Here is a 57,671-nt window from a genome sequence, read left to right as displayed (position 1 = left end):
TGGGCGCCTCGGCATGGACTACGTCGATCTTTTTGTTGTCCATCGCTGGGATTACGAGACACCGATTGAAGAAACCTTGGAAGCGCTTCACGATGTGCGCAAGGCAGGCAAAACGCGGTATGTCGGCTGTTCCAACTATTATGCCCGGCAACTCACCCGGGCGCTGTATTTAGCGGATGCCCATGGCTGGCCCAGGTTCGTGACGGTGCAGAACCATTTTAATCTGCTCGATCGATCAGATGAGATGGAAATGCTGCCATTGTATCTCGAAGAAGGTATCGGCTACACACCCTGGAGCCCGCTCGCCAGAGGCAAGCTGGCAGGGGCCGACTACCAAGGCAGCGACCGGGAAAAAGGCGACGGAAACGCCGCCTCAATTTATGGTTCAAGCGACGAGGCTGCGATCGTCACAGAGGTTTCAAAGATCGCCGAGGAGCGCGGCGTCAAAGCCGTGCAGATTGCCACCGCTTGGCTGTTACAAGTCCAGGGCATGACAGCTCCCCTCATAGGACCCACCGAAGTCGCCCAGTTAAAGGATCTTATCGACGCCACCGAAATCACCCTCCGTGACGAGGAAATCGCGCGATTGGAAACCCCCTACGACTTAAAACCAATTATGTACGCAATAAATAGAACCTCCGGCGGCATGCGATAATTTTTTGAAAAGAAGGATAAAATAATGGCTGATCAAGAAACTGCACTCATCGTTGGCGCTGGCCCGGGGCTTAGTGCCTCTTTGGCCCGGCTGTTCGCGGCCCAAGGCATGAAAGTGGCCCTTACCGCCCGCGACACTGGCAAGCTCGCCGACCTGGCCGGTGAAATTGATGCCGTGACAGTCGCCTGCGATGTCGGCGATGCGGAGTCTATCGAGTCCATGTGGGCTGCGGTTAAAGCGGAAATTGGCGTGCCGGACGTGGTGGTTTACAACCCCAGCTACCGGGTGCGGGGGCCTTTTATTGAACTTGACCAGGACGAGGTCAAAAAGGCGATTCTGATCACCTGCTATAGCGGCTTTCTTGTTGCCCAGACTGCGGCCAAGGACATGGTGGAACGCGGCAGCGGCTCCATCCAATTCACCGGCGCATCGGCCAGCATCAAGGGCTACCCTCAGTCCGCATCCTTTGCCATGGGGAAATTTGGTCTGCGCGGACTGGCGCAAAGCATGGCCCGAGAACTGGCACCCCAGAACATCCACATCGCCCACTTTGTCATTGATGGCGGTATCAGTAGCCCCAGAAACGCCTCTCGCGCGGAAGGAAAACCGGCGGATTCGCTGCTGGAACCAGATGCCATTGCGCAGTCCTATTTAGATACCCATCGCCAGCACCGCAGCGCCTGGACCTGGGAAGTTGAACTGCGTCCCTGGGTGGAGAAGTTTTGACAGTTTCAGAGCCATAAAACACAATCTTTTGAATGCTATGACAGGTTTATGACAGACATCAGATGTAGCCTTTAGCTTGAAATTTAGACTCGAAAATTAATCATTCAATTACGATCTATTCTTATTAAATCTGGCAAGTCCCAATATGGTCTTGCATCGACCCTGGAAGGGGTTTTAGCTTTGGTTATTGTTAAAGAATCGTAAATTATTTAATTTGCTATATGATCAGTAGACTCAATTAAAAAAAATACTCATATTTCTATATAGGGTATAGAAAGCGCACTTCATGGGCACCGTAGACGACCAAATTTTAAGTTCACGTATCTTAATCGTCGATGACGAACCGGCGAATGTTATGCTTTTAGAAGAAGTTCTCGCCAGCCAAGATTACACCAATGTTTGGAGTACTCAGGATCCACGAGAAGTTAAAGCGCTTCAACTCGAACATGATTTCGACTTGATCATGCTCGACATCCGAATGCCACACATGAACGGCATTGAGGTGATGCAGGAACTCGGCAATATCATTAAGGACGATTACCTGCCGATTTTGGTTCTGACGGCGCAGACCGATACGGAAACCCGGTTGAATGCGCTGGTGAACGGTGCCAAGGATTTCCTGACCAAACCATTCCAGCAAGCAGAGGTTCTTCAGCGCATTCGCAACATGTTGGAAGTGCGCCAGTACTACAATATGAAGAACCGCTACGCCGAAACCCTGGAACGGGATGTCCAGGCCCGAACCCAGGAACTTCAGAATACGCGCCTACAGATCATCCATTACCTGGGCCGCGCCGGTGAATACCGCGATAACGAAACCGGCAACCATGTTATTCGTATGTCCAAGTCCTGTCAGCTGTTGGGACAGTCGGTCGGGTTATCGGATGATGTTTCAGAAATGCTGCTTTATGCCAGCCCAATGCATGACGTAGGGAAAATTGGTATTCCCGACGCGATTTTACTCAAGCCCGGTAATTTTGAACCCAACGAGTGGGAAATTATGAAGTCCCATGTTGAAATCGGTGCTGATATTTTATCGACGCGAGATTCCCCCCTGATGGAAATGGCGTATTCAATCGCGCTTTCTCACCACGAAAAATGGGACGGGTCGGGCTATCCGCAAAATATTTCGGGGGCCGATATCCCCATTGAAGGTAGGATCGCGGCAATTGCCGACGTGTTCGACGCGTTAACCAGTGAACGGCCTTACAAAAAGGCATGGCCGGTTGATAGAGCCGTGGATCTGTTGAAGAAAGAATCGGGTGCCCATTTTGATCCAGAACTGGTCGAAAAATTCCTCGAAAAGCTACCTCAAGTTTTGGAAGTTCGGGATCAATACACCGACGTCGCCGAAGGTCAATCCAGGCTGGAAGCACTCAACGCCAAGCTTGTTCAGGCCGCCAGCTAAACCTTTTCAGTACAGCCACATTGGCGCTTTAATCGTTATTCAAAAAGGAAATCCCCCATGGGCAAGATGGATGACAGAGTCTGCATAATTACCGGTGGGGCCGGTAGCATCGGCCTTGCAAGTGCCAATTTGCTTCACGATGAAGGCGGCAGTGTCATGCTGGTCGATAACAATACCGACAACATTACCAAAGCGTTAGAATCTTTAGGTGGAGAAAGCGACCGGGTCGCAGCGGCCCAGGCAGATGTTTCCAGCGAACAAGACACCCAAAACTACATCGATCAGACTTTGGATAAATGGGGCCGCATTGATGTGTTGTTTTGCAATGCGGGTTTTAGCGGCAACAACAAACCCATCGCCGACTTTCCGATTGATACGTTTGATGCGGTGATTGCGGCCAACGTCCGCGGCCCCTTCCTCGCCTGTAAACTCGCCATGCCGCATATGGGCGATGGCGGCAGTGTTATCATTACGTCGAGTATTATGGGCGTGCAGGCCAACCCGAACACGGTCGCCTATGCCACATCCAAGCACGCCGTCATTGGCATGATGCGTTCCATCGCCAAGGAAGTCGCCCCCCGCAACATTCGTGTAAATGCCATCGCCCCCGGCCCCATCGACAACGACTTCCAACTGGAAATCGAAAACCGCATGAGCAAGGTCTTAGGAATAGACGCCACCGAAATGCTCAACCAACGCATTCCCCTTCGCCGTCACGGCACACCAGACGAAGTCGCGCAATCAGTGCTGTTCCTGGCATCAGACATGAGCAGCTTTAGCACCGGCAGTGTGTTCATGGCGGATGGTGGGATGGCGGGTTAGCGCTTCCTCAAACCACCAACGTCACCGGCTCCAAGTTATTGCTCTCAGGCTTTACCCGACCAACGATTGCGGCCTTATCGTAGCCCATATCGCGCAATTCATTGAGACACGTCCCGGCCCGATTATCGGGCACGCTGGCCAATAAACCACCAGATGTCTGAGGATCGAACACCAGCGGATACAGCTCGCTCGTCACCGCTTCGTCCATGTTCCGAATGGCGCGCCTGAGTCGCACGTTGGCCGGTTGTAGGGTGCTGAGAATTCCTGCCCGCACAGATTCCATCGCGCCGTCCAATATTGGCAGGGATTTCAATTCCACTTCCACGTCCACGCCTGACGGCTTGATCATTTCAACCATGTGACCCAGCAACCCGAACCCGGTCACATCGGTGCAGGCGGTCGCGTCGTTACCGTACAAGCATTCTGCCGCCCGACGGTTAGACAGAACCATAGATCGTAGCGCCTCCTCAACCCAACGCCCCTTAGCCTTTTGCTGCATGTCAGCGGCGAACAGGGTGCCGGTCCCCAAGGGCTTGGTCAGGATTAAAAGATCACCTGGCTTCATCCCGCCCTTGCGCATGATCTGGGATTTATCGGCTAAACCATTAACTGAGAACCCGAGCGCCAGTTCCGCCCCCTCGCTGGTATGGCCGCCGACAAGCGCGCAGTTGGCATCTGCCAAGATTTCCATCGCACCCGCCATCAACTGATTAATCGTGTCTTCGACTTTGGACTCGATACCATAAGGAACCGTGGCGATGGCCAGCGCCGATTGTGCTTCGGCCCCCATGGCGAAGACATCGCTGAGACTGTGGTTGGCAGCGACCTTGCCGAAAATATAAGGATCATCGATGAAGGCGCGAAAATAATCGACCGTGTTGACCAAGACTTTCCCAGGCGGCACTTCCAACACCGCCGCGTCGTCTGGTTCGTGCAAGCCGATCAGCACGTCGGGACGCTCAACCGGTTTGAGTTCCGACAAAGCACGGGTCAACACATTTGCCCCGACTTTCGCCCCACACCCCCCACAGCGCATGGCGATGGCGGAAATTTCCTTCAAGGTATCTTGATCGGCAAGGCGGCTATCAAGATTGGATTTTTCATCTTCGTCCATTTCCGGCAGATCGCTGAACTTGGTCATAAAGCGAACGTCAATCCAGTCCTTCCACTTCCAGACCCAATCACCGGCAAATGTAATCGCCCCTTTGGTTGCAACCGCGTATTTGTCACCGGTGCTGATTAAGGCCAGGATCGTCTTTTGGGGCGCGAAAGGAACAGGAGATTTGCCAAGTAGGACCCGCCGTAGATTCTTAGCCAAGGGTTTTCCTTGTCGGACAGCAAAGACCCCCGCCTTGGGCCGCGGATGATTGACGACATCCGCGATATCGCCAACAGCGAAGATGCCCGGGTGCGATGTTGATTCTAATGTGTCCTTGACCGAAACGAAGCCATGCTCATCAACGGCCAATCCTGACTCCTTCAACCAAGGGGCAGCACCTGCAGCCGTCACCCACAAGATCTCATCCAACTTCAACGTCTCTCCGCCAACCAGTTCTAATGTTCCGGCTGATGTTTGTTCCGCCTCACGGCCACGATGCACGATAACGCCGCGTTCTTTCAATACGCGTTCAAACCGCTGACCGACCGATGCCGGGAACTGCGGCATTATGGTCTCGGTCTTGGAGACCAGATGAAATTCCAATTCCTCTGAATCCCGCCCCCTATCCTTCAGCATGTTCTTTAACCGAAATTGAATGGCCAGCAGGATTTCAACCCCGGCCGCCCCAGCACCAACAATGGCAATCTTGTGCGGGCCAGGGTTTTCCATAATGCGATCGGATAGTCGCTCCCAACGCCGAACGAAACGGTTGATCGGTTTGACCGGCGTGCCCAATTCCGCTGCCCCCGTAACGCGGGGCGTCGAGCCGATGTTCACGGACAACAGATCATAGGAAACCGGAGGACGGTTTTTGCAAATCACCTTCTTGTTCACGTGATCAATTCGGATCGCCTCGTCATGGTACAACCTGGCCCCGGCAAATTGAGATAAGGGCCTGAGGTCAATATGCACATCGTCAAAGTCATAATGCCCGGCCACGTACCCCGGCAGCATTCCTGAATACGGCGTGTGCACATCCCTGGCGATAACAGTGATCCGCACCCCGGGCATCGGCTTCATGCCGAACATTTTCAGCACCGCCACATGGCTATGGCCACCGCCGATCAGGACCAGGTCTTTAACGATGGTGTCTTGAGACTTCATGTTTGCTCCACAGTGTTAGACAACCGCAATCGGGCGCGAATATTCCGGGAAAGGATATCCACGCCGATGTTTAAGAATGCTGTGATAATAATCAGAAATAAAGCTCGGTCGAGGCGAATGTCCTGCAAACCGCTATCAATAAAAAATCCCAACGTTGCGATGCCGAGTATCCCTAAGATCGCGGTTTCACGCATGATTACTTCCCAACGGTAAAACAGGAACGCCAGGAACTGGCCATAAACCCGAGGTACGATCTCATAGCCATAAAGATTCAGCCCCTTGGGGCTATCAGGCCGCAGCCGCACGTTATCACTGTAGCGCCCCACCAAGTGGCCGATGATCGCACCGTTGTGCAAGGCCAAGGCAACGATTGCCGGCAACATGCTCGGGCCCCAAAGCTGTAAGAACACATAGGCCAAAATGAATTCTGGCGTCGAGCGCACGACCACAAGAAAACCATGGCCGATGGTGCGCCCGAAATTGCCGAAAAACTTTTTGGATACCAGCGGGAAGAATACCAAGGTTAGCATGCCACTCGCAACCAGCGCGATCTGGGTCAACAGCACAGTCGCGATAATTCCAGGGACAGCTTGATCTACCCATAACATGCTCACCCAATCGCCGAAGTTCGACAGCACCCCGGCGTCCATCCAATCTTGCCCGCGCAAAGGATGGGGCACGATGTCATGGGTGAAGAACCGAACGATATTATCAAAGTTCACCGGCGTGGTATCGGCGGTGGCCAGTGCAAACGGTGCCGCCAATAGATATAAACCAATCAACTTTGGTTTCATCCAGACTTTCAACGTCGCGATCAGAATGTAAAAAATAAACAGCAGTGCAGCCGCTTCGGAATAATTGCCTTCACTAAACGCGGTTTCCAAATAAAACCCCAGCGTCGGCAATCCAACGAACCCAAGCACCGCACTTGACCGCAAGCCACATTCAAACCGATAGCTTGTATAGTTCTTAATATGAACCCAGGCATCCGGCAGCCTGACGAAGAAAAAGGTCGAAACGATCCCGACCCCTGCCGGTAGAATCTTTAACGCTTCGGGCTGTGCTTCCTCCAAAGTTTCGGCATAGACCTTGGCACAAATCGCCGCATACGGCAGGGCAATCGCCAACACCCCCGTCCACGGCGTCAGCCCCAGCATTTGCAAAAAGATCAGCGCCCAAAAAAGTTCGTGAATGGCGCGCACGAACGCACATACCCATCGCACCGGGCCGATGTGAAACACTTGCGCCAGCATGAACCCACAGACAGCGCCCAAGGCCACACCAACCAACGCGAAGGCAATTGTCTGCACGACCGCCAGGGCGACGTTCTCAAGGGCAAAGAAATCAGGTGTAAGAATGCCCCATGCCAAGCGGCTCATTTCGCCCCAAGGGTCCAGGGTGGTGACGGATATATCGGCGAAGGCCAAACAGACAACCGCAACCGCAACAAAGGCAAAGCTGGCTTTGATGGTCGCAGAATAGCCGTGCGCTGGGGCCACACCCAACGCCGCCACCGGGTTCATGTCCCGTCCTTATAGACGAAATCAAGGTCGCTACGCTTCAGCCCGTCGGTTGGTTCATCCAGTGCGATCCGACCCCTTTTAATGCCGATGATCCGAGTTGAAAATTCCAAAGCCAAATCAACATCATGCATTGCCAGAATTACCGTCTCGAATTTTTCCGTAATCGCGTTCAAGACCATTCGTGACTGATATGCATCAACCGCCGAGACAGGTTCATCCCCTAACACCGCATCGCCGCCTTGGAACAACGCACGGCACACGGCAGCCCGTTGTCGTTGGCCACCTGAAAGTTCACCGGTTCGGTCAAATAATTTTTTACCGAGGCCAAGCCGTTCGACGATGGGTTTGATCTCCGCGATCTCTCGCTTCTGCGGCCAGACCAAATTTAGAAGATTGTACGCCGTCCCATACCGCGCCAGCCCGCCCATGTAGACGTTGTGAAATACGCTCAGCGTGCGGACGAGCCCCAGGTCTTGGGGAATGAGGGCTGCCTTGTCGTGGTAGCGTTCCTGCAGCACCGCCAACAGGGTCGACTTGCCGGCACCACTTTCGCCGACCAATGCGACCCGTTCGCCCTCAGATATGCTAACGGAGATGTCGCGTAAGACGACATCTCCGTCATAACCTAGATTTTCGTTTTCAAGTTTGAATAACACAATCAATCGATGAGGTTGATTTTCTTACCTACGTCCAGGATCGGTTGATAATCAGCGTTCTTCGCCGGGATAAAGCCTGAACGTGGAAACGACGCCAGCAGATCCTTATCTTTCATGTTCAGCAAAACATTCGTGATCTTGCCGATAAAACCCGTGCCGAATTTCTTCTCGATGTCGCCCCGAACCGACCACTGATAATCAGGATACGGCGGCGTCCGCCAAATGATCGAGACTTTCTTGGGGTCGACCTTGCCGGACTTCAGGTTCTTCTCCCAAACCTTGAAATTTACCGCACCAACTTGATAGGCCCCGGACTGCACCAACTGAATGGTCTTGGTGTGGTTGCCGCTAAAGCCAACCTTGGTGAAGACTTCCTTCGGCGCTTTACCGTAGATTTTACGAATGTGGAAATCAGGCATCAAGCGGCCAGACGTTGATCCTTTGGACCCAAACGTAAATGTCTTTCCCGCCATGGCTTTGGGGAAGGTCTTGGACTCTTTCATCCCTGTGCTCGCATGAGCGATAAAATAGGTCACGAAGGCCTTATCTTCCGCCCCCTGGGCGATGGCTTGAGAGCCCTTCACCAAGGTCCGCGCCCGCACCCCGGACAATCCACCGAACCACGCCAGTTGAACCTGATTGTTACGAAACGCCGTCACCGCAGCGCCATAGGATTTAACTGGAATGTACTTGGTCTTCACACCCAGTTTGTTGCTCAGGTAATCGGCAACTTTATTGAAGCGCTTGCGCAGTTGCGCCTGATCTTCATCTGGGATTGCTGTGAAAACAAATGTATCGGCTGCCTTAGCGCTGCCAACACCCAAAACCGGCGCCACCAGCGCCATGATAAGAACCAGTACTGCTTGTCTGAGAGTAAGATGGAAAATTTTCATTGGTCGCCCCTTATGTCTTGTCAAATGCCATTAAACCAAATTCGGGCACGAGATTAAATGACAAACATTTTGGGGGCACCCCGGCGTTACTTTCCGTCAACATCATCGAACGCTTCCTGTGCCACCACAGCCGCATTCAGGGCCGCTGGAAACCCTGCATAGACAACCATCTGGATAATCACCTCGATCACTTCATCACGGCTCATCCCGGCGTTAAGGCCTGATTTTATATGATTCCCCAACTGAGACGGCGCATTACCCATTGCCGTCAGCGCCGCAATGATCGCGATTTGCCGGGTTTTGGGGTCAAGCCCGGGACGGCTATAGACATCGCCATAGGCGAATTCCATCGCATATCGGACCAAGTCTGGCGCTGCCTTGCCGGCGCTATCACGTAAAAATTCCGGGCCATTGGGCAAAATCTCACGCATTTTTTTTATGCCCTGTTCGTACCTTTCGTCGTTCATTTTGATTTCCTTGTGCTATAGATAGAAAAAAAACAATACAGGGTACTTGGGGGATGGTCTCAAACTTATTTGATCTCAGGGGCAAAGTGGCACTGATCACTGGCTCATCCAGGGGTATTGGGCGTGGCATAGCGGGTGCGATGGCCGATCACGGGGCAGCGGTGGTCATTTCCAGTCGCAAGGCGGATGCATGCGAAACCGCAGCAACTGAAATTAGGAACAAGGGCGGCCGCGCGGAAGCAATCCCGTGTAACGTATCGCGACCGGAAGAACGCGAAAAATTGCTCGAGACCACGATGAAAGAGTGGGGCCGGATCGATATCCTGGTCTTAAACGCGGCGGCCAATCCCTATTTTGGGCCCAACTTGGAAATTCCCGATGACGCGCTCGACAAAATAATCGACGTCAATGTGAAATCGGTTTTGGCCATGTGCAAACTCGTCGCACCGACCATGCGCGCCAGAAGAGACGGCGCCATTATTATCGTTTCATCGATCACAGGACTTGTCGGCAACGTCAACATCGGTGCCTACGGCCTGACCAAGGCCGCCGACATGCAGATCGCCCGTAACCTCGCCTGCGAACTGGGTCCTGACAACATTCGTGTAAATTGCTTGGCCCCCGGCGTGGTCAAAACAGATTTCTCCCGCGCCCTCTGGGAAGACGAAGCCGCCGCCAAACAAGTCACCGACCGCACCCCCTTGGGCCGCCTCGGCGAAGTCGAAGACATCGCAGGGGCAGCGGTATACCTAGCCTCCAAAGCAGGTGCCTGGACGACAGGGCAAACGATTGTGATAGATGGCGGGGATACGGTTAAGGGGTTTTAGGGAGCGCGTTTTACTTCTTAGCGCGCTCAATCGCGTTCCATAATTTTTCTTCTTGCGCCTTGAGTTGGTAATATTTTTTCTCAAGCTTCTCTTCGTATTTCCAGTCTTTCGCACCGATTGCCTTTGCCAGGGCGACTTTAGTGTCGGCGAGTTGATTAAAAACACCTGCCAGTTGACGAACATATTTCTGTGCGCCACTGGGCACGGACTTCACTTTGTCTTGTAAGTCCCGGGCTTGGTTTCGATATTTTTCAGCAGTCTTGAGATAGCTTTGTTGTGCCGCCTTGTAGTCATTCGGTTTTTGGTCCGCCAAAATTGGAGGAACTGACACTGCGGACAGTCCAAAAACCAAGAGGACGAAGCCTATAATCAGACGTTTGTACAATTTTTCGTCTCCTATAGTTTGATGGTTACGTCGACCGTTGCTCTCTTCTCTCTACCGTATAAAGATCAATATCTTCTGAAATCCCTTTTAACTTAAATCGGCCGACTTTAAGAGTCTTTTGGGAGTCACGCGCGACCGCTGCAACCTCTGAACTGAACAGAATAGCGGGATTGGGCGCGCGCGCTTCATTTTCAATTCGGGCCGCTAAATTAACGGAGGGGCCAATGACCGTGTATTCCAGCCGATCAACACTGCCGATATACCCGGCAACGACTTCCCCAAGATGAATGCCAATACCGTTCTCCAATACCGGCCCTCCTTCTGCGCGTTGTCGATCATTAAAGAGGCGTAACCGGCGGCGCATTTCGACGGCAGTCTCGATAGCATCTGCCGCACTGCTTTCAACCTCGTCCGCCAATCCGAAGACGGCCATCACCGCATCTCCCATGAATTTATCAACCATGCCGCCATGTGTGCGGATAGCGTCGACCATTTCACTAAAGTAATCGTTCAGTAATTTGGTGAGCACCTCTGGTTCAAGATTTTCTGAAAGCTGAGTAAAATCGCGAAGGTCCGACAACAAAATCGTCACCTGTTTTCTCTGGCCACCCAATTTGACGGGGTGTCCATTCTGCGCATGCTCATCTAGAAACTGTTCTGCAACCTCTGGGTTAACGAACCGGCCAAAGGCGTCCCGAATATGCTCACGCAGCATAAGTCCTTTGGCCATATCGTTGATACCGCTGGCGACCCGGCCCAATTCATCGGAGCGCGATGCATCAATTCGAATGTCGTAGTAGCCCTCCGTCACCATTTCCAAAGCCTTAAGAATATGATCACAGTCGCGTCTCAACGCCAGGCCATAATGCCATGCGATAAACAAAGCGGCGGCAACGAAACACACGCCGAGGAACATCACCTCCAGCGCCACGCCCAAGACAGTGTAGCCTTCATAAACGAAACGGAATGCCATCAGCACCATCACCATCGTCGGAACGATCGTAAATATGGCGTACCCCTCCATTAGGCGCTGGGTGATACGTTCCAAAATCGTAATCGGCGCTTCCCCCTCTGGAGCCCTAAAATAGTGTTCCAGTTTGATGAATTCGAACTGTGAAAGGATGCCACCACCTAGCGCCCAATAACCGACAAGAAGCTTGCCATGACTTTCCAGAGGAAATTCCGGATACAAATTGGCGTGGATCACAACGGCGACTAAACCGGAAAAGAACCAAGATACGACCGACAAATAAAAACCATGACGAGAGATCGAGGTCCCCTCCCGTGGCTTGGGAAAGGTTTGGAACAGCCCCTCACGTACAATAATTTGTATCACGCATACGATTCCAAGCCCGCCCATGACCTGAGTCAAAGCTATGGAATTAATAAAAGGGCAAACGATCTGACCATAAAAGCCAAGGAAACCAACGGCAATCAACGGCAGAGCATGAAGTTTGAGGCGCGTGAGCGCATCAACCTCTCGTAACGTCATATTTTCCATTATTAACTCTTAGGCGGATTTAGATGTCTAAGGATTTCCTCTTCAGTGATGGTATTGCCTTCGTTCATGTCGGCATCAGATTCATATTTGTCACCGAAGCAAGATTCGCCGACGTAGCCGGGGGCCAAATTTTGGATAAGATTTGGCGTGGCGTTTGGCTGTTTGGACTGTTCAGCAAACACAACGCCTGAGAATGCAATCAGGACAAAAGAAATCAAACAGGCTGTGACCGACTTCATATTTAGTCCCCAATCAATACAGCGGCACGCCCTGTTACCAGGCCTTGTTCGACCCGCTGGTGCAGGGCTTCCAGGTCTTCCAGTTTACAGGTTTCCGTCACAATCGGCCAGAGTTCCCCGCGGGCGACAATTTCCAAGGATTCTCTCACCTCTGCCTTGGTCGCGTACTTGCTGCCGATAATTTCTCGCTCGCCTGATTTGATCCAGTTGCCGGAAATCTGCCAGGAATTATCAAGACCCGCTCCGCCTAAAATCGCCAGGCGTCCGCCCTTGCCAAGGGCGCGGGTTGCCGTGTCCAGGGTCTTTCCCGTGGCGACAAAATCCATGACGACATCAACGCCCCTCCCGCCGGTCAATTCAAGGACAGCCTCTGTCATGTCTGACGCCGCCGCATCGACAATGTCATCTGCCCCCGCTTTCCGGCACGCATCGAACTTTTCAGGACGCACATCAACCGCAATTACCCGCGCGTTGGCCCATTTGGCAACTGCCACCATGTGCAGCCCAAGCCCGCCGCCAGCCCCGATCACCGCGACTGTATCGCCGGGTTGCACCCTGGCCTTGTTGATAAGCTTAACAGGCGTCGAGATGGCGTCTGTGATGACGCCCACTTCCGCCGGATGGGCTTTATAGTCTAGGGCTTCGGGTAATTTCAAAAATGTATTGGCGGGCAGCTTGATATATTCGGCGTAACCACCATCGATCTCTCGCCCGACATTTCCAGCAAAGTTATCGCAGAGGGTTTCGCGGTCTTTCTGGCACCATTCGCAGGTGCCGCAGGTCAGGTAATAATATGCCGTCACCGGATCACCGACCTTAAGCTCAGACACGCCCTTACCGACCTCAACGATCTCAGCTGTAATTTCGTGGCCGATGATGCGCGGGTAATCGACTTTCATTCGACCGGCCCGCATATGCTGGATGGTTAGCCCCGAGCCACACGACAGCACCCGCGCCACCGCCTCGCCTTCGCCCGCCACCGGGTCCGGCATATCGGTTAACTGAAATGGCGTATTCGGTGCCGTTAAAACCATTGCTTTCATAGGAAACTCCTCCTCACCTATTTATTTGCCGCCTCTTCGGCGACCTCTCTTGCGGCATCTATCGCGGTTTGGGGCGGCCAGTCTTCGGAAATGTTTTTGAAGGAAAGATAAACAAACTCTTCATCTCCAATGTTTTTCAGCTCATGCTCCGCACCAACAGGGATATGAATAACTTCTCCGGCCGTGACAGTTTTTTCTTCATCGCCTACTCGAAACCACGCGGTTCCTTGTACGACGTTCAAAATTTGCTCACATCCATGAAAATGCGGGTTAACAATTCTCCCAGGGCCACTGACGGAGCGATTTAAGGTAATATGGTCACCAATGATGATGCTTCCTGTTGATTCAGAAGGCTTTGCAAGGTTCTTTCGCTTCATTTCATCCCAGCGGTAAAACGGCATGGTAATTTCCTCTCTGTTATTCATGCAGGTTATCTTGACACACATCGAATCGCCAAACAGAATAATTTTTTTGGTCGTACAAAATAAAGACCTAAATTTTAGAAGGAACGCACTATGACTGCCTCTGACACTGGTCGCATCTCCATGGTAGACTTGGACTCAGACGACACCCTGACCAAGCTATGCTTCAGCGCCGCCACCAAAATGCTGGGGCGAGTTCCCAATTCACACCGGGTCGCCGCCCATGCACCCTTCATGCAAATGATGCTAACCCCCTTCACCGGGGTGATGCAGCGCGAAGGCGGCGGTAGTTGCCTGACATCTAAACTCAAAGAAATGGCGATCATCAAGACCAGCCAAACCAATGGGTGCAGTTATTGACTGGCTCATAACACGTCGCTTGGTCAAGCGGCAGGCATTACCGACGAACAGGTCGAAGTCATCGGCAGCGATACGTACATGGACTCCCCGCTTTTGAATGATCGGGAAAAAGCAGCCGTGATGTGGGCGGAGCACGTGACGAAGAACACCGCGCGGTCGCGAGATGATATTTTTGAACATGTACGCGGTGTCTTCAACGAACAAGAAATTGTTGAACTTACGATGATCACCGGCCTGTTCAATTTCCGCAACCGCTTCATGGACTCTCTGCAAATCCCCCTTGAGCCGATCGAGGAAGTGGACAAGATCAAAAAGTCCGGTCGCTTGGATACGAACAAGCTCAAAGGTTATTTAGAGCATGTGTTGGAAAACTGGCCCGAAGAATTTCCAGAACCTAATCCTGATGAATGAGCCTTAGTCGGGATCCTTCGAGACGCCGCTAATGCGGCTCCTCAGGATGAGGTTCTTTAATTAAATTTTAAAAACAAACCTCATCCTGAGGAGCGCTGAAAGCGCGTCTCGAAGGACGTCGAGTAGAACTCCCCCTACTCCTCCTCATCATCCAAAATTCTATGGGCGGCACCGTCGAGGTCTTCGAACTGGCCTGTGCGGAGCGCCCATAGGAATGCACACAGCCCGACCCCGCCTAGAAACAAGGCTGCCGGAATTAAATATACGAGGACGTCCATAGCTCCCCCTACGCCATCAGGCGCAAGCGGAGCGCGTTTAGGGTCACGGTCACGGACGACGCCGACATCGCCACCGCCGCAATCAAGGGCGTCACCAACCCGGCCACAGCCAACGGCACGGCCACCGCATTATACGCCAGCGCTAAGCCAAAGTTCTGTATGACCAAGCGGTTAGCTGCCTTCGCTGTTCTCAGCACCGTTACAACAGGCCCCAGCCCTTCGCCCTGAAAAATAAAGTCTGCCGCAGTCTGGCTGACGTCAGCAGCGCTAGCAGGGGAGATCGAGACAAACCCTGCCGACAACGCAGGCGCATCGTTCAAGCCATCACCGACCATGACGACGCGATGGCCTTGTGATTTCAACGCTTCAAGCTCAGTGACTTTTTCAGCGGGAAGGCACTCTGCCTTCCAATCTTTGACACCGAGCTGCTCCGCCAAGGGACCAACGACGGATGCGCGGTCGCCGGATAGAATTCGAACATCCAAGCCTCGGCTTTGTAGTGCTGAAATCGTGCGCACAGCATCGGCCCGCAGTTGATCAGAGAATGTAAAGCGGATGGGAGAACGCCCCCCCACCTTCAGCCACAATTCCATTTCACCAGACTGTGACGCCTCAACGCCGCACCAATCCCATCGACCCAAGCGAATTTCTTTTCCGTTTACAATGCCTCGCAAGCCTTGACCTGGAACCTCTTCAACATCTGATGCCTCGGTACTGGAAGCAGTTTCAGCAATCGCCTTTGAGAGAGGATGGCTGCTGTGCTGGGCCAAGGCTGATGCAATCTCTAAATCTTGCTCAGTCCATTCACCGTCAGAAACCAATTCAGGGCGTCCTCTGGTCAGGGTCCCCGTTTTATCAAACACCACCGTGTCGACTTGCGCCAATCGCTCCAGGCCATCGGCAGCTTTCAACAGCACACCCTTGCGAAGCAGTAATCCGCCGGCGACGACTTGCACCACCGGCACGGCCAAGCCCAACGCACACGGGCAGGTGATAATCAAAACCGAAATCGCCACCATCAACGACGGCTGCCATCCCTCTCCCGCCACAACCAACCATCCCAAGAACGTGGCCAGCGCCAGAATGTGAACCACCGGCGCATAAGCACGGGCAAAGCGATCAGCGAGGCGTACGTACTTGGCCCGGCCCTGCTCCGCCGCTTCCATCAAGCGCACGATTTCTGCTAGTAACGTATTGTCGCCGGCCGCAGTGACTTTGAACCGGAAGGGCGCACCGACGTTTAAGGTGCCGGCGAAAACTTTTGATCCCGGCACAATCGATTTTGGCAAGGTCTCCCCGGTGACCAAACTCGCATCGACCTCCGATAAGCCATCCGTGACATCTCCATCCAACGGCACCCGGGCTCCTGCCGCGACGAGGATGATCATCCCTGGCTGTACTTGATTGACCGGCAATCCGATTAGCGTACCGTCGGCATCAATGACCGTCGCGCTAACAGCGGAGAGCGCCAAGAGATGTTCCGCCGTTGATCGTGCTTTGGCGCGTGCACGACTGTCCAAATAACGCCCGACCAACAGAAAAAACAGCAACGTGATCGACGCATCGAAATAGGCATGAGTGCCGCCGACCATTGTTTGTTGCAGGCTCATCCCCGCCGACAAAACGACGGCCAAGGAAATCGGCACGTCCATGTTCAAGGCGCGGGCCCTTAATGCTGTTACCGCCGAGCGGAAGAAAGGCCGCCCGGCATAGGCAATGGCAGGCAGGGCGATCAAGGCCGAAATCCAATGAAACAACGTCCGCGTTGCATCGCCCATACCCTCGTTTGGGCCTTGGGAGTGTCCGGCCCAAATGGCGACCGATAGCAGCATCACATTCGCCGCCGCGAACCCAGCTACCGCCAAGGCCTTTAAAAGTTCCTTGTCCCGAACCGCAGAGAGCGGCGCAACGGACTCAGCAATGAACGGGGCAACGGGATAACCCAAGTCTTCAACCGTATCGATCAGTGCTCCTGGTTCCGCCTCCCCAGTCCGCCATTGAACCGCCAAGCGGCGGGTGCTCATATTGACCCGTGCGGAAACAACACCCGGCTGGGCCGTTAAGGTGCGTTCAATTTTACCGATGCACCCGGCGCAGCTAACGTTCTCGACCATTAGATTTATGCGTTCTGTTTGGTTGTCGCCTGTTTCGACAAATGCAGAAAAGTTCCGCGCCAACTCATTCATGATTTATCCCTGGGCTTCACCAAGAGAGTATGGTTCACACGAAAGGATTTTCCATCGGAAGACGTCGCCACCAACTCAATCCGCCAATTGCCTTTTAGCGGCAGTCGCCCATTCGCGACGTATGTCCCCGACTGAGTTTCGACAAATATAAGTTTCTTATCATAGCCTTCGTGGGTTGGGCGAACTGCCGTACCGATAATTTTTAACCCCGTCACCGGCGCGCCATCTTTCGCTTTAAACTGGGCGATCAGATTGTCAGAACCTTTTCCAACCGCGACCTTACTTTGCCAGCCTAACTGGTCCTGCGCCCGCGCGGCGTCCAGGGTGTCATTATAGCGAATTCCTTTTTTGTAGGCGTTCTCAGTGCTGAGCCCAGTCCAAGTCGTCGTCGCCATATAAACAAAGATGCCGTTGACCACGAAGATGACGCCGAAGAAACCCAGCATACAAAAAAGCACCCGGCGTCCGGTCCAAACGCCACTCATTTCGCCGGCCCTCTAAACACGCTGTCATAATAAACTTCGGTCCCTTTTTCCGTATCCAAAAGGGAAAATTTGATATCGGTTGAGTCGGAACTTAGGCCGCCTTTTCCGACGCTGACAAAAACGCGGAAGCTCCGGACCTTATCGGGCTCTACCGTGAAGCTCAGTTCACTTTCACCGGTCGCACCTGCCACGCCACCAACTTGCTGCAACTGCGCCCCGGCGATCCCAGAGACGGTCATGATAAAGCCGCGTTCGATGTTCGCCTTGTTGAGAATTTTAAAAGTATAGCCGTTGCGAATGGAACCATCCGACAAGGTCACAAAAATTGGATTACGGTCCCGGAGAACGTTAATATCCAGGTCTGATCGGCTCATCAACACGAACAGCATCAAAAGCCCAACTAAGGCCCACGCGGTAAAATAAATAATCGTGCGCGGTCGAATGGGACGCAGCTTGGCAGATTCCCCCTGGGCGCGGTGATGGTGTGCGGAATAAGAATCATACGCGATCAATCCCTTGGGAAGATCAAGCTTCGCCATCACCCCGTCGCAAGCATCAATACACAACGCGCAGGTGATACATTCCAATTGCTGGCCATCGCGGATATCTATGCCTTGGGGACACGCCGCGACACATTGGTTACAATTTACACAATGGCTGGTGCCGCCCCAGGCCTCGCCTTTTTTATGTGCTCCACGTGGCTCGCCACGATAATCACGATAGGTCACGACCAGGGATTCTTCATCCATCATCGCCGACATAATGCGCGGCCAAGGGCACATGTAGGTACAGACCTGTTCGCGGGCAAATCCACCAAGCAGGAACGTGGTCGAGGCTAAGATGCCAATGGTGATGTAGGCCGTCGATGGCGCGCTAAAGTCGACAAATTGCGCGGCCAACGTCGGCGCATCGGCAAAGTAAAATACCCACGCACCCCCTGTTCCAATCGCGATCAACAACCACAGGGTGAACTTGCTCAGCCGTTTGAATATTTTGCTGGCCGATGTTGGCGCCTTGTCGAGTTTTAATCTGGCATTTCGGTCGCCTTCGACGAACCGCTCGACGACTAAGAACAAATCTGTCCAGACGGTCTGCGGGCAGGAATAGCCGCACCACGCCCGGCCCGCGAGGCTGGTGGTGAAGAACAAACCCACCGCCGCCATCACCAATAAACCTGTGATGTAATAAACTTCCTGCGGCCAAATTTCGATGAAGAAGAAATAAAACCGACGCCCAGGAATGTCGATCAACACCGCTTGGTCTGGTGCTCCCGCGCCCCTGTCCCAGCGCAGCCACGGCGTTAAATAATAAATGCCAAGGGTGAAGATCATCATCCCCCACTTGAACGCGCGGAAACTGCCGTAGACCCGTTTAGGATGAACCTTTACCCGCTTGGCGGTAAACGGTCGGTTCTCTTTCTTGTTGACGGCTTGGACGTCGAGAGTTTCGACTTCCTCATCTATGGCCCGGTCATTTACGACCCCTGCCGGCATCTACTTCCCGCCGCCTAATGAGTGAACGTAGACGGTCAGTTGCTTAACTATGTTTTTGTCGAGAATCTGCCCCCACGCCGGCATCACGCCACCGCGGCTATAGGATATAGTTTCGACGATGGCGTCCTTCGTTCCACCGAATAACCAAATCGCATCGTTGAGCTTCGGCGCACCGAGTTCCTGGTTGCCTTGGCCTTTGGCACCATGACAATCAACGCAGTTTTCCTTGAACACCGCCTTGCCGCGTGTGGCAGAATCTTTGTCAGAAGACTTCCCGCTCAGCGACAAAACATATTCTGCAACGTCGTCGATCTGGGCCGGTTTCAAGACTTCGTCGGTTAAGAACTTCGGCATATCGGAAGTACGCGCATCGTCGTCAGAATTGTTCCTGGCACCATGGGTGATGGTGTAGCTGATGTTCTTCAACGTGCCACCCCAAATCCAATCGTCGTCGTTCAGGTTGGGAAAGCCCGGTGAGCCTGATGCACCAGAACCGTGGCACTGGGAACAGTTGACGTTATAGGCAGACCGCCCTCCCGCCATCGCGAATTCACGCAATTCAGGATCGGTACGAATTTGTTCCAGGCTCGCTTTTTCCAACTTCACCAAATACTTCGACTGAGCCGCCTTGGCTTGCTTGATGTCTTCAACAACCCGGCCCCGTTCGGTGTATCCCAGCACGCCCGTGGTGTGACTTGAAATCAGCGGCCAGGCAGGCATTAAAATCCAATACCCAATCGCCCAAATGATGCAGGCGTATAATGTCAGCATCCACCATCGCGGCGGTGGATTATCCAATTCCCGGATACCGTCCCATTCATGGCCGGTGGTTTCCGTGCCCGAAAATTCATCTATTTCTTTCTGTTGGTTGTTGTGATCGGGCATGGATCAATTCTCCTTAAACGGGATAGAAGCAGCGTCGTCGAATTTCTTCTGTGCGCCGGGTCTGAGGGCGTAAACGAGAACCCCCAAGAACAACACAACAAGATAGATCAATCCCCAAGTCTGGGAAAAGACGGATACGTTTTCAAATGTCATGATCCATCCTCCCTATCGCAGATTTTCTTCTGCCTTGTAGACGCTGAAATCGACCATCGATCCCAACACCTGCAAGTAGGCGATTATCGCATCCATTTCGGTCAGCTCACCCGGCTTGCCGTCGAAGTCACGAACATTGGCCTTCGGATAGCGCTTCAACAATTCATCACCGCCGTCTGGTGTCGCTTGGGCCTTAAGGTCAGCCACCGCATTGGCAATCATGTCGTCGGTATAGGGCACGCCCACAATCTTGTTGACCCGTAAGTGCTCGGCAATGTCATGAACCGACAACGGTGTTTCAAACATATAGCGATACCCCGGCATGACAGATTCCGGCACGACGCTTTGTGGTTTAAGCATATGCGCCACATGCCATTCGTCGGAGTACTTACCGCCGACCCGCGCGAGATCAGGACCGGTGCGTTTCGACCCCCATTGGAACGGGTGATCGTACATGCTTTCCGCCGCCAGAGAATAATGGCCGTAGCGTTCAATTTCGTCCCTGAACGGGCGTACCATTTGGCTGTGGCAGTTATAACATCCATCGCGAATATAGATGTTTCGCCCGGCCAGTTCGAGCGGCGTATAGGGCCGCATGCCCTTAACCTTCTCGATAGTGCTTTCCAGATAATACAACGGTGCGATTTCGATAATGCCGCCGATCGACACCACCACCAAAATCAAGATCAGCATCAGGAAGGAGTTTTTTTCGATCTTTTCATGTTTGATCATGCGCTTGCTCCTTCTCTGATCACCACGCCACCGATGGGGGCCTCGTCTCTAATATCCCCCTTTGCCGTGCGCCAGACGTTGTAAGCCATGATCAGGCCACCAAGGACGAACAAAGCACCGCCCATGGCTCGGATTACATAGAACGGATGCATCGCCTCCACCGTTTCAGCAAACGAGTATTCTAAGAACCCAAGGGTGTCATAGGCCCGCCACATCAGGCCTTGGAGAATGCCGGACACCCACATCGCGGTGATGTAGAGAACGATACCAAAGGTCCCGGTCCACAGATGCCAATTTACCATGCGGACTGAATACAAACGTTCCCGTCCCCAAACAACCGGGGCCAGGAAGTAAATCGCGCCGAAGCTGACAAAGCCAACCCAGCCGAGCGCACCTGAATGCACATGACCGATGGTCCAATCCGTATAATGGCTCAGCGCGTTGACCGACTTGATGGCCATCAGCGGTCCTTCGAAGGTGCTCATGCCATAAAACGCGAGAGAGAATATCATCATCTTGAGTACAGGATCAGTTCGCAGCTTGTCCCACGCCCCTGATAACGTCATCAGGCCATTGATCATGCCACCCCAAGACGGCATCCACAGCATGATGGAAAACGTCATGCCCAGGGTCTGCGCCCAATCCGGCAGGGCTGTATATAAAAGGTGATGAGGCCCGGCCCAGATATAAAGGAAGATCAACGACCAGAAATGGATGATCGATAATCTGTAGGAATAGATCGGCCGGTTCGCTTGTTTCGGCACGAAGTAATACATGATCCCTAAGAACCCTGCCGTCAGGAAGAATCCAACCGCGTTGTGGCCGTACCACCATTGGGTCAGGGCATCCTGCACACCGGACCAGACGATGTAGCTTTTTGAGCCGAACACAGACACCGGCACCGCCGCGTTATTAATCAGATGCAATAGTGCAACGGTCGCAATGAAGGCCAGATAAAACCAGTTGGCGACATAAATATGCGGTTCTTTGCGTCGGCGCAGGGTTTCCAGGAACACCAGAAGATAAATCACCCAGACGATCGTCAGCCATAAATCGACATACCATTCGGGTTCTGCATATTCCTTGGATTGGGTAATACCGCTGACGTAGCCGGTCGCCGCCATAACGATGAACAACTGATAGCCCCAGAACACGAACCAAGGCGCCCAACCGCCAGCGACCCTGACCCGGCAGGTGCGCTGCAAAACATGAAATGACGTCATGATCAGGACATTACCGCCAAAGGCGAAGATCACAGCTGAGGTATGCAGCGGGCGAAGGCGTCCGAAGTTGGTCCAGGCGAAGTCGAAATTAAGCACCGGAAAGGCCAATTGCAGGGCGATAACCAAGCCGACCGCAAAGCCAACAACGCCCCAAAAGACGGAGGCGACAACGCCGGCACGGACAATGGCATCATCATAGCCACCTTCCGCTACCTCTGCCGCCATCTGTTTGCCCTTGGCGACGACGAAGAATACGCCCAATAAACAAAACACAAACAGCAGTAGTCCGTGGCCATAGATTGCCTTATCGACAGCCCGGGACGACATCAACAGTCCAATAAAACCACCGAATCCCAATAAGCCCATCGCAACGAAATTCGCCATTTGAAGTGGCCTCCGCCTTATATTTATATGTCCTAGTCAGGTACCCTAACAAAAAAAGGGCGAGAAGTCATTTTCGCCCTCGCACCCGGCGTATGCCCGGATAACGATTCATCCGCAAGGTATAAAATTTAGAACGGTTTTACTTTGACCCAGATCAAGTGGCAAAGAATTTGCGGGCAATTAATGATCAGAGGGGGCTAAAAATCGATCCCCCAACCCGGTATCATAGTCCAATGCCGCCGGTGTCAGGGAAATCCCGGTTGGGCCTTCAGGACGGGACAGGCCTTTGCGTTCCAAAACCGTCCACACCGCAGGGTTGGAAAAGCCGCTGGCGTCCTTGGACGACACCGTGAAGCCACCCACATGGACATGATTACCATGGCCATGGGGCAGGCTCATGAGGGCCACATTGCCGGTGGCCTCGTCCTTAAATCCTGTCTCCGAGTCACGCGCCAGCACTTGTGCCAAGGCGAGGGTTCTCAGCTGCAACTTGTTCAGTTTCAGAGGGTTCTTTTTAGGCGGCATATTTGTTCCTCTAAAGCACCGGGCTTAAGCCGCCATCAATGTTGACCGCTGCCCCTGTGATATAGGACGCCGCGTCAGACGCCAGAAAACAGGCCATGTTGGCGTATTCTTCCGCATCGCCCAATCGGCCCAGCGGCAATTCTTCGCCTTCCAAGGCCAAATAATCCTCCAACGACATATCGGGTCTAAGCTTTTGGTGGCGGCGGGCAACTTGGTCAGTGATAATTTTCCCGGTGCAGAGCGCGTTGACCAGGACGTTATAGGGTGCCCCCTCCCCCGCCAGGACTTTGGTCAACGCCATCCCAGCCGCCCGCGATACCGCCGTCGGCGCGCCACCTGGCCCTGGTGCTTTGGCACCAACCGTCGCGATGTTTAAAATTCTTCCCCAGCGGCGTTCCTTCATCCCCGGCATCGCCAAGCGACAGGTCCGGATGGCGGCGAACAGTTTGATGTCCAAGTCCGCCTGCCACACTTCGTCGGTAATTTCCTCAAAGGGTCCCCTGGCCGATGTGCCCGCGTTGTTGACCAAAATATCAACCTTGCCGAATTCTCCATTCACCGTTCCGAACATATCGGCAATTGCCGCGGCGTCGGTAACGTCACAAGAAACTGCCATGACTCGACCCTTGGCCACAGCCTCGACTTCCGCCTTGGTTTCATCAAGCAAGTCCTGAGACCGCGAGACAATGGCGACATCCGCCCCCGATTCAGCGAACCTCAGCGACATGGCACGACCCATTCCCCGGCTACCGCCAGTGATAATTGCGGAACGTCCTTCTAGTGAAATCTGCATGAAACTTCTTCCCCAAATTGAAATGTATTTGTTTGAATATGCTTATACCAAGTCTCACCCATAAAGGCACATAGAGAGTTGATTATCCTTCCATTCTTTTGGACCAACTGCCATATAATCACCATGAACGCGAAAAAGATCATTCCTTTACTGATTGGTATTGCCCTGATCAGTGGGATTTTTATCTGGCAAGGGATTACGCCGGTCGTCGGCCAATTGGGGGAGGCCGGTTGGAGCCTGCTCCTGGTCTGTGTCTTCGTCGTCCCAGAATACCTTCTGAATGGCCAGGCGTGGCGTTGTCTATTTCCCCGTTCTACGCGGCCGGGAATCATGCAGTCCCTCTGGGCCACCGGCATGGGCTCCGCTGTAAATACCCTATTGCCTGTTGCCACCATTGGCGGTGAATTGGTCAAGGCACGGGTGCTGACGCTTTGGGGCATTCCGGCAATCGATACGGTCTCTACCGTGGTCGTGGATAAGGCTGTCCAAGCCGTGGTAACCGGAATATGGGCCTTAATCGGCGTTGCCTTTATAGCCGTCTTGGTACCGGGTGATGCGACAATCATCAGTGCGGCTTTAGGAGCCTTAACCCTGATTGCAGGCGTTGCGGCATTTATCGCTATTCAAGTCTATGGCGGGTTCTCTTTTGTCACCAAGATCGCCGTGAAAGCGTCCAAGTCCGAGAAGTTTGCAGAATTTTCAACCAAGGCCAGCGATTTAGACGCCGCCATCCGGCTGATTTATGCCCATCGGGGACGGTTCGTCTTAAGCGTCGTCACGCGACTGACGTTGCGCATTATCTTGGTCGGGGAGCTTATCCTGGCCGCCCACCTGATGGGGCATCCAATTGGCATTGCCGAAGCCATCATGCTCAAGACTTTGATCGGCGCGTTGCGCGGTCTCGCCTTTGCCATCCCTGGACAACTCGGCGTTCAGGAAGGCGGCTATATAGCTGTCGGTGCACTGCTTGGATTTCCAGCATCCTTGATGCTGGCAGTGTCCTTGGCCAACCGACTACGGGAAATGTTGCCCTCAGCAATCATGCTGTTTGTCTGGCAGGGGGTAGAAGGAAACAACCTTCGGAAACCCTCAGTCGTATCCGCAGGGTCTAAAGACTAAGCCAATCAACCCACTGATCGGGGTAGGCACGAACGACAGGCTCAAGCCGCTGGGCGTACTGTTCGACTGCCGACTTGACCGCAATTCGGGTATCTAAATCTTCTGGAAGATCAATCGGTGCCTCGGCCCGGGTTACATAGGTGCCATCAGCTTGGCGAATTGTAAAAACCGGCACCAGGGCCGCGCCATGCCGCTTCGCCATCACCGGCGCACCAGGGGCGACCCGAAGGTGACCGCCTAGAAAAGGAACTTCCACCGGATGTTTGGCTGAATCCCGGACAGTTACCGACACCACCTGGTTTTGGTCTAGCCGTGCACCAAGAGTTTTCATTGCCGGGGCTGGGTTGTCATAAGCAATCACCACCCGCTCAGCCAAGAATTTAAATTCAGAAGCCACCCATAGTGGATTGAGCAGTTTCATCCCGATCCAGGTATCTGAAAAGCCATGGCGCGCATGGCTCAGGTGGTGGGTCTTGTATCCCGCCCGTTGCAGCGCCATCTTGGTCGCTGAATTTGCGAAATAAAAATGGCTGTCCCAGAGAATAACACCCTTCCCTTTTTCCAGCGCAGCATCAATATGTTCCTGGCCCTCAAGCGGTGTCTTCAGCCGCCCATCGAATGGCATTAACGCGCCCAGCAACAGGAATAATCTGGAAATTTCATTGGCCGCCAAATCGTGCGGGAATTTTTGAAGCGCTTTCTCGCCAATCGAATCACCTAAAAAAATGCGCGCTCGCTCGCGAATGTGGTCGGCGGGGCTTGGAAGCATTTTCATTGAGAGAGGTGATATCGTACGCGCGACCCCCCACCATAAGCTTTGGGGGATTAGCCCTGAAACAAATCCCAAGAACGGCAGCCCGAAAAAAACGGCAACATCGTTCACACTGAGAAACCCGACAGGGTCATCCTCAGTGTTAGGGGATTGAACAGGAAGATCGACGATTGCCTTGCCCATTAGGAAATCAATTCACCTGATACGTTACGCTTACACCGAACTATATTATTTTTTATACGTCGAACCATACTAATTTTTATACGAAGGGTCCAATCGGTCAAGTCGCCTAAGGTGTCCAGGCCAGGACCGCGCACCAACATAATTGCCCCGTTGCTTCATCATTTGCGACGTTGAACGACAAACTTCTTCATCAATATACGTCAATTCACCGCCTGCCATGGCGTCGACTTGAATACGGCAGGTGGTTTCAAGACGGATAATCGCTTGAAAAGCCTCGCTAATTTCCGCCCCTACGGTCAGCAGTCCATGATTGCGGAGAATCATGACAGGATTATCGCCTAAGTCCCGTTGCAGGGCTTCTCGCTCATCCAAGCGAATGGCAACGCCTTCATAGTCGTGAAAAGACGTGCGTTCAAAATATTGCATGGAGTGCTGTGAAATTGGCAAAACGCCGCATTTCATGGCTGAAACCGCAACGCCGGCCCGGGTATGGGTATGGACCACGCAGTTGACATCTTCCCGACCACTCAAGACCGCGCTGTGAATTGTGTAGCCCGCCGGATTGACTTCATCACCGGCTTCGGTTGCCCCGTCCATGTGAACCTTTACCAGGCTGGAGGCGGTGACCTCGTCAAAGAACTCGCCAGAACGATTAAGCAGGAAATAATCGGGCTCTCCCGGCACACGGGCCGAAGCATGAGTCCCGGTCAAATCTGACATGTCATAAAAATCAATTAATCGGAAACACGCGGCCAAATCGACCCGTGCCTGCCACTCTTCTGGACTGACATTATCTTTTAGCGACATCCTATATCCCCTTAATTTTTTGCTTTTACGATGGCTCCGCATTCTGCCAGTCGTTCAATTTCTTCATCGTTGTAGCCATATTCGGCTAGAACTTCGCGGGTATGTTGCCCGTAGAGAGGGGCTCCTTTATGCACACCTCCCGGGGTCTCAGAAAACTTTACAGGCAGACCTAGGGTTTTAACAGTCCCTAGGGACGCATGCTCCGTATCGACCACCATTTCCCGGGCCAGGACGTGGGGGTCATCAAGCATTTGATTGATATCTTGGACGGGTCCGGCGGGCACCCCTTCTGCTTCCAATCGCGCCAACCAATCCGCGCTGGTGCGTTGTTTTAGTACCGGCATCAGGGCCGCTTCCAGTTCCGCCAGATACGCCATGCGTCCGGCATTCTTTTCAAACCGCGCATCGTTGGTGATTTCCGGTGCCTCAAGCGCACGCAGCAACCCCTCCCAAGTGTTCTGATTGGCAGCACCGATCGTGATCCAACCGTCGGATGTTTCAAAGGCTTGATAAGGCGCATTCAATGGATGGGCTGAACCCATGGCCACGGGTGCTTCCCCGGTCGCCAATGCAATCGCCGATTGCCAGTAGGTATGCGTGATCCCAGCTTCGAACAAAGAGGTATCGACCTTTTGCCCCTTGCCGGTTTTCAATCGATTTGTATAGGCCGCGAGTACGCCCATAGCCCCTAAGATGCCGCCGGTAATATCGGTCATCGGCGCGCCGCATTTGGTGGGTGCGCGGCCGGGTCCTTCGCCGGTGATGCTCATCAGGCCGCTCATGCCTTGGGCGATCAGATCAAACCCAGCGCGGTCCGAATACGGGCCGGTGCGTCCGAAGCCTGAAATTTCACAATAAATGATACCAGGGTTTTCCTTGGCGACATCTTCATAGCCAAAGCCCAAGCGTTCCATGGTGCCCTTGCGGTAATTCTCGATTACCACATCGGCGGTCTTGAGCATTTTTCGAAGGACCTCTTTGCCGTCCGGGTCCTTAAGATTAATCACCATGCCCCGCTTGTTGCGGTTCATCATCAGGAACGCAGCAGACTGATCCCCTATCGCCGGTGGCATAGAGCGACGCGTATCATCGCCGCCCGGCACTTTTTCGACCTTAATAACATCCGCTCCCATGTCGGCCAGCATCAACCCACAAACTGGGCCCGCCATGATATGAGCAAGCTCAATGACCTTAACGCCGCTTAGGGGACCGGAGGGTTTTTTGCTCATGTTTAGTCCTTAAGTCTCCAACGTCGTGCCGCTTGGGGTCCTTCGAGTCCCGCTGCTACACAGCGCCTCAGGATGAAGAATTTTAAAATATAGTCTTAATATCAAACAAATATAAAATCTCTTCATCCTGAGGAGCGCCCACTTAGGCGCGTCTCGAAGGACGCTCAGCGCCACAATCTCTCCAGTTTAGCCGTTACTGGTTTCCGAGAGATATGCCAGTGCTTGTTGTACGCCGCCCTTTTGATGGGGGATGCCTGCAAGACCCAAGCCCATCTCAACACCGCACAAGGTTCCAGACAGCGACAGTTCGCTCAAGTCGCCTAAGTGACCGATGCGGAACACATCACCAGCGACCTTACCAAGGCCGGTTCCCAAGGACATGTCGAAGTTTTTCAAAATCACCGCGCGGACTTCGTTGGCATCATGGCCATCCGGCACCCGAACTGCGGTCAAGACAGGCGAGAACCCGGCAGAGTCCAAACATTGGTTTTCCAAGCCCCAGGCCTGCACTGCCCGGCGGGTTGCTTCGCCATAGCGAATGTGACGTGCGAACACGTTGTCCAAACCTTCTTCAAACAACATGTTCATGGCTTCACGCAAACCATAAAGCAGGTTGGTCGCCGGGGTATAAGGGAATGAGCCATCTTTCATCTGCGTAATCATCGGCGTCCAATTCCAGAACGCATTCGGCATCGTGGCTTCTTTGTGGGCCGCCAAGGCTTTTTCACTAACCGCGTTAAAGCTCATTCCCGGCGGCAGCATCAGCCCCTTTTGTGAGCCGGCAATGGTGACATCAATGCCCCATTCGTCATGCCGAAGATCGACGGAACCCAGAGACGAAACCGCATCAACCATCAGCAATGCCGGATGGCCGAGGTCATCCAAAAGCTTACGCGCGCCGGGAATGTTGCTCGTCGCCCCGGTCGCCGTTTCATTGTGGGTGATGCAAACAGCTTTAATTTCGTGGCTGGTGTCAGCTTTCAGGGCTGCCTCAATGGCTTCTAAGTCAGCCGGACCGCGCCAGTCGCCTGGAAGCAGTTCTGCATTTAAGCCAAGTTTCTCGGCCAGACTTTGCCAAAGCATCGCGAACTGTCCGGTTTCGAACATGATGACTTTGTCGCCCGCAGACAGGGTATTCACCATCGCGGCTTCCCATGCACCGGTGCCAGAGGCCGGGTAAATGATGACTTCGCTCGTGGTCTTAAAGACATTTTTGAGATTTTGAATGATATCCTTGGTCATCACCATGAAATCGGGTCCGCGGTGATCCATGGTCGGCATATCGATGGCCCTGAGGACTCGATCCGGCACGTTTGAGGGACCTGGAATTTGGAGAAAATGACGACCTGAGCTCATGATGTTCCTAACTTATCGCTATAAAGATTTAAACATTGGGGCCTCTGCCCCGTTTCTGGCCTTCCGATACACCCAAATAGACCACTTTCCAACCCTTATAAGCGGGTGCTAAATTCCCCATCCTAATTACCCTTAGCAAAGAACAAGCATTCATGACTGCGCACGCCCCCTTAAAACCGTCTAACCGCATCGGCGATAGCGGCTTAGCTGCCCGACTTTCCAAGGAATTGGAAGGTGAAGTGCTGTTCGATAGGTTCAGTCGGGGGCGCTATTCCACCGATGCCTCGATCTACCAAGTCGAACCGATTGGCGTCGTGATCCCGAGATCAGAACAAGATATCATCCGCGCGGTCGAAATTGCCGTGGATGAAGGCATTCCAATATTGCCCCGCGGCGGTGGCACATCCCAATGCGGTCAGACTGTCGGCGAAGCCTTGGTGATTGATTGTTCCAAGCACCTGAACAAACTCATCGATATAGATACCGACGCCCAGCGCGCGACCGTGCAGCCAGGGATCGTTCTGGATCATTTGAACGCCGCCCTGAAACCCCACGGGCTTTTCTTTCCGGTCGATGTCAGCACATCAAGCCGCGCCACCATCGGCGGCATGACGGCGAATAATTCCTGCGGCGCACGCTCGATCCGTTACGGCAACATGGTTCACAACGTGCACGCCATCGATGCGATCCTGGCCGACGGCGCACAGATGAAATTTGGTGAGATACCTGGAAATCTGGATGGCTTTGAAGGGTCTAACCGTTATATGGACCTAATTCATTCCATGCGGGACCTGGGGGCCAGAGAAGCGGCAGAGATCGATGCGCGAATTCCCAAGCTGCTGCGCAAGGTCGGCGGCTATAATATTGAGACCATTTCCCCTGATGGCCACAACATGGCGCACCTGTTGGTGGGGTCAGAGGGAACGCTTGGTTTCTTCAAGAAAGTCGAATTGAACCTCGCCAAAATTCCGAGTCACAAAGTTTTAGGCGTCTGTCACTTCCCGACATTCTTTTCAGCGATGGAGACGACCCAGCACATTGTTAAGCTGGACCCAGCGGCTGTAGAACTGGTCGACCGCACAATGATCGACCTCAGCCGCGACATCCCAATGTTCCGCGCCACGGTCGATAAATTCGTCATGGGGGAGCCGCAAGCCTTGCTGCTGGTGGAGTTCGCTGGCGAGGACCGCGACGACTGCATCCGCCGCCTGAAACAGTTGGGCGAGTTGTTGGCTGATCACGGCTACCCGGACGCTGTATTAGAAGCCACCGACCCGGCCTTCGCTACCGAAATCTGGGAAGTCCGCAAACAAGGCCTCAACATCATGATGTCGATGAAGGGCGACGGAAAGCCCGTTTCCTTCATCGAAGACTGCGCCGTGCCGTTGGAGGATTTGGCCGAATACACCGACCGCCTTACGCAAGTCTTCCACAAGCACGGCACAGACGGCACATGGTACGCCCATGCTTCTGTCGGAACCTTGCATGTGCGCCCTGTGCTCGACATGCGAAAAAGCGGCGACGTCACGGCCATGCGCGCCATCGCCGAAGAAGCCTTTTCTATGGTCAGAGAATACAAAGGCTCCCACTCCGGCGAACACGGCGACGGCTTGGTCCGGTCTGAATTCCACGAGCCGATGTTCGGCAAGCAAATCGTTTCCGCGTTTGAAGAAGTCAAAGATACCTTTGACCCTGAAGACTCGTTTAATCCTGGCAAGATCGTGCGGCCTTCGAAAATGGATGACCGTACCCTGTTCCGCTACAAGCCGGGGTACGAAGCGAAGGTCCCCGCAACCGCCCTCGATTGGTCGGAATGGGGCGGCTTCGATAAAGCGGTGGAGATGTGTAACAACAACGGTGCCTGCCGAAAAAAAGATGCCGCCGTCATGTGCCCGTCCTACCGTGCCACCGGCGAGGAAAAAGATTTAACCCGGGGCCGCGCCAATACCCTCCGCCTCGCAATGTCAGGCCAGCTTGGAGCAGATGCCTTCACGTCTGATGAGATGGCCGCGACCATGGAGCTCTGCGTCGGCTGCAAAGGGTGTAAGCGCGAATGCCCGACCGGTGTCGACATGGCGCGGATGAAGACGGAGTTTTTGTACCAGTACACGAAGAAGCACGGCCTTCCACTCCGTGAAAAGCTCATCGCGTATTTACCGAGGTACGCCGGGCTCGCCTCAAGCTTTAGGGCGCTAATGAACCTCCGCGATCAAATCCCCGGCATGGCGAAGTTGAGTGAGTTATTCTTAGGCTTCAGCGCCGAACGCACCCTGCCAAAGTGGGTGTCCCCTTATCAGGGGCGAACCACCCCCGGCGAAGGATCTATCGGCGAAGTCGTCTTGCTTGCCGATACCTTTAATACAAATTTTGAACCCAAGAACCTCGACGCAGCCCGCAAGGTATTGGAAGCCGCAGGGTATAAAGTCCACCACGTCGAAGCCGCCCCCGGTGGGCGGGCTTTGTGCTGTGGCCGCACGTTCCTGGCTGCTGGTCTAGTCGATGAAGCAAAGGCCGAAGCGACGCGAACCCTAACGGCCCTCGCCCCCTACATAAAACGCGGCGTGCCGGTCGTGGGATTAGAACCCTCCTGCCTGCTCACGCTCCGCGATGAATTTACGGTAATGCTTCCCGGCGGCGAAACCAAAGACCTCGCCGACAACGCCTACCTGTTCGAAGAATTCCTCGCCCGTGAAAACGAAGCAGGCCGACTCACCCTCGACCTCAAACCCATCGCCCAAAAGAAAGCTCTCCTCCACGGCCACTGCCACCAAAAAGCTTTTGCGGTTATGGGCGCAGTGGAGAGCATCCTCGGGATGGTCCCCGACCTAGAAGTCGAAACCGTGGAATCAAGCTGCTGCGGCATGGCTGGAGCTTTTGGCTTCCGCGCCAAGACGATTGAAGTGTCGAAGAAGATGGGAGAGATTTCACTATTGCCGAAGATAAGAGAGGCGGAAGCGGAGACGCTTATCGTCGCAGACGGAACAAGCTGCCGCCATCAGATTGAGGATGGGGCCAAGCGGGAAGCTGTGCATGTGGCCGTGGTGTTGGCGGAGGCGTTAAAGTAAACAAGTCCAGCCTTCCATCGATCTGGCTCAAACAAGAAAGCGGGGGCGGCCATTTGACACAGCTCGCTGTCCTGCTGGAATAATTGGCATTTTGATATTGCGCCTTTCACCCAATTTTCAGGTGTTACGTCCTATCAACCTAAGGTACGATTTAGGTTAAGGGGGAATTCTTATGTCCAGATTGGTGGCTTCTAGATTACGGTTGTTTTTCATACTCGTAATTCTATCCACCCTGCTAGGAGTGCTCGACGGTTATTTGGGGAACCTTGAGAAAATAGACGAGCAGGCCACAGCCATGTTTCATGGCGGGATAAATTGGCTGGTGGGCAGTTCGCTTGTCTGGGGCTTTGAAATTCTTGCGGTTCAAAGTCGCTACGGCGTCCGCATTAGGCGGCTTCATTTTCTAACAGCCATCGCCCTAAAATCTGTCGTTTTAGTACTCATTGTCATATTTGTAGGGTTGTTCGCTCGGGCGATATTCCATGATTTATATGGCCTTGAATTTATCACTGATCCTGAGTTTTTTCGCACGTTGCTATTTGTATTTACTGCAATTGTCTTGATGCAGACTGGCCTTCAAATCGTTCGCATTATTGGCGGTCGTACATTAATCAATTTTGTACTGGGAAAGTATCACAGGCCAATTCGTGAAGAGAAAATTTTTATGTTCCTAGACTTGGTCGGATCAACACCGCTTGCTGAACGATTGGGCGACGTTGGTGTCCAGAGTATGATCACTAAATTCTTTTTCGACATTACAGAACCGATTATCGAGCATGGCGGTGAAATTCACCGCTATGTTGGGGATCAAGTCGTGGTGACCTGGCCCATTCGTGCGAATGCTGCGAACATGCGGTCGATCCTCTGCTGCTTTGCAATCGCCAAACGGGTTAACGACCTTGCACCGGATTATGAACTGGAGTTTGGCACCGTACCGGCTTTTCGAATTGGTCTTCATGGCGGTCCGGTGGTTATCAGCCAAATCGGCGATCAAAAACAAGAAATTAGTTATTTTGGTGACACCGTCAACGCGACGGCCCGCATTGAACAACAGTGCAAGTCTCTGGATAGCTCCTTGCTTATCTCCGCTGAGTTGCTTGAACGCATTACCTTATCCCCGACATTTCAAGCGCAGCACAAAGGTACCGTTCAATTACGTGGTCGTGGCAGTGAGACAAAGTTGTTCACCATCGTTCAGGCGCAGAACGCATAAACGGTAATAGGATAATTTTAATGTCCGCTTCCAGGGCGTAAAACTTGTAAGCCGGAACCAAATAAGGCGTTAACGTCTCACGAGTTATTTGAACATTCATGATATACCAAATATGCTTGTCCGCGGTAGTGGCGCTCGCTTGGTGCCAAGGCGGTGTTATAATTGCGTCTATAACTTAAGAATTTGAAAGTGGGGGCATTATGAAAGATGAGTCAGTTGGCATGTTGGATCGCTCCGATGTGGTGAATAAGATGAATGAGGCGTTGCACCTCATTCCGGGAAAATCCGCTGTGGTGACCATCGATTGTCAGCGCGGGAATCTTGAGCCGGAGATCGCCACGCTGCCTGTACCTGCTGAAGAATGCCAGCGTGTCATCGCGGGAACCAACCGCCTAATTTCACTCGCGAGAAATTCGAATATTCCCATTATTCATGTGTACACAGTTTATGAAGACCCTCTCTTGGGGAAGCATCCTTTTGAGCGGGCGATGCTCGGCGCCAAGCAATCTTTCACGCCTCACCAGCAAAGCAATTTTGCCCGCCATAAATCCCCAGGCTCGCGAGAAGGAGAATTGGTCCCGGACCTGGATGTTCAACAAGAGGACTATCTGATCGACAGCAAACGAACGTTCGATATGTTTTACGGGACCCAGCTTGAAGGCCTGTTGCGCGGCCTGGATGTCGATACGCTGCTCATCGCCGGCTGCAACACAAACACCTGCGTTTTAGCTTCCGTTTTTGGGGCATACAGCCGTAATTACAGCGTTGTTGTACCATCCGATTGCGTCGCCTCGGCCTACGGGCAGGACCTTCATCAGTTTGGTCTCGCGAACATTCAGCGCCGGCTCGGATGGGTTTTCACGTTGGATGAACTCGAGGAAAAGCTGAATGCCGACGCTGGCAGTGTCCCTCTTACAGAAATCGGGGTCAGGTAGCTCTAATTCAGATGTTTGGCCAGGAACACCTTGGTCTCACCAAAGGGTTCCGGTTATCGGGCGCGCATTATTTCTTCTAGATCGCAATCGATACCTTCAATGGATTTGCCATCGGGACGCGGCGGTGTTTCTGGCGTGCCAGTGCTATAGGCTTCTACGGCAGCGGGGCGGAGCATTAATTTATCTCGCCATGCATTTATTTTAGGGAAATCGTCTGGATTAACTTTTTCTGGATAGAGTTCTCGAACACGATGAATATTGGAGAGCACGTAAATGTCAGCGAGCGACATAGAATCGCCAGCAATCCACGTCGTTTCATTCAAATCTTTTTCCAGCCAGTTGACAGTGTAATCGACAATTTCTAACGCAGATCGGATTTCACCTTCGCTGTATCCATCTCCCGACATCCGACGCCATCTTTCACGGCGTTCGGGCATCGGCGTGTTGGCTATCATTTTGGCTTTGTCTTCTTCCGACAATTCGTCGACCAAAGATTTTAACCGGGCAGAGAAGGTTAAATTGATTATGGCTTGATGAACGTAGTCGCCCATCCACATCCAATGACGCATGCGCCAGCGCAACTTCGGGTCTTCGGGCTTAAGAGAAGGGTCTGGGAATGCATCATCAATATATTCGAGTATAGCGACAGCGTTGTAGATCGGAGTGCCATCGTGAACCAAAACTGGCACAACGCCATTTGGATTAAGTTTTAGGTATTCAGGGTTTAAATTTTCGTATTTCCAAAGTTCTATATACCTGCTCGCGTATTCTACTCCCTTTTCTTTAAGGCAGTGGCGAACTTGTTTTGAGCATGTACTCAATCCGCTATGATATAGCTCTAACATTTTTTGGTTTCCTGTAGCGTCGTCGTTTTGGGTGGCCTAATAGACCTCGATGATTTTTTGCGGTGTCTTGTGAAGGCATTTGCTAACGCCGTTTTCGGTAATGAGGTAGTTGTCGCAGACAACGGCGAAAACCCTGTCGTTACCGAAGCCTGGGTGGACGACGATGTTCATGTCCTTTTCCAAGGTCATTGTTTCATCGTCGCGAATGAGCGGGCGCTCAACCATGTCGTAACCCTGGCCGTGAGAATAAAGTCGGCGTTCCTCAGGCAGACCCTGACTCCGCATGTACTCATTGTGGGCTTCGTAGATATCTTTGCAGGGAACACCGGGCTTGAGCATTTTCAGTGTGTTCTGCTGAGCCTCTACCGTAGCCTGAAAGTCATCGGTCAGTTGGTTCGACGCCTTGCCCAACACGAAGGTGCGAGAAATTTCCGTATAGAACCCGCCGGGGCCGTTATTTTCCACGAGCAGGGCCAGATGGTCGCCTTCCTGCAATTCGCGGCCCTGGTTGTGGCGCTGCATGAACATCGACGGTTTGCCCTGGGGCGCGGAGGTCCCTAGGAAAATACCCTGTTCGCTGCCGTTGATCTGGCCCGTGTACTGGGCCAGGGCGGCAACCTCGAAATCTTTCATGCCGGGCTTGATGTTCGCAGCAATAGCCTCAATGACCTGGTCCTGCATAAGGGCGGTTTCCTTAATGCGCTCGATTTCTTCGGGCGACTTGATGGCCTTGATCCCGTCCACCAAGTCCGAGGCGTCAATGAATTCAGCAGAGACATTTTCTTTTAGATGTTCGACGAAGGGGTACGATATGGCGCCTGGGCCAACGAACCCGATAGTTTTATAGCCCCGAGACCTGAGATCGTCGGCCGCTTGCGTCGCATCGTAGGTCTTTGTGTAGTTAATCGACGAATAGCTTGGGTTGGTACAGATGCGACCTATGCCTCGGGTGCCCATGGTCGCTTCCTTGATGGAGCGGTCGCCGTCCATGGGGCCCTGACAAACCAGGGTCATCTTGTCTTCGCGGTGGAAAATAATGGTATGGGGGTATGAGTTTCGGGCCGGTATATCGGTGAACCACTTTACATAGCCACCAAGAAATTCGTTGTTGTTCTGCATTACCAATGCGCCGACTCCCTGGTCGTCCATGGCGGTGCGGACGGCGCTCCAGCGTCGCTCTAGTTCTTCGCTCGAGATGGGGTGGACGAGTTTTTCGTCACTTGGCATGGTCTTATCCTTCCTTAGGCTGGTGCATCCAACAGGCGGTGATCAACCACGTTGACCATTTTGTCAAATTCTCTCCTGAGAAAATGGCGAATGTTTTGTTCGAGTATGGGCACCATCTGGTCCTGGTACGTGGCGCTCATGCCGCCAACTTGGGGCGTAATGAGGACGTTGTCCATGGACCAGAACGGGTGGTCCGACGGCAGCGGGCGCTCGGCAAACACATCGAGCCCGGCACCGGCAATCTTGCCTGCGCGGAGGACGTCCATTAGCGCATCCTCATCAAGCACGCCGCCCCGGGCCAGATTCACGATATAGGCGTCGGGCTTCATGGCCGCCAGCACGTCCGCGTCCACCAGCTTGTCCGTCTCAGCCGAATAGGGAACCAGAAGCAAAAGGTAATCCGAGAGAGAGGCCGCCTTGATAAGTTCGTCCCGACCGAACATGCGATCGAAGCCGGGCACGTCGCGCTTGGTCCCGCTCACGCCGTAGACGGTCATGTTGAAGGCCTTGCACTTCGGCGCCAAATCTTCGGCAATGACCCCGACACCGACGATGGTGATTGTTTTTTCATGCAACAGCGCTTGCGGCCAGCGATCCCATTTGGCGGCAGTCTGGTTGTGGACCATGCGGGGAAAGTTTCGGGTCAGCGCGAGCATATGCATGAATGCCATTTCCGACATCTGCGGGCCATGGATGCCTCGCGCATTGGTCAGAATAATGTCATTCGAAAGAGCGGTCAGCATGAAAACGCCATCCACACCGGTGGTCAGGGCCTGCGCCCATTCTAATTTTGCCGCCCTGGACACCAGGTCGTCGCTGAACAAATGGCCTAGGGCGAACAGCACATGGGCGTTGCCGACGATAGCGATGGCCTCCTCTTCGGTGGTCGCTGTATAGATGCTGATATCCGGGAATAAGGGTTCTAGAAGTTCCTTATAACGCGCCGCGCGGGCGTCATAAATAAGTAAATTTTTGGTCATCAAATATTCCCATGCTCTGTCTCTTCGCTGAACCAGTACCGGATTTATACGCGACACTCTCGGATGTATTGTAGAGCCTCCGGTGCACCGTGCAGCGTACCAAGTTGCATCTGTTTGCCGGGTACGTCTGAGAACACCGACATTATGAAAGCACGAATGGTCTCCAAGGCAAGCTCATCAATAACGTTTGGGGTTTCGGCAAGAACACCGAGAACTTTATGATCGACTTCGCCGTCTTCAATTTGTTCCAGAAGATGAAGCGGAACAAAATCTACAATGTCGCCGGATTTCAAGGCCTTGTCCGTCACCACAAAGCAATCAACACAATCGCCGTCCCCGCCAAGCGTGTTAAGCGCAAAGCCATAGGGATACGGATAAGGGCTCGCGACCTGTTGAGAACCGAGATGTTTAAGCGTCTGTTCGTCAAAAGTATTTTTAGTTGAAGACCCAGATACGTTCTCAATAAAAACTTTGATGATGTCGTCAGACCGGGGCACCGGCTTTTCCTCCGTTCTTTGCGATACCTAGTCTTTATACGATGGATCCATACGATCGAGTTTGCGCAGGTACGCGGGCCACGATCTTGCACCGATACTATTGCCCTGCTGTTCGTACTTTTCTGCGGAATGACGCGCGACTTCATCTTTGATATAAATAAGGTCGTTCTTGCCCCCCGCATCGACTTGAACTTGGCAGGCGATCTCAAGACGCTGCGTAAATTGAAACGCTTCTGAGACATCGCGACCCGCCACAAGAACACCGTGATTGCGTAACATCATGGCCCAATTCTGGCCGAGGTCTTGCTGCAAGCGTTTCATCTCGTCAGTGTGGCGATCATAGTCATGGTAGGAAGTTCGCTCAAAAAACTGCAGTGAATGCTGTGATAAGGGCAAAAGACCGTCCGCCATGGAAGCAACGGCAACATTCGCGCGCGTATGCGTATGGATGGAACAATTGACATCGTCCCTGGCCGCAAGCACGGCCCCGTGGACCGTGTATCCTGAACCATTAATTTTTCCGCCGTCTTGGATTCTGCCGTCCAAATCTACCTTTACCAGGCTCGACGCGGTGATCTCATCGAACAGCCACCCAAAGGGATTCACTAAAAAATATTCAGGTTCACCCGGCACACGAACCGCCGCGTGGCTCGACGTATGATCCGACATGCCGTAAATATCGAGCAAGCGAAAACAAGCCGCCAATTCGACCCGCACCTGCCACTCGGCTTCTGAAACATCATTCTGGATGGACATAGAATTCCTCGCTCAAATTAAGCAGCAACGATAGCACGCATTCTAGATGTTTGATAAGAGAAGCAAAGGCACCATTTCCTGAATTTATTTCCAACGTTAGGTCGTGAACGGCACCAACATAATCTTCCCCACATGCCCTGCGCCTTCCATGATCCGGTGGCCTTCGGCGGCTTCGGCCAAGGGGAGTTCTTTGTGGATCACGGGCTTTACCTTGCCTGCCTCAATCAACGGCCAGACGGTTTCTTTTAGGGCCGCGGCGATTTCGCCTTTGCGGGCTTTGGGTTGGATGCGGAGTGTGGAGCCTGTCATGGTTAGGCATTTTAGCATGACCGTCATGAGGTTGATTTCGACTTTTGATCCCTGAAGAAAGGCGATATTGACGAGGCGACCTTCGCGGGCCAGGGAGGCGATGTTTTTCGCGACGTAGTCTCCGCCGACGACGTCTAGGATGACATTCACGCCTCTGCCGCCACCGAATTCTTTAGCGGCTTCGACGAAATCTTCGTCTCTAAAGTTGATGGCTTTTTCTGCACCCAAGTCCAGGCACGCTTGGCATTTTTCATCAGAGCCTTCGGTGGCAATCACCCGCGCGCCCATGGCACTGCACAATTGCACCGCCGTCGTGCCAATGCCGCCAGCGCCGCCGTGGATCAGGATGCTTTCGCCGGCTTGCAAGGCCGCGCGTTCAAAGATGTTGGTCCAGACCGTGAAGAAGGTTTCAGGGACACCGCCGGCTTCGATCAGGCTTAATCCCTTCGGCACGGGCAAGCATTGTACGTCAGGAGCCACGCAGTACTCCGCATAGCCACCACCGTTGGTCAACGCGCAGACATCATCACCGACTGAGAGACCTTGCGCCCCCTCCCCTAACGCCACCACAGTGCCGGAAATTTCAAGACCTGGCAGATCAGACTCACCTGGGCGCGGCGGATAGAGACCCTTGCGCTGATAGATGTCCGGGCCGTTGATGCCGGCGGCTGCAACCTTGATCAGGACATCGCCCTCGCCTGCTTCAGGAACAGGGCGGGTCGTCGGTACCAAGGCCTCTGGCCCCCCGGGCTCTTTGATTTCGATGCAATTCATGGTTTCAGGAAGATTGGTCATAATGTCCTCACTCATTTAAAAAAAGGGCGATCCGATTGGGACCGCCCTTAAGAAACACTTCCGGCGGAAACTTATTAGACGGCGCCGTCTGCTTTCGCGGCTTCGATTTCCTCAGTGCTCATACCAAGAACGTCCGCGAGAATTTCGTCGGTGTGCTCCCCCAACAAAGGTGAGCGCACAACTTCCGATGGGGACGCCGACAACTTGACCGGATTACCAACAGTCAGATACTTGCCACGTTCTGGATGATCGACTTCGACGATGGTGCCGGTCTCACGAAGGCTCATGTCTTCGGAAATTTCTTTCATGGATAAAATAGGGCCGACCGGAATATTTAGCGGATTACAAATTTCCATGACCTCAAATTTGCTCTTGGTCATGGTCCAGGCTTCGACCGCCTCGAACACTTCGTCAAGGCGCGGCAAGCGCGCTTTTGGCGTTGCGAAGTCTGGGTCTTCTTTCCACTCAGGCTTACCAATCGTATCACAAACATTTTTCCAAACAGCGGCTTGAGTGATGAAGTATGTGTAGGAATCAGGGTCGGTTTCCCAACCTTTGCATTTGAGAATACGGCCGGGCTGTCCGCCACCGGAATCATTACCCGCACGAGGCGTTGCTTCACCGAAGGGGATACCAGCACCGGCCTGGGAATATTCATTCAACGGACCGTGGGTCAGGCGTTGCTGGTCGCGCAATTTAACCCGGCAGAGGTTCAACACGCCATCTTGCATGGCGCATTCGACCCGTTGGCCTTTGCCAGAATGGGTGCGGTGGAACAGTGCCGTCACAATGCCAAATGCCAAGTGCAAGCCGGTGCCACTGTCACCGATTTGAGCGCCTGTAACCAAGGGTACCTCACCGAGCATACCGGTTGTTGAAGCAGCACCACCGGCGCACTGAGCGACGTTTTCATAGACCTTACAATCGGAATAGGGACCAGGGCCGAAACCTTTGACAGAGGCGTAAATCATGCGTGGGTTGATTTCCTGGATGCGTTCCCAGGAAAAGCCCATGCGGTCGAGCGCGCCAGGGGCAAAGTTCTCAACCATCACATCGCATTCTTCGATCAGCTTAATGAAAATTTCTTTGCCTTTGTCAGACTTGGTGTTCAACGTCACGCTGCGTTTGTTGTGATTCAGCATTGTGAAATACAGGCTGTCCACATCGGGAATATCTTGTAATTGACCGCGGGTCGCATCACCGACGCCAGGGCGTTCGACTTTGATCACATCCGCGCCGAACCATGCCAACAACTGCGTACACGTCGGACCTGACTGCACGTGTGTCATGTCCAGAATTTTGACACCTTCTAATGCCTTAGCTTCCATTGTTTCTTCCTAATCAAAAAATTAAATCAATATCGCCAAATTATTTTTTAGCGACGACGCTTTGTGGGTTGAGATTGCCGATGCGACCACTTTCTGTGCCAGCATTTTCATCGATTACCGCATTGACGAGAGACGGCTTGCCTGAATCCATCGCTTCGTTGACGGCGCGCTTCAATTCATCCGGCGACGTCGCGTGATAGCCGACGCCCCCGAAGGCTTCCATCATCTTGTCGTAGCGAGAATCTTTGGTGAAGACCGTCGTCGCGACGTCATCGCCACCGGACGGATTAACGTCGGTGCCGCGATAGATGCCGCCATTATTAAAGACAACGATACAGATTGGCAGGTTGTAGCGGCAGACAGTTTCGATCTCCATACCGGAGAAACCAAAGGCGCTGTCGCCTTCAACCGCCAGCACAGGGTGGCCGGTTTCCACCGCTGCTGCGATGGCTTGGCCCATGCCGATGCCCATTACGCCCCAGGTGCCGACGTCCAGGCGTTTGCGGGGCTTGTACATGTCGATGATGCTGCGGGCAAAATCCAACGTGTTGGCGCCTTCGTTGACCAAGATCGCATCGGGACGTTCTGCGATGATGGTGCGAAGTGAGCCCAGCGCGCCTTGGTAATCCATCGGCACGTTGTTGTTTTGAAGTTTCGGCGCCATCCGCTCAATGTTGGCGTTTTTCTTTGTGCTGACGGCTTCGGTCCAATCGGCAGGCGGGGCGCTCCAGTTATCACCCATGCCCGCAAACAAGGCCGAAACACAGGAGCCGATATCGCCAACCAAGGGGGCCGCGATCTCGACATTGCTGTCCATTTCCTTGGGTTCGATATCAATGTGAATAAATTTCTTAGGCGCAGTGCCCCAGGACTTACCTTTGCCATGAGATAACAGCCAGTTAAGACGCGCACCGACCATCACAACAACATCAGATTCTTTTAGCACCAACGAACGTGCTGGACCGGCGGACTGTGGGTGGGTGTCCGGCAGCAGCCCCTTCGCCATGCTCATCGGCAGGTAGGGAATACCACTTTTTTCAACGAACGCCTTAATGTCGTCATCGGCCTGAGCATAAGCCGCCCCTTTGCCGAGGATGATCAGCGGACGCTTAGCGCCTTTTAGTACACCAAGTGCGCGGGAAACTGCGTCTGGTGCGGGGATTTGAGCCGGGGCCGGATCGATCACTTTAACCAGCGACTTGGCACCCGCTTCAGCGTTCATCACCTGACCAATCAGCTTCGCGGGCAGGTCAAGATAAACACCGCCGGGACGACCGGAAACAGCGGCGCGGATCGCGCGTGCGACGCCGATGCCAATGTCTTCAGCGTTCAGCACTCTATAAGCCGCCTTACAAAGCGGCTTGGCGATGGCCAATTGATCCATCTCTTCATAATCGCCTTGTTGCAGATCGACAATTTCGCGCTCGGAAGAGCCACTGATCAGGATCATCGGATAGCAGTTGGTCGTCGCATGCGCCAAAGAGGTCAGACCGTTCAGGAAACCAGGAGCAGACACTGTCATACAGATGCCGGGTTTCTTCGTCAGGAAGCCCGCGATGGCCGCTGCAAAACCCGCGTGCTGTTCGTGCCGGAAGGAAAGAACACGCATGCCTTCTGATTGCATGTACCGACCCAAGTCCGTAACCGGAATTCCGGGGACCATATAGACTGTTTTGATATCGTTGAGCTTGAGCGCATCAATTATAAGGTGAAAGCCGTCCGTCAGGGCCTCCATCTCTTGGGCTTCCGTCTCAGAAGCGTCAGCAGAATTGGTTTCAGTTGAAGACATTACTTTTCTCCGATTAAACAACTTCAAAAAATACAGGTTAGGACAGGAAGTCGACGTTCTTTTCGACGTGTGCCGCCAAGTTCAAGGTGTGCTCTCGCACCAGCCTTTCGGCCAAATCCGCATCGTGGGCTTCAAGTGCTTCAATGATGTGAAGATGGTCGACAATCGACTTACTAAAACGGTCGCTCTGACCGATGGTATTGGCGCGGATGGAACTGATATGAATAAAGATATTTTCGGTCATCTCTGAAAATAGATCGCACTGACTGAGGGTCAGGATTTGGTGGTGAAATTCGATATTTTTATCCGAGTATTCATCGATATTGGCATTGGCTTCCTGCCCATCAAAGTCCGTAACAAAACGCCGCAAGGTTGAAATATCTGCATCGCTGGCCCGTTCGGAAACAAGCCGTGCCGCCATGCTTTCAATCGCCGCCCAGACCGTGATCATTTCCAGGATTTCGGCTTTCGTCTTGCGCACAACAAAAGCCCCCTTACGCGCCACAGTCCGCACCAAGCCTTCTTGTTCCAAGCGGCACATGGCTTCGCGGATTGGCGTCCGGCTGACGCCGAGGTCTTCCGCCAATTGGTGCTCATCCAGGCGAATCTCTTCGTTTGAGCTATAAATATCCATGGAGGTGATGGCTTGCTTCAGCGCCCGATACGTTTGGGTCGTTAAGCTGATGTCAACTTCGATTGGTTGAACCTTGAGTTTAGCGGTCGCCACGTCGATTCCTTCGCTAGTATTCATCCGCAATTAGGATACGTGTGGGCAGCACCACCCAACTGCGTCTGGTATATAGTATACGACGTGCAATGACAAACCCGAAAAGCGCATCGGAGTGCCTAAAATAAGGAAATTCTTGAACCGTCACCGGCGGGGATAAAGACCTAACTTCTACCCTGCTGGTTTGCCGACCCCAGCCATTCGTTTGATGTGCTTGAGCAACGGAAGGAATAAGAGAATGAGCGCGGTCACCGTAATCGCCCCGACAATGGGCAAACCGTTGATCATTCGGGTAAAGAAGATGTCAAACGACCCATCGGAAATCAGCAAAGATTGACGCAAGGCGGGCTCTGCCAAGGGGCCTAAAACAATCGCCAAAACGGCTGGTGCCATGGGATAATCCAACTTCCGCATCAAGAACCCGACCACGCCGAAGCCGAGCATCAGCCAGACATCGTGCAGTTTCTGGGTCGGGGCATAGCCACCAACCACACACAGCACGAAAATGATCGGTGCCAATATCGTAAAGGGCATTTTCAACACCCAGATAAACGCTGGGATGAAGACGATGTTCACCAACAGGGCAAAGAAGTTTGCGACATACAGACTGGCGATCAGACCCCAAACGAAGTCTTTCTCATTCACGAACAGCATGGGTCCGGGCTCGAGCCCCCAAATGACCATGCCACCCAGCAAGATCGCCGTCGTTGGGGAACCGGGAATACCTAACGTGAGCATCGGCAGCATCGAGCCCGTGCTGGCTGCGTTGTTTGCAGATTCAGGTGCGACAACGCCGTCAACGTTCCCCTTGCCGAATGAATCCGGGTCATTGGTTGTTGACTTGGCGATGCCGTAGGCCATCAAAGACCCCGGCGTCGCACCCGCAGCCGGAAGGACACCGACGACGAAGCCCAAGACCGACCCCATCAACGCCGTTTTCCAGGAACTCAAAAGATCTTTCAGATTTTGCACGATACGCGAAACCGTCACGTTCGCCTGAGAAACTTCGACCTTACCGCGGGACGATTCAATCACCCAAAGCATTTCACCAATGCCATAAATACCGATGGCCAGAACCAGGAAGTTGATGCCGCCCATGAACCCAGGCAGGTCAAAGAAGATCAACCTGGGCTCGCCGGTGATGATGTCCATGCCGACTGAGCCGAACACCAAGCCGATAAAGATTGAGAAAAATGTCTTCGCGATATCGTCAGAGCCAAGACCGATAAAGGTCGCGAACGCCAATAACATCAACGCTGTAATTTCCGGCGATCCAAACGCCAGTGCCAGTTCTGCCAAAGGCGGCGCAATGGTGGTAAACAAAATAACTGAAATCGTCCCGCCAACGAATGAGGCCGTCGCCGCGGCAACAAGGGCCCGATCAGCCTCCCCCTTCATCGCCATGGGTCGTCCATCGAAGGTCGTTGCGACCGCCGTCGATGCGCCAGGAATTCCCAACATGATTGAGCTGATCGCACCGCCGTACATCGCACCATAATAAATCGCGGCTAAGAAAATAATTGCGCTTGCAGGCGGCACCAGGAACGTCATCGGCAACAAGATCGCCACACCGTTTACTGATCCCAGACCCGGCATGGCACCGATAAACAACCCAACCGTGCACCCAAGAACGATAAGCCCGAGGTTCAGGGGCTGAAATGCAATGCCAAATCCGTTGAGAAGTAAATCGAGAATTTCCATGATATTTACTTTAGAAGCCCGGCCCTAGATTTGTGGGAGAATTGAAGATCAGACGCGCCCAACAAACGCCGCCCTATAAAAACGGATAAAACAGCTCTTCAACGGCCTGCACACCTTTTGGCAGGGTAATCGTCAGAGCTTTTTCAAAAAACAAGAATGTCGCGACCGGCATGGTCACTGCCACCGATCCAGTCAGCCGCCAACTGTGGTTGCCCATGAAGCGCATGTAGAAAATTAGGAATAAAGGAACAGAGAAATAGACGCCGATGATGTGGATCAGACCGACCATGACGGTCAGTGATCCAGCCGTAAGCGCAAACAGCTTTACGTCCTGGTTATCCATGTAGGAGTCTTCAGAATCTGAAAATATGTTGGTGCCGCGAATACAAGTGTAAATCACATACAAGCAACTCAGCAGCATCCCAAGTGCGAGCCAGAACGACCAAGCCCCACCGCCCGGGCCTTCGCCCTTTATCCAACCAATGGGAAGTTCCGTACTGAGCCACATCAAATAGATGGAGAAGAGCGCCATCACGATTGCCATTACAAGTTCCGCCAATCGCATGATAACGATCTCCTCCTATCTATCTGACGTTTCGATAGTCTAAAGCCGGGCTACTTGATCACGCCCATGTTCTTCAGAATACCCCGGTGCACATCGCGCTCATGCAACCAGTATTTCATCAAGGCTTTACCCTTCAACAGGTCGCCTTGTAGGCTCTTCTTCTTCCGATAGGTTTGCCATTTTTTGGAATTGAAGACTTTCGTGAAGAGCTTTGAGTAGTACGCCGCGGCGTCTTTGCTCATGCCAGGCGCACCGACAACGGTACGTTGCATGAAGTAGACGTAGTCTTTGCCCAACTCCTTAAACGTCGGCGCATCTTTGAACAAAGGCAGACGCTTCGGTGTGAAGGCAGCCAAAGCAATCGTTTTACCAGCTTCATAGAAGCCCAACTGCTCAGATGGATTATTCACGGTGGAATCCGCGTTCATACCCGCGAGTTCTTTAGCAACACGTCCACCACCTTTGAACGGGACGTATTTCATATTCAAGCCATAAGCGGAGTTTAAAAAGTCAGTCAGCAGATTGTCTTCGGAGTTCTTACCCGTACCCGCCATGATCCACTTGTTACCTTTGGCCTTCGCCGCTTTAACAAAGTCAGCAACGTTCTTGATGCCGGATTTTTTGTTAACCCACAGCAAGAAGGTATCTTCTGCCATACGCGCAACGGGTGTGAAGGTCGAGATGTCGACTTTCAGACGAGGCTGACGCAATGGGGTGGTGTAGAAGCTGTTCAGGGTGAACATGATCAGGTGATCATTACCCTGGTTTTGCTTCATGTAGACCAAGGCTTCTGCACCTGATCCACCCGGCTTATTGATCGGCGTAAATGCCTTCGAAGACATTTTATTCTTAGCAATGATGGATTGGAACAAACGAACAGCCTTATCCGCACCGCCGCCCTTGCCCGCCATCACGACGAATTCAACAGGTTTCTTAGGTTCCCACGCCGCATTCGCGTCCTTGGATACGGCGGTAAAGCCGAGGCCGAGAACAACAGCTGCGCTGATCCCAACCATTCCAGATTTAAGTAGGGTCTTCATGTGTACCTCCCTTGTGATACCGTCCCTTGTGATCAACGTTTTTTTATAAAAACGTTTTTAGAAATTTGACTCTACGACCTGCTACAGCGTACGCAAATCTTTTTTTTGTTATCACGATTAAGTTACGTGGCTGCTTATCCCAAAGCCAATTTTACAAAATACCAAATTTGGTATCCTGTATACCGATAAAAGTTAGGTGGCAATAGCAGGTCTGTACAGACAAAATTCTATAAATCGCAAAATAGTTTAGGTAATTCACCCCAAATCACCCTACATTTAAGCCATGACCAATCGCCCCAACGTCAACGTTAAGAAAACCAAGAGCATCCTGAAGGATTTGAAGCAGGAACTCACTCGCTTGGCCGAAACCAGCGAAGACGGGCGACAACCCGTTGAATTGGACCAGACCGCCGTCGGTCGCCTGTCGCGCATGGACGCGCTGCAAGGTCAAGCCATGGCCTTGGAACAAGCTCGCAGGCGAGAGTTGGAAATAAAAAGGATCGACGCCGCCTTGCAGCGCATCGAAGACGGCACCTACGGTTACTGCCTTAGTTGTGATGAAGAGATCGAGGCCAAACGGCTGGAACTTGATCCAACAACGCCGACGTGCATCAGCTGCGCAGCCACTTAAACGAACCGATTTCTTTCATTTGACGGATCGAAACCTTTTCAACAATGAATTCAAAATTCGTCAAATTTCACACACTTTAACATCACTTCATTGAATTATTCTAAACCGTTTCCATATGTTTAAGTTAGAACGAAATGTGCCATTTGGTATTTCGGTAAATTAAGGACATCTAGAATGAAAAAATTAGCGAACGATCTTCCCATTAAGGCGAAGCTATTTGTCGGCTTTGGCATTGTAATTGCCATAATGGGCGTGATGTCCGTCTTAAGTTATTCCAACTTCGTTACCGTTGGTCATGAGGTTGAGGAACTAACCAAAATCGCCGATGAGGCCGCAGAAGTTGCCCATATCGAAGCGGAATTCCTTAAACTTCGCGCCCATGCGAGAGAGTTCGCTAACCTCGGACACGATAAGGACGCCAAAGCAGTCGCAAAAATCGCCAAGACCCTTGCCCCTTTGATCAAGAAGTTAATCGATGAGGTCAAATCCAACCCACAGGTTTTTGCCAAGGCGACACACCTGAAAAAAGAATTTGATATTTACATCAAGGACTTCGAGAAGGCCAAAGCACTGGATCACGAATTCCGAGGGTTAATTCACAAAAAACTTGAACCCGAAGGCATCAAAATTGTTGAAGATCTCAACGAAATCCTGAAGCGGGCTGCCAAAGAGGGAAATCGGGATGCGATGACCTATGTCACCGCCGCCCGCGAACACGCCTTAAAGGCTCGGCTTTATGCCAACATTCTCATTGGTCGTCAGGACAATTCCTTCGGCCCAAAGGCCAATCAAGAATTCCAAGCATTAACCAGCACTCTGAAGGCACTTGGAAAAACGCTAACTACATCAGGAGAAAAAAAGCTTCACGACGAAATTAATGTATTGCTGAAAGACTACATCGCGACCTTCAACAAGATTCACGAAGATGAAAAAGAACTGCGCCATCTCATCGATGGGGAAATGAAAGAAGCGTCAAATTTATTGGCTTCTGATGCTGAATGGATGATGAAAAAGTTCACCAGAGAAGAACATCACATTCGCGATGAAACTGAACACTCAATCAAATTTGCTGAAACCGAAATTGTGATCATTGGCATTGTGGGTGTGGTAGTTGGTTTACTGCTGGCCTTTGGTACAGGAACCACCATTGCAGGTCCGATTGCCTCGATCACGCGCAACATTAAAGGTCTCGCTAGCGGTGACATCAGAATCAAGATTGAGGTTCAAGACCGCGGTGATGAAATTGGCGATATGGGCAAAGCCTTGGTAGAATTGCGTGAAACCAGTATCGAAGCTTTCACCAAAGGCCAGATGATCGACACGATGCCCATGAATGTCATGCTGTGCGACCTTGATACCTTCAATGTCACTTACGCGAACGAAGCTTCCAAGGAAACCCTACGCACCATCGAACACCTGTTGCCGGTTAAGACCGATGATCTCATTGGAACTTGCATCGATATCTTCCACAAAAACCCGGCTTATCAGCGGAACATGCTCTCAACCGATGAACACTTGCCGCACCGCGCACAAATCAACGTTGGCACAGAGACCCTGGACCTTCGCGTCTCCGCTGTCTACGACAATGCCGGTGATTACTATGGCCCGATGTTGACCTGGAACGTTGTTACGAAACAAATCGAGCTGATTAATTCCTTCGAATCCAACGTCGGCAGCGTGGCAAACTCGGTATCCGATGCAGCCTCCCATATGCAGACCACATCCAAGACCATGGGGGTTGTCTCACAAGAAGCCAGCACCCGATCAGCAACCGTCGCCGAAGCTTCCGAAGAAGCCGCAACAAACATTCAATCGGTTGCGGTTGCCACTGAAGAACTGACCAGTTCCATTCAAGAGATCAGCCGCCAGGTTTCCCACGCAAGCGGAATTTCCCAAGGTGCCGTTTCCGACTCAAACACGGCGAAGGAAACTGTTGAAGATCTGGTCAAAGCGGCCCAAGCCATCGGCGAGGTCGTCGCTCTCATCACGGATATTGCGGAGCAAACCAACCTTCTGGCCTTGAACGCAACCATTGAGGCCGCCCGTGCCGGTGATGCCGGCAAGGGCTTTGCGGTTGTGGCGTCAGAGGTTAAAAACCTTGCCAACCAAACTGCAAAAGCAACCGACGACATCAAAGTCCAAATCGACGAAGTTCAGGCGAGAACTGGTGATGCTGCTAGTGCCATCGGCTCCATCGGAACGACGATTAAAGAGATCGAGGAAGTCACGACCGCAATTGCTGCCGCAGTAGAGGAACAAAACGCCGCGACCCAGGAAATTGTCCGCACCGTCGAAGAAGTTTCCAAAGGCACACAAGAAGTCTCCGAAAATATTTCTCAATTGTCTGTTGTCGCTGGACAAGCGCAAGAAGCATCAGATGGAGTCAGTTCGACTTCTTCTGAATTGGGCCAGAACTCAGCCATGCTGAATCAAGCGGTCGAAGATTTCCTCGTAGAAATTCGCGCTATGTAAGCGCCGAAAGATCAATGGTCAGGCCAATTGTTCCTTTGTTTTCAGGAACCGAAGGTCTGGCCATTCTTCCGCCGCCTTATCCAAGTGCCACGCGTTCCGGGCTAAAAACACAATCCCTCCATCGTGATCATCTGCGGCGCTGCCTTGATTGGCGTCGATGAAATTTTTGAGATCGCGGGTGTCGTCTGCTTCGACCCAGCGGGCGGTATAAAGTGAGCAGGGTTCGAAATGAACCGGTACTTTGTATTCGGTTCTGATCCGATCGGCGAGAACTTCGAACTGCAACACCCCGACCACGCCAACGATCCAGTCGGCACCGATGTGCGGTTTGAAAACGCTCGCCGCACCCTCTTCTGCCAGTTGCTGCAACGCCTTACCTAAATGCTTAGCCCGCATGGGATCATCTGGACGCACGGTTTGCAAAAGCTCCGGCGCGAAACTGGGTACGCCAGTAAAGCGGATGTTCTCGCCTTCGCTTAACGTATCGCCAATGCGCAAGTTGCCGTGGTTGGGCACACCAATAATGTCGCCCGCATAAGCTTCGTCCGCCAATTCACGATCCTGGGCCAGGAACATCACCGGATTGTGCAGGTTCACCGTCTTGTTGGTACGCACGTGATGCATTTTTAGGCCGCGTTTAAAATGCCCGGAGCACAAACGCATGAAGGCGATTCGGTCTCTGTGTTGCGGGTCCATGTTGGCTTGAATCTTAAAGATAAGCCCGCTGACATTTTTCTCGTCCGGCGCAATCATGCGCTCAGTGGACGGCTGCGGCCTAGGCGTTGGGGCCATGTTGATCAAGCCATGCAGCAGTTCACGAACGCCGAAGTTGTTAATCGCGCTGCCAAAGAAGACCGGCGTCATATTACCGTCTTGATAGGCCTGCTGATCGAATTCTGGACATAAGCCCCTGGCCATTTCGACTTCTTCGCGCAAAGCCTCCAGCGCATAATCGGGCAAGAAACCATCCAGCTTCGGATCGTCCAAGCCATCACAGGCTTCGCCTTCGTCTGTCACAACGTCGTTGCGGGCATCCCGATCCAGCAGCAACAACCTTTCCTGAAATAAATCATAGCAGCCGAGAAAGTTCCGCCCCATGCCGATGGGCCAGCTTGCCGGTGAAACATCTAGCTGTAATATCTGTTCGATCTCGTCCAACAACTCAAAACTATCGCGGGCTTCCCGGTCCATCTTGTTAATGAAGGTGATGATCGGCATATCGCGCAGGCGGCAGACCTCGAACAGCTTACGGGTTTGTGCCTCAATCCCCTTCGCCGCGTCGATCACCATCACCGCGGAATCGACGGCGGTCAGGGTCCGGTATGTGTCTTCGCTGAAATCTTCGTGGCCCGGGGTATCCAACAAATTAAAAGTGCAGTCGCCGTATTCGTAGGTCATGACCGAACTTGAGACGGAAATTCCCCGTTCGCGTTCCACTTTAAGCCAATCGGAATGCGCCCGACGTTGTGCCCCACGGGCTTTAACCGCACCCGCTTGTTGAATGGCGCCACCAAACAACAAAAGCTTTTCCGTCAGCGTCGTCTTTCCCGCATCGGGGTGCGAAATAATCGCGAACGTACGCCGACGGGCGATGTGGTCTTTAAGATCAGGCATGGCAAATTTGATTATTTAAAAAAATTTAGGGTGCGGGGCGTGACTGTACTGATAATCCCCTCAGACGCCACTAAAATCTTTGGCGAATTTTGCCCCAAAACCTTTCATAACAATATTATGAAAGACGTACAGCTGAATTTGACCGAGAGAGATTTATTTTCAGTCCTTCTTGATCGTCACAAGAAACAAAATATTCCTGAAACAAACCCACCCGTTCTCGCGAAAATCATGCAAATTTCTCTAAAACTCGTCTCAATCCTGAAATCTGCCCGTCACACCCGTGACGTCACAGCCGATTAGAACTAATTTAACGATCAATATATTATACTTCTTAAGAATTATGAGGAATTCCACCGCATGACCGAAGACGATCCGCAAAATCCCCGCATCGCGGAGGAACGCCGAAAAAGAGAAGACCGCAGGGAACCTTCGGGTCGCCGTCAGATGAATCGCCGGTCGGGAAACCAAAGGCGAAAGCGACCTGGGGAAGGCGAACCTTCTAGTCTTGCGGGCGACCGTATCGATAAGCGAGCTGGCAAAGAACGCCGCAGCGGATTTGAACGCCGTATGGATGGGGATCGAAGGTTTGCCGAAATTCGCCGTCGCACAATTGAGAAGCGCAATAAATCTTAAGTCCAGTCTTAAGTCCGGTGCCGCCACCAATATTTATCATTGATGGAAAAAACGGGTGAATAGTGACGCACGCGGGCGGCATCAATCACCTTTTTGATCTGATTATCCAAAACCAAAACCTTGCCGCCGTAATACACCACCAAAATGGCGTGGCCGACTTTCAGGTTTAAATCCTTCACTGCAACCACTCGAAGTTCTGACTGCTTAAAGCCAAGCATTCGCAAGGAAAGAAACTTGGAAATTGCATAATCTTCGCAGTCACCGAACTTGGACATAAATTCCCCTGGCGTCGCCCAAAAATCTTTCCGGCCCCAGTTCGTCTTATCCGTCGTGTACTTGGCCTGATTCATGTATTTATTGACGAGGCGAATTTGCGTCAGTTTATCCTTACCTTTAATGCTTGTCAGAAACTTCACCCATGCCGCGTAGTGGCATTTATTCAGCTTGGTCGCCTTGCATGATCCTTTTTGCTTGGCGCGTTCTTTAACGTAGCGCCCCAAGGCTCCGGTCCATTTCTTGAAGGGTTTAAGGTTGGACGAGCGAATTTCCTTGGATCGGAAGAAGCTCGGATCGGCCTTTGCTGCCAAAGCCATGTCCGGCCCCAAAAGCATAAAACCAACAGCCGCACCCATGACAGTGCAAAGAATGAATCGTAATATCGTCTTCATCATGACAGTCCAATATAGCCTCTAATTAACAGTATACTTAGATTTACCAGGATAAAAAATAGTGTTGGATAGATTTTAACCGAATTGTGAACCATGCCTGACAGAATTTTTCTTTCTTGCGTATGGCAACAGAAGCCGCAACAATTTGGTATCAGGGGGAATTGAAGATATGGCTGAAGAGGGAAAACCGGACGAACAAGAAGTTAAGGTTCGGCGCTCAGTAAACAAGATGGTGCTCGGCATTGGCTTGGCCATGATTGCCATCATCGGTGCCGCTGTGTTCTTCGCTTTCAAGTTTGTCGAGGACGAACGATCACGCGACCTTGCGGCTTGGCAAGTGCGCCTCGGCATCGTCGCCGACAGCCGCACTGCCGCCGTTAACGAATGGGCAGAACAACAATTCGGCGTCATGCGCGAACTGGCGGAAAACGCGTCCCTACAACTCTACATGACCGAACTCGCGTTGGCCGAAGGCAAAACAGCCGACGTCACGGATGAAGCTGCGCAGGCGGGTTATTTACGGAACCTCCTTGTCGCAACGGCGGAGCGCACCGGCTTCGTGCCGCCCCCGTCCGTGGGCGAAGTTTCTGCCAATGTTGAAAAGGCAGGGGTCGCAGGTTTGGCCCTGGTGGATGCAAACAGCAGCCCCCTGGTCAGTTCCCCCGGCATGCCGCCGCTTTCTTCCAAGGTTAAGCAAGCCATTCTAAAAGCGCTGGAAGGTGAGCCTGCCTTGATCGATGTGTTCAGAGGGGCCACGAACCTGCCAACTATCGGTTTCGTGTTGCCGATCTTCGGCATCCAGGACGATGGCACAAAGGGCATTGGTGCTGTCATTGGCATGCGCCCCATCGGCAAAGACCTATTCGAACGCCTAAAGCAACCGGGTGAGACAGAAAAAACGTCTGAGACTTATCTCGTGCGGAAATCCGGCGGCACAGTGGAATACCTATCGCCGCTTAAAGATGGCACAGCACCGCTTAAGCGGTCCTTATCCGCAGACACGCCGGAACTCGCTGCAACCTACGCCATCGAAAAACCCGGTGGCTTTGCGGTTAAGCGGGATTATCTCGGCGAACCCTCTCTTGTGACATCCCGCGCCTTGGCGAACTTACCGTGGGCCTTGGTCCGAAAAATTTCCCAGGCCGAAGCCTTGTCGGGAACCGAGACCCGGCTCAAAACCATTCTGACTGTATTTGTCTTGATCATTGTTGGCGTGGCCATCGCGATCATTGCGGTCTGGCGGCATGGCAGTTCTGTTCGGGCAACCCAGGCAGCTGAGGCCTTCCGCGTCTCGTCGCTACGTTTTGAGAATATGAGCAAGTTCATGCGGCTGGTGACCAACAGCCAACCAACCGTCATTGCGGCGGTTGATGGCACAACGACGTTTACCTTCGCCAATGAACCAGCCGGCAAAGACGCCGGCATTGAGCCAGCAGACATGCTGGGCAAGACCATGGCGTCGGTGATCGGCCCGATTAAAGCTGCAAAGCTGGCGGAGATTAACAAGCGCATCCTGGCGAATTTTGAAATCGCGGAAACCGACAACCCAACCACATCCGTCGCCACAACCCGCGAATCACACATGCTCCACTTTGAATTGGAGGATGGCGAAGAGAACGTCTTGAAGACCGACCACATACCATTACGTGGCGACAGAGACTACCCGCCCGGCGTGCTGATGATTTTGGATGATGTAACGGAGCTGACTCGCGAACGCCGACGCAGCGAGGCCATGCTGCATCAGTTGATCAACACCCTGGTGAACGTTGTCGATCTCCGTGATCCGTTTTCCGCCAATCATTCCCGCCGCATCGCCCAAGTCGCGTGCAGCATTGGCGAGGAAATGGGCTTGGAAGATTTGGAAATCAAAACGTTGAATATTGCGGGCAGCCTGTTGAATCTCGGAAAAATCTTTATCCCTGAAGAATTGCTGATAAAGCCGGGTGGGCTAACACCGGAGGAATACACCCTATTCGCAAATGTAACGCAGGTTACCGTGCGACTTCTAAAAGATGTCTCCTTCGAAGGGGAGGTCGTCGAAACCATCAACCAGACGATTGAGAAAATCGATGGCAGCGGGCCGCTTAAATTAGCTGGCGAAAATATTATTCAAACCGCTCGCATCCTGGCCGTTGCCCGCGCCTTCGTTGGCATGATCAGCATCCGCTCCTACCGAGAAGCCCTGACAATTGATAAAGCCATCGGGAACTTAATGGAAGAATCCAGCGAAAAATTTGACCGCAAGCCCGTCACCGCGTTGATAAACTATTTGGAGAACCGGGACGGCCGCCAAGAATGGGCCCACTTCAGCGACCCGCCTAAGGCGTAGGGTGCGATTCAATCCAGTTTGGAAATAAATACCGCGTCCTTCGAGACGCGCCTTTGGCGCTCCTCAGGATGAAGAATTAAAATTCATCTTCATCCTGAGGAGCCGCGAAGCGGCGTCTCGAAGGACGCAGCATAGAACCCTCGACAGACCGATTACCCCATACTATTCGGATCAATCACCACGCTGACTGCGGCCTCACCGTCGGTGACGGAATAGCCGCCATCAGTGCCATCATTTTCTTGGAGATCGTCCTCACCATCGTTCGCCTTAATTCCGAAGGTGTCAGAAGCGCCATCGTCAACGCCTTCGTATTTGACGGAAATCGTCACGTCGTTGAAGTCGTTGTCTCCGCCACCGGTCAGATCTTCAAAGCCGATCATCAGGTTGCCATCGTCGTTGGTACCGGAGATCGCGTGATTGACACCGTCCGGGTTCAAGCTATCACCGGTGTAGAAGATGTCGCTGGCTTCGATGGTGATCGAGGTTGGTTCATCATCTGAAACCTCTTCCGCGATGTCTTCCATATCGTCTTTAGATACAGTCTGATCATTGAACTGGAAGGACTCGACTTCTTTTACTTCATCCGTGCCATCGCCATTTTCGCGATTGTCTGAAACGAAGAAGCTATCGCCGTCTTGGGTGATGGAGTAATCGGACAGGTCACCAGAGAATACGGCAGTATCATCACCGGAGCCGCCCTTGATTTCATCATCTCCCGCGCCGCCGATCAGGATATCGTCGTCCCTACCGCCGTCCAACTGATCGAAGCCGTCGCCGCCACTGAGTTCGTCGTCGCCCCGGTCACCCTTAAGCTTATCGTCGCCATCGGTTCCGGTAAGTTCATTGTCACCCCGGTTACCGCGTTGTTCGAGATTCTCCGCTTCGTCTCTCAAATCATCCTTCGACAGAGTCTGATCAGCGAATTCAAATTCTTCGACGTGTTCAACCCGGTCCGTACCATCGCCGTCTTCACGGGTGTCTTCGATGGTGAAGGTGCCGCCCGCGCGGGTGATGATGTAATCTTCCAAGTTGCCGGACAGGATCAGCGTGTCGTCATCCCGACCGCCATCAATAATGTCATCGCCGGAACCACCAGACAGCACATCATCGCCTTCGCCGCCGTACAGGTAGTCGTCGTCGCTACCGCCGATAATGGTATCATCGCCGTCGCCGCCGTCGATAATATCAGCGCCCAATCCGCCCGTTAGAACATCGTTGTCATCGGTGCCTTCGAGGGCGCTGGTCTCAAACGTGATGTTGCCGTTCTCATCAAAATTCAACGGCACGCCAGCTTCGACAGCTTCTGCCAAGTTGGGGTATTTATTTGCACCGTCTTGGATCACGAAGAAACCAAACTGTTCGCCAGGTTCAAGCCCTTCAAGGGTGATCTCTGTACCCTTCTCCAGGGTGTTTCCATCTTCCGATGCATCCACGAACAGCACTTGTGGTTCCATGGGATCGCCGTTTTCGTCCAGCTTGTACCAGCCGACCGTGTTATGGAATCCAGCATCTTCGCCTTCGAACACAACGGTGACACCTTCTGCAGTTTCCGGCACCGTCAGATTACTCTGGTCAATAGGCGCACCACCTTCGTCCCAAGACGGGGTGTTTTCAGCCCAGCTAAATCCAGCCTCGTCTGCCGTGTATTGCAGGAGACCATTGTCGACGTCCTCTTGAGTAAAGATGTCGTCTTCATCCAACGCTTCGCCGTCCAAGAACAGCGTTCCATGGTCGGGCTCATCGGTGACTGTATAGGTGATTTCAGACGGATCATTATCGACATCGGTCACGTTGAAGTCTTCACTCGTAACCGTCGTCGTACCACCGGCTTCAACTTCAAGGGTTCCATCACCTTCGAGAACCGGCGCATCATTGACCGGTGCTACATCAACCGCCAACGGCGCGTTGACACTGCTAACACCTTCCGTAGATGTCGCCGAAACGGACAGATCAAGCTGACCAAAGAAGTCTTCAGGCGGTGTGACCGTCAGGCCCTCAAGATCGCCTGCTGTCAGCGTCCAATTGCCGCCGCCGTTATCCGTACCTGCGGAAAGATCAGAACCTTCCGGCACACCAGAGATCGAAACAGTCGCAACCTCTTCGAACGGGTTGATCACATCGACACCGATATCAATCGCGATGGCGGTATCTTCGTCGCCGCCGAATGTCGAGAGACTAACCACCGGCTCCAGACCAATGTCTTCCACGGCCAAGGTCCCGTCCGCAAATTCCAGCATCTCGACGCCGGTCACCGTATCCACACCTTCCGGTCCGGAGACAATCATTTGGTCGCCATCAAAACTAATGCTGTAGTCGTCGTAGCTGTTGGACAGTTGCAAGGTATCGGT

55 protein-coding genes (1 of these 55 running past the window's edge) are annotated in these 57,671 nt (G+C 52.8%); 16 read left to right on the top strand and 39 right to left on the bottom strand.

Features of this window, described 5'->3' with window-relative positions:
* The 4 genes from HOM51_08590 to HOM51_08575 form a co-directional block, all read left to right on the top strand.
* On the top strand, positions 1–655 hold the 3' portion of the coding sequence (locus HOM51_08590) for an aldo/keto reductase (protein MBT5034566.1). Its footprint begins 338 nt before the window's first position; only the last 655 of its 993 coding nucleotides appear in the window; its start codon lies beyond the left edge, outside the window; its stop codon occupies positions 653–655.
* Between the two features lie 24 nt (positions 656–679).
* The gene (locus HOM51_08585; GenBank protein ID MBT5034565.1) at positions 680–1,381 is read left to right on the top strand and encodes an SDR family NAD(P)-dependent oxidoreductase; all 702 of its coding nucleotides are present in this window, start codon (positions 680–682) and stop codon (positions 1,379–1,381) included.
* Positions 1,382–1,667: 286 nt separating this feature from the next.
* Positions 1,668–2,789, top strand: a complete 1,122-nt coding sequence (locus HOM51_08580; GenBank protein MBT5034564.1) for a response regulator — start codon at positions 1,668–1,670, stop codon at positions 2,787–2,789.
* A gap of 57 nt (positions 2,790–2,846) precedes the next feature.
* Positions 2,847–3,611, top strand: a complete 765-nt coding sequence (locus tag HOM51_08575) for an SDR family oxidoreductase (protein MBT5034563.1) — start codon at positions 2,847–2,849, stop codon at positions 3,609–3,611.
* 7 nt (positions 3,612–3,618) lie between these two features.
* On the opposite strand, the gene selD is transcribed toward HOM51_08575, so the two are convergent.
* The 5 genes from selD to HOM51_08550 all read right to left on the bottom strand — a co-directional run bounded on the left by selD (position 3,619) and on the right by HOM51_08550 (position 9,413).
* Positions 3,619–5,874 carry a selenide, water dikinase SelD gene (gene selD, locus HOM51_08570; GenBank protein ID MBT5034562.1) on the bottom strand — a complete coding sequence of 752 codons (2,256 nt, stop codon included), beginning with the start codon at positions 5,872–5,874 and terminating at the stop codon, positions 3,619–3,621.
* Entirely contained in the window at positions 5,871–7,397 is a 1,527-nt protein-coding gene (locus tag HOM51_08565; protein ID MBT5034561.1) for an ABC transporter permease, read from the bottom strand. Before HOM51_08565 ends, selD begins: the two co-directional genes overlap by 4 nt.
* Positions 7,394–8,056: an ATP-binding cassette domain-containing protein gene (locus HOM51_08560; GenBank protein ID MBT5034560.1), complete on the bottom strand. Its 663-nt coding sequence runs from the start codon at positions 8,054–8,056 to the stop codon at positions 7,394–7,396. The genes HOM51_08565 and HOM51_08560 overlap by 4 nt, the downstream gene beginning before the upstream one ends.
* Positions 8,056–8,910, bottom strand: coding sequence for a putative selenate ABC transporter substrate-binding protein (locus HOM51_08555; GenBank protein ID MBT5034559.1), 855 nt, complete (start codon positions 8,908–8,910; stop codon positions 8,056–8,058). The genes HOM51_08560 and HOM51_08555 overlap by 1 nt, the downstream gene beginning before the upstream one ends.
* Before the next feature lie 122 nt (positions 8,911–9,032).
* The gene (locus tag HOM51_08550) at positions 9,033–9,413 is read right to left on the bottom strand and encodes a carboxymuconolactone decarboxylase family protein (protein MBT5034558.1); all 381 of its coding nucleotides are present in this window, start codon (positions 9,411–9,413) and stop codon (positions 9,033–9,035) included.
* A gap of 53 nt (positions 9,414–9,466) precedes the next feature.
* Between HOM51_08550 and HOM51_08545 the strand changes: the two genes are divergently transcribed.
* Entirely contained in the window at positions 9,467–10,240 is a 774-nt protein-coding gene (locus HOM51_08545) for an SDR family oxidoreductase (GenBank protein MBT5034557.1), read from the top strand.
* Positions 10,241–10,250: 10 nt separating this feature from the next.
* Here HOM51_08545 and HOM51_08540 read toward each other — a convergent pair whose 3' ends face one another.
* The 5 genes from HOM51_08540 to HOM51_08520 are packed head-to-tail and all read right to left on the bottom strand — an operon-like array spanning position 10,251 to position 13,833.
* Positions 10,251–10,625, bottom strand: coding sequence for a hypothetical protein (locus HOM51_08540; GenBank protein ID MBT5034556.1), 375 nt, complete (start codon positions 10,623–10,625; stop codon positions 10,251–10,253).
* A gap of 25 nt (positions 10,626–10,650) precedes the next feature.
* On the bottom strand, positions 10,651–12,126 hold the full coding sequence (locus HOM51_08535; protein ID MBT5034555.1) for an adenylate/guanylate cyclase domain-containing protein: 1,476 nt from the start codon (positions 12,124–12,126) through the stop codon (positions 10,651–10,653).
* A 2-nt stretch (positions 12,127–12,128) separates the two neighbouring features.
* Positions 12,129–12,365, bottom strand: coding sequence for a hypothetical protein (locus HOM51_08530; protein MBT5034554.1), 237 nt, complete (start codon positions 12,363–12,365; stop codon positions 12,129–12,131).
* 2 nt (positions 12,366–12,367) lie between these two features.
* Positions 12,368–13,408: a zinc-binding dehydrogenase gene (locus HOM51_08525; protein MBT5034553.1), complete on the bottom strand. Its 1,041-nt coding sequence runs from the start codon at positions 13,406–13,408 to the stop codon at positions 12,368–12,370.
* Between the two features lie 17 nt (positions 13,409–13,425).
* On the bottom strand, positions 13,426–13,833 hold the full coding sequence (locus tag HOM51_08520; protein ID MBT5034552.1) for a cupin domain-containing protein: 408 nt from the start codon (positions 13,831–13,833) through the stop codon (positions 13,426–13,428).
* A 90-nt stretch (positions 13,834–13,923) separates the two neighbouring features.
* Between HOM51_08520 and HOM51_08515 the strand changes: the two genes are divergently transcribed.
* Together HOM51_08515 and HOM51_08510 are read left to right on the top strand one after the other, a co-directional pair.
* Positions 13,924–14,190: a hypothetical protein gene (locus HOM51_08515; GenBank protein MBT5034551.1), complete on the top strand. Its 267-nt coding sequence runs from the start codon at positions 13,924–13,926 to the stop codon at positions 14,188–14,190.
* Between the two features lie 78 nt (positions 14,191–14,268).
* Positions 14,269–14,601 (top strand): carboxymuconolactone decarboxylase family protein, encoded by a 333-nt coding sequence (locus tag HOM51_08510; protein MBT5034550.1) that lies wholly within the window; start codon positions 14,269–14,271, stop codon positions 14,599–14,601.
* A 134-nt stretch (positions 14,602–14,735) separates the two neighbouring features.
* Here the strand turns inward: HOM51_08510 and ccoS are convergent, their stop codons facing one another.
* The 10 genes from ccoS to HOM51_08460 form a co-directional block, all read right to left on the bottom strand.
* On the bottom strand, positions 14,736–14,879 hold the full coding sequence (gene ccoS / locus HOM51_08505; protein ID MBT5034549.1) for a cbb3-type cytochrome oxidase assembly protein CcoS: 144 nt from the start codon (positions 14,877–14,879) through the stop codon (positions 14,736–14,738).
* Positions 14,880–14,887: 8 nt separating this feature from the next.
* Positions 14,888–17,065 carry a cadmium-translocating P-type ATPase gene (gene cadA / locus HOM51_08500; protein MBT5034548.1) on the bottom strand — a complete coding sequence of 726 codons (2,178 nt, stop codon included), beginning with the start codon at positions 17,063–17,065 and terminating at the stop codon, positions 14,888–14,890.
* The gene (locus HOM51_08495) at positions 17,062–17,550 is read right to left on the bottom strand and encodes a FixH family protein (protein MBT5034547.1); all 489 of its coding nucleotides are present in this window, start codon (positions 17,548–17,550) and stop codon (positions 17,062–17,064) included. Before HOM51_08495 ends, cadA begins: the two co-directional genes overlap by 4 nt.
* A complete protein-coding gene (gene ccoG, locus HOM51_08490; GenBank protein ID MBT5034546.1) occupies positions 17,547–19,013 on the bottom strand; it encodes a cytochrome c oxidase accessory protein CcoG in 1,467 nt (488 codons plus the stop codon). The genes HOM51_08495 and ccoG overlap by 4 nt, the downstream gene beginning before the upstream one ends.
* Before the next feature lie 30 nt (positions 19,014–19,043).
* Positions 19,044–19,928, bottom strand: coding sequence for a cytochrome-c oxidase, cbb3-type subunit III (gene ccoP / locus HOM51_08485; GenBank protein ID MBT5034545.1), 885 nt, complete (start codon positions 19,926–19,928; stop codon positions 19,044–19,046).
* A gap of 3 nt (positions 19,929–19,931) precedes the next feature.
* Positions 19,932–20,081, bottom strand: a complete 150-nt coding sequence (locus HOM51_08480) for a cbb3-type cytochrome c oxidase subunit 3 (GenBank protein MBT5034544.1) — start codon at positions 20,079–20,081, stop codon at positions 19,932–19,934.
* A gap of 12 nt (positions 20,082–20,093) precedes the next feature.
* The gene (gene ccoO, locus HOM51_08475) at positions 20,094–20,813 is read right to left on the bottom strand and encodes a cytochrome-c oxidase, cbb3-type subunit II (GenBank protein ID MBT5034543.1); all 720 of its coding nucleotides are present in this window, start codon (positions 20,811–20,813) and stop codon (positions 20,094–20,096) included.
* Positions 20,810–22,420, bottom strand: coding sequence for a cytochrome-c oxidase, cbb3-type subunit I (ccoN, locus tag HOM51_08470; protein ID MBT5034542.1), 1,611 nt, complete (start codon positions 22,418–22,420; stop codon positions 20,810–20,812). Before ccoN ends, ccoO begins: the two co-directional genes overlap by 4 nt.
* A gap of 180 nt (positions 22,421–22,600) precedes the next feature.
* Positions 22,601–22,945, bottom strand: a complete 345-nt coding sequence (locus tag HOM51_08465; GenBank protein ID MBT5034541.1) for a hypothetical protein — start codon at positions 22,943–22,945, stop codon at positions 22,601–22,603.
* Between the two features lie 10 nt (positions 22,946–22,955).
* The gene (locus tag HOM51_08460; protein ID MBT5034540.1) at positions 22,956–23,738 is read right to left on the bottom strand and encodes an SDR family oxidoreductase; all 783 of its coding nucleotides are present in this window, start codon (positions 23,736–23,738) and stop codon (positions 22,956–22,958) included.
* A 78-nt stretch (positions 23,739–23,816) separates the two neighbouring features.
* Between HOM51_08460 and HOM51_08455 the strand changes: the two genes are divergently transcribed.
* Positions 23,817–24,857: a hypothetical protein gene (locus tag HOM51_08455; protein ID MBT5034539.1), complete on the top strand. Its 1,041-nt coding sequence runs from the start codon at positions 23,817–23,819 to the stop codon at positions 24,855–24,857.
* Here HOM51_08455 and HOM51_08450 read toward each other — a convergent pair.
* From HOM51_08450 to HOM51_08435, 4 genes are all read right to left on the bottom strand, one after another.
* Positions 24,847–25,812, bottom strand: a complete 966-nt coding sequence (locus HOM51_08450; GenBank protein MBT5034538.1) for a lysophospholipid acyltransferase family protein — start codon at positions 25,810–25,812, stop codon at positions 24,847–24,849. The genes HOM51_08455 and HOM51_08450 overlap by 11 nt on opposite strands.
* A 69-nt stretch (positions 25,813–25,881) precedes the next feature.
* Positions 25,882–26,619: a class II aldolase/adducin family protein gene (locus tag HOM51_08445; GenBank protein ID MBT5034537.1), complete on the bottom strand. Its 738-nt coding sequence runs from the start codon at positions 26,617–26,619 to the stop codon at positions 25,882–25,884.
* Between the two features lie 11 nt (positions 26,620–26,630).
* Positions 26,631–27,848, bottom strand: a complete 1,218-nt coding sequence (locus HOM51_08440; GenBank protein MBT5034536.1) for a CoA transferase — start codon at positions 27,846–27,848, stop codon at positions 26,631–26,633.
* Positions 27,849–28,034: 186 nt separating this feature from the next.
* Entirely contained in the window at positions 28,035–29,204 is a 1,170-nt protein-coding gene (locus HOM51_08435) for an aminotransferase class V-fold PLP-dependent enzyme (GenBank protein ID MBT5034535.1), read from the bottom strand.
* A gap of 152 nt (positions 29,205–29,356) precedes the next feature.
* On the opposite strand from HOM51_08435, the gene HOM51_08430 reads away from it, so the two are divergent.
* The 3 genes from HOM51_08430 (at position 29,357) to HOM51_08420 (ending at position 34,417) form a co-directional block, all read left to right on the top strand.
* A complete protein-coding gene (locus HOM51_08430) occupies positions 29,357–32,269 on the top strand; it encodes an FAD-binding protein (GenBank protein ID MBT5034534.1) in 2,913 nt (970 codons plus the stop codon).
* Positions 32,270–32,441: 172 nt separating this feature from the next.
* Positions 32,442–33,482, top strand: a complete 1,041-nt coding sequence (locus HOM51_08425; protein ID MBT5034533.1) for an adenylate/guanylate cyclase domain-containing protein — start codon at positions 32,442–32,444, stop codon at positions 33,480–33,482.
* 200 nt (positions 33,483–33,682) lie between these two features.
* Positions 33,683–34,417, top strand: coding sequence for a cysteine hydrolase (locus tag HOM51_08420; protein MBT5034532.1), 735 nt, complete (start codon positions 33,683–33,685; stop codon positions 34,415–34,417).
* 53 nt (positions 34,418–34,470) lie between these two features.
* Here the strand turns inward: HOM51_08420 and HOM51_08415 are convergent, their stop codons facing one another.
* From HOM51_08415 to HOM51_08360, 12 genes are all read right to left on the bottom strand, one after another.
* Entirely contained in the window at positions 34,471–35,262 is a 792-nt protein-coding gene (locus tag HOM51_08415) for a glutathione S-transferase family protein (protein ID MBT5034531.1), read from the bottom strand.
* Between the two features lie 36 nt (positions 35,263–35,298).
* A complete protein-coding gene (locus HOM51_08410) occupies positions 35,299–36,489 on the bottom strand; it encodes an aminopeptidase P family protein (protein ID MBT5034530.1) in 1,191 nt (396 codons plus the stop codon).
* A gap of 14 nt (positions 36,490–36,503) precedes the next feature.
* A complete protein-coding gene (locus HOM51_08405) occupies positions 36,504–37,469 on the bottom strand; it encodes a D-2-hydroxyacid dehydrogenase (GenBank protein MBT5034529.1) in 966 nt (321 codons plus the stop codon).
* Between the two features lie 44 nt (positions 37,470–37,513).
* Complete coding sequence (locus tag HOM51_08400; GenBank protein ID MBT5034528.1) at positions 37,514–37,966, bottom strand: hypothetical protein; 453 nt, start codon at positions 37,964–37,966, stop codon at positions 37,514–37,516.
* Between the two features lie 27 nt (positions 37,967–37,993).
* A complete protein-coding gene (locus HOM51_08395; GenBank protein MBT5034527.1) occupies positions 37,994–38,722 on the bottom strand; it encodes a hypothetical protein in 729 nt (242 codons plus the stop codon).
* A 96-nt stretch (positions 38,723–38,818) separates the two neighbouring features.
* Positions 38,819–39,829 carry an NAD(P)H-quinone oxidoreductase gene (locus tag HOM51_08390; GenBank protein ID MBT5034526.1) on the bottom strand — a complete coding sequence of 337 codons (1,011 nt, stop codon included), beginning with the start codon at positions 39,827–39,829 and terminating at the stop codon, positions 38,819–38,821.
* Positions 39,830–39,900: 71 nt separating this feature from the next.
* Positions 39,901–41,154, bottom strand: a complete 1,254-nt coding sequence (frc, locus tag HOM51_08385; protein MBT5034525.1) for a formyl-CoA transferase — start codon at positions 41,152–41,154, stop codon at positions 39,901–39,903.
* A gap of 40 nt (positions 41,155–41,194) precedes the next feature.
* The gene (gene oxc / locus HOM51_08380; GenBank protein MBT5034524.1) at positions 41,195–42,943 is read right to left on the bottom strand and encodes an oxalyl-CoA decarboxylase; all 1,749 of its coding nucleotides are present in this window, start codon (positions 42,941–42,943) and stop codon (positions 41,195–41,197) included.
* Between the two features lie 37 nt (positions 42,944–42,980).
* On the bottom strand, positions 42,981–43,694 hold the full coding sequence (locus HOM51_08375) for a GntR family transcriptional regulator (protein ID MBT5034523.1): 714 nt from the start codon (positions 43,692–43,694) through the stop codon (positions 42,981–42,983).
* A gap of 147 nt (positions 43,695–43,841) precedes the next feature.
* Positions 43,842–45,371 (bottom strand): tripartite tricarboxylate transporter permease, encoded by a 1,530-nt coding sequence (locus tag HOM51_08370; protein MBT5034522.1) that lies wholly within the window; start codon positions 45,369–45,371, stop codon positions 43,842–43,844.
* 73 nt (positions 45,372–45,444) lie between these two features.
* Positions 45,445–45,936: a tripartite tricarboxylate transporter TctB family protein gene (locus HOM51_08365; protein MBT5034521.1), complete on the bottom strand. Its 492-nt coding sequence runs from the start codon at positions 45,934–45,936 to the stop codon at positions 45,445–45,447.
* 50 nt (positions 45,937–45,986) lie between these two features.
* Entirely contained in the window at positions 45,987–46,976 is a 990-nt protein-coding gene (locus HOM51_08360) for a tripartite tricarboxylate transporter substrate binding protein (protein ID MBT5034520.1), read from the bottom strand.
* 283 nt (positions 46,977–47,259) lie between these two features.
* Here HOM51_08360 and HOM51_08355 point away from each other — a divergent pair, with 283 nt between their 5' ends.
* Together HOM51_08355 and HOM51_08350 are read left to right on the top strand one after the other, a co-directional pair.
* A complete protein-coding gene (locus HOM51_08355; protein MBT5034519.1) occupies positions 47,260–47,607 on the top strand; it encodes a TraR/DksA family transcriptional regulator in 348 nt (115 codons plus the stop codon).
* A gap of 174 nt (positions 47,608–47,781) precedes the next feature.
* Positions 47,782–50,079, top strand: coding sequence for a methyl-accepting chemotaxis protein (locus HOM51_08350; protein MBT5034518.1), 2,298 nt, complete (start codon positions 47,782–47,784; stop codon positions 50,077–50,079).
* 18 nt (positions 50,080–50,097) lie between these two features.
* Here the strand turns inward: HOM51_08350 and HOM51_08345 are convergent, their stop codons facing one another.
* Positions 50,098–51,693, bottom strand: coding sequence for a peptide chain release factor 3 (locus HOM51_08345; protein ID MBT5034517.1), 1,596 nt, complete (start codon positions 51,691–51,693; stop codon positions 50,098–50,100).
* Positions 51,694–51,732: 39 nt separating this feature from the next.
* Here HOM51_08345 and HOM51_08340 point away from each other — a divergent pair, with 39 nt between their 5' ends.
* Both HOM51_08340 and HOM51_08335 read left to right on the top strand, forming a co-directional pair.
* Entirely contained in the window at positions 51,733–51,993 is a 261-nt protein-coding gene (locus HOM51_08340) for a hypothetical protein (GenBank protein ID MBT5034516.1), read from the top strand.
* A 57-nt stretch (positions 51,994–52,050) separates the two neighbouring features.
* Positions 52,051–52,326 (top strand): hypothetical protein, encoded by a 276-nt coding sequence (locus HOM51_08335; protein ID MBT5034515.1) that lies wholly within the window; start codon positions 52,051–52,053, stop codon positions 52,324–52,326.
* An 8-nt stretch (positions 52,327–52,334) separates the two neighbouring features.
* Here HOM51_08335 and HOM51_08330 read toward each other — a convergent pair whose 3' ends face one another.
* Complete coding sequence (locus tag HOM51_08330) at positions 52,335–52,997, bottom strand: hypothetical protein (protein ID MBT5034514.1); 663 nt, start codon at positions 52,995–52,997, stop codon at positions 52,335–52,337.
* A gap of 166 nt (positions 52,998–53,163) precedes the next feature.
* Here HOM51_08330 and HOM51_08325 point away from each other — a divergent pair, with 166 nt between their 5' ends.
* Complete coding sequence (locus tag HOM51_08325; protein MBT5034513.1) at positions 53,164–55,323, top strand: PAS domain-containing protein; 2,160 nt, start codon at positions 53,164–53,166, stop codon at positions 55,321–55,323.
* A 152-nt stretch (positions 55,324–55,475) separates the two neighbouring features.
* On the opposite strand, the gene HOM51_08320 is transcribed toward HOM51_08325, so the two are convergent.
* On the bottom strand, positions 55,476–57,671 hold a 2,196-nt coding region (locus tag HOM51_08320), incomplete at its 5' end, for a DUF4114 domain-containing protein (GenBank protein ID MBT5034512.1).

It is taken from the genome of Rhodospirillaceae bacterium (assembly GCA_018660465.1).
In the GTDB taxonomy this organism is placed as follows: Bacteria; Pseudomonadota; Alphaproteobacteria; order Rhodospirillales; family JABJKH01; genus JABJKH01.
This window is presented reverse-complemented; position numbering and strand designations above follow the sequence as displayed.

What these genes read in the sequence shown, in the direction of transcription:
- HOM51_08585 (MBT5034565.1), top strand. Translation starts at nt 680, where the DNA reads ATGGCTGATCAAGAAACTGCACTCATCGTTGGCGCTGGCCCGGGGCTT.
- HOM51_08580 (MBT5034564.1), top strand. Translation starts at nt 1,668, where the DNA reads ATGGGCACCGTAGACGACCAAATTTTAAGTTCACGTATCTTAATCGTC.
- HOM51_08575 (MBT5034563.1), top strand. Translation starts at nt 2,847, where the DNA reads ATGGGCAAGATGGATGACAGAGTCTGCATAATTACCGGTGGGGCCGGT.
- selD (MBT5034562.1), bottom strand. Translation starts at nt 5,874, where the DNA reads ATGAAGTCTCAAGACACCATCGTTAAAGACCTGGTCCTGATCGGCGGT.
- HOM51_08565 (MBT5034561.1), bottom strand. Translation starts at nt 7,397, where the DNA reads ATGAACCCGGTGGCGGCGTTGGGTGTGGCCCCAGCGCACGGCTATTCT.
- HOM51_08550 (MBT5034558.1), bottom strand. Translation starts at nt 9,413, where the DNA reads ATGAACGACGAAAGGTACGAACAGGGCATAAAAAAAATGCGTGAGATT.
- HOM51_08545 (MBT5034557.1), top strand. Translation starts at nt 9,467, where the DNA reads ATGGTCTCAAACTTATTTGATCTCAGGGGCAAAGTGGCACTGATCACT.
- HOM51_08535 (MBT5034555.1), bottom strand. Translation starts at nt 12,126, where the DNA reads ATGGAAAATATGACGTTACGAGAGGTTGATGCGCTCACGCGCCTCAAA.
- HOM51_08530 (MBT5034554.1), bottom strand. Translation starts at nt 12,365, where the DNA reads ATGAAGTCGGTCACAGCCTGTTTGATTTCTTTTGTCCTGATTGCATTC.
- HOM51_08525 (MBT5034553.1), bottom strand. Translation starts at nt 13,408, where the DNA reads ATGAAAGCAATGGTTTTAACGGCACCGAATACGCCATTTCAGTTAACC.
- HOM51_08520 (MBT5034552.1), bottom strand. Translation starts at nt 13,833, where the DNA reads ATGAATAACAGAGAGGAAATTACCATGCCGTTTTACCGCTGGGATGAA.
- HOM51_08515 (MBT5034551.1), top strand. Translation starts at nt 13,924, where the DNA reads ATGACTGCCTCTGACACTGGTCGCATCTCCATGGTAGACTTGGACTCA.
- HOM51_08510 (MBT5034550.1), top strand. Translation starts at nt 14,269, where the DNA reads ATGGACTCCCCGCTTTTGAATGATCGGGAAAAAGCAGCCGTGATGTGG.
- ccoS (MBT5034549.1), bottom strand. Translation starts at nt 14,879, where the DNA reads ATGGACGTCCTCGTATATTTAATTCCGGCAGCCTTGTTTCTAGGCGGG.
- cadA (MBT5034548.1), bottom strand. Translation starts at nt 17,065, where the DNA reads ATGAATGAGTTGGCGCGGAACTTTTCTGCATTTGTCGAAACAGGCGAC.
- HOM51_08495 (MBT5034547.1), bottom strand. Translation starts at nt 17,550, where the DNA reads ATGAGTGGCGTTTGGACCGGACGCCGGGTGCTTTTTTGTATGCTGGGT.
- ccoP (MBT5034545.1), bottom strand. Translation starts at nt 19,928, where the DNA reads ATGCCCGATCACAACAACCAACAGAAAGAAATAGATGAATTTTCGGGC.
- HOM51_08480 (MBT5034544.1), bottom strand. Translation starts at nt 20,081, where the DNA reads ATGACATTTGAAAACGTATCCGTCTTTTCCCAGACTTGGGGATTGATC.
- ccoO (MBT5034543.1), bottom strand. Translation starts at nt 20,813, where the DNA reads ATGATCAAACATGAAAAGATCGAAAAAAACTCCTTCCTGATGCTGATC.
- ccoN (MBT5034542.1), bottom strand. Translation starts at nt 22,420, where the DNA reads ATGGCGAATTTCGTTGCGATGGGCTTATTGGGATTCGGTGGTTTTATT.
- HOM51_08465 (MBT5034541.1), bottom strand. Translation starts at nt 22,945, where the DNA reads ATGCCGCCTAAAAAGAACCCTCTGAAACTGAACAAGTTGCAGCTGAGA.
- HOM51_08460 (MBT5034540.1), bottom strand. Translation starts at nt 23,738, where the DNA reads ATGCAGATTTCACTAGAAGGACGTTCCGCAATTATCACTGGCGGTAGC.
- HOM51_08450 (MBT5034538.1), bottom strand. Translation starts at nt 25,812, where the DNA reads ATGGGCAAGGCAATCGTCGATCTTCCTGTTCAATCCCCTAACACTGAG.
- HOM51_08445 (MBT5034537.1), bottom strand. Translation starts at nt 26,619, where the DNA reads ATGTCGCTAAAAGATAATGTCAGTCCAGAAGAGTGGCAGGCACGGGTC.
- HOM51_08440 (MBT5034536.1), bottom strand. Translation starts at nt 27,848, where the DNA reads ATGAGCAAAAAACCCTCCGGTCCCCTAAGCGGCGTTAAGGTCATTGAG.
- HOM51_08435 (MBT5034535.1), bottom strand. Translation starts at nt 29,204, where the DNA reads ATGAGCTCAGGTCGTCATTTTCTCCAAATTCCAGGTCCCTCAAACGTG.
- HOM51_08430 (MBT5034534.1), top strand. Translation starts at nt 29,357, where the DNA reads ATGACTGCGCACGCCCCCTTAAAACCGTCTAACCGCATCGGCGATAGC.
- HOM51_08425 (MBT5034533.1), top strand. Translation starts at nt 32,442, where the DNA reads ATGTCCAGATTGGTGGCTTCTAGATTACGGTTGTTTTTCATACTCGTA.
- HOM51_08420 (MBT5034532.1), top strand. Translation starts at nt 33,683, where the DNA reads ATGAAAGATGAGTCAGTTGGCATGTTGGATCGCTCCGATGTGGTGAAT.
- HOM51_08415 (MBT5034531.1), bottom strand. Translation starts at nt 35,262, where the DNA reads ATGTTAGAGCTATATCATAGCGGATTGAGTACATGCTCAAAACAAGTT.
- HOM51_08410 (MBT5034530.1), bottom strand. Translation starts at nt 36,489, where the DNA reads ATGCCAAGTGACGAAAAACTCGTCCACCCCATCTCGAGCGAAGAACTA.
- HOM51_08405 (MBT5034529.1), bottom strand. Translation starts at nt 37,469, where the DNA reads ATGACCAAAAATTTACTTATTTATGACGCCCGCGCGGCGCGTTATAAG.
- HOM51_08395 (MBT5034527.1), bottom strand. Translation starts at nt 38,722, where the DNA reads ATGTCCATCCAGAATGATGTTTCAGAAGCCGAGTGGCAGGTGCGGGTC.
- frc (MBT5034525.1), bottom strand. Translation starts at nt 41,154, where the DNA reads ATGGAAGCTAAGGCATTAGAAGGTGTCAAAATTCTGGACATGACACAC.
- oxc (MBT5034524.1), bottom strand. Translation starts at nt 42,943, where the DNA reads ATGTCTTCAACTGAAACCAATTCTGCTGACGCTTCTGAGACGGAAGCC.
- HOM51_08375 (MBT5034523.1), bottom strand. Translation starts at nt 43,694, where the DNA reads ATGAATACTAGCGAAGGAATCGACGTGGCGACCGCTAAACTCAAGGTT.
- HOM51_08370 (MBT5034522.1), bottom strand. Translation starts at nt 45,371, where the DNA reads ATGGAAATTCTCGATTTACTTCTCAACGGATTTGGCATTGCATTTCAG.
- HOM51_08365 (MBT5034521.1), bottom strand. Translation starts at nt 45,936, where the DNA reads ATGCGATTGGCGGAACTTGTAATGGCAATCGTGATGGCGCTCTTCTCC.
- HOM51_08360 (MBT5034520.1), bottom strand. Translation starts at nt 46,976, where the DNA reads ATGAAGACCCTACTTAAATCTGGAATGGTTGGGATCAGCGCAGCTGTT.
- HOM51_08355 (MBT5034519.1), top strand. Translation starts at nt 47,260, where the DNA reads ATGACCAATCGCCCCAACGTCAACGTTAAGAAAACCAAGAGCATCCTG.
- HOM51_08350 (MBT5034518.1), top strand. Translation starts at nt 47,782, where the DNA reads ATGAAAAAATTAGCGAACGATCTTCCCATTAAGGCGAAGCTATTTGTC.
- HOM51_08345 (MBT5034517.1), bottom strand. Translation starts at nt 51,693, where the DNA reads ATGCCTGATCTTAAAGACCACATCGCCCGTCGGCGTACGTTCGCGATT.
- HOM51_08335 (MBT5034515.1), top strand. Translation starts at nt 52,051, where the DNA reads ATGACCGAAGACGATCCGCAAAATCCCCGCATCGCGGAGGAACGCCGA.
- HOM51_08330 (MBT5034514.1), bottom strand. Translation starts at nt 52,997, where the DNA reads ATGATGAAGACGATATTACGATTCATTCTTTGCACTGTCATGGGTGCG.
- HOM51_08325 (MBT5034513.1), top strand. Translation starts at nt 53,164, where the DNA reads ATGGCTGAAGAGGGAAAACCGGACGAACAAGAAGTTAAGGTTCGGCGC.